The organism is Novosphingobium sp. FW305-C-111 (assembly GCF_058783565.1).
The window spans coordinates 1-57,671 of the sequence record NZ_JBYSYP010000007.1 but is presented as its reverse complement, the minus strand read 5'-3'; the positions used below and the strand labels follow the sequence as shown (position 1 = coordinate 57,671).

Sequence of the window (57,671 nt, the reverse complement as noted above, 5' to 3'; positions counted from 1 at the left end):
GTCCTGCTGGGCGACGATCTGCTCCATCTGCCCGGTCGAAAGGCGGTGCCCGGCAACGTTGATGATGTCGTCGGTGCGGCCCATGATGTGGACGAAGCCGTCCTCGTCAATGAACCCGGCGTCGCCGGTTTCGTAGAAGCCGGGAAAGCCGGCGAAGTTCCTGGCGAAGCCGTCCGGGTTGTTCCACAGCGTGCGGAACGCGCCGGGTGCGAGCGGAGCGCGGATGACGACAGATCCGCTTTGTCCGGCAGGCACCGGGGTGCCGCTTTCGTCAAGCACCGCAAACTCGAAGCCGGGCACCGGGAACCCGGCGGAGCCGCGCTTGCGGCGCAGGTCGCCCAGCGCAAAGCACGAGGCGATGGCCGGCCAGCCGAGTTCGGTCTGCCACCAGTGGTCGATCACCGGTAGGCCGGACCTTTCCTCGAGCCAGGCGATGGTGTCGGGATCGGCGCGCTCGCCGGCCAGGAAAATCGCGCGGCAGGTGCCCGTGCCGATCTCGGCGAGGTACCTGGCGTCGGGGTCCTCCTTGCGCACGGCGCGGATGGCAGTCGGCGCGGTGAAGAAGGTCTTCACGCCGTGCCGCGCAATGGTGCGCCAGAATGTTCCGGGGTCGGGCGTGCCGACGGGCTTGCCCTCGAACAGCACCGTCGTCGCCCCCACCAGCAGCGGGCCGTAGACGATGTAGCTGTGGCCCACGACCCAGCCCACGTCCGAGGCAGCCCAGAACGTGTCGCCCGCGCCGATGCCATAGATGTTGGCCATCGACCACGCGAGTGCGACCGCGTGGCCGCCGTTCTCGCGGACCACGCCTTTGGGCGTGCCGGTCGTGCCCGAGGTGTACAGGATATACAGCGGGTCGTCGGATGCCAGCGGCACGGGATCCGGGACCGGATCGCCAGCCGTCTCGGCGCGCAGAGCCGCCCAGTCCAGATATTCGCCTTCGTCCGCGCGCAGCCGGTCGCGCTGGAGCAGGATGACCGCCTCGACCTCGTGGCCTGCGAGGTCGAGCGCCTCGTCGACCATCGGTTTGTACGGCAGGACGCGGGCGCCCTCGATCCCGCACGACGCTGTGAGCAGGACCTTCGGCTTCGCGTCGTCGATCCGCTTGGCCAGTTCGAGCGGGGCGAAGCCGCCGAACACCACCGAATGAATCGCCCCCAGGCGTGCGCAGGCGAGCATCGCGAAGACCGTTTCGGGGACCATCGGCATGTAGATGACGACCCGGTCGCCCTTGCCTACGCCGAGGCTCGCCAGCATCGCGGCTACCCGGCCGACCTCGTCCAGCAGCTCTGCGTACGAGAAGCTGCGGACGAGGCCGGTCACGGGGCTGTCATAGACCAGCGCCGCCGCATCGCCCCTTCCGGCGGCGACGTGCCGGTCCACGCAGTTGTGGCAGGTGTTGAGCGAGCCGTCCGGAAACCACCCCTGCCCTTCGGCGTAGGCGACAACCGGCGCGGCATGCCAGTCGATGGCCCTGGCAGCCTCTCCCCAGAACGCCCCGGGATCGGCAATGCTCTGGCGGAAGGCTTGCTGGTAGGCTTCGCTCATATCGGCCTCTCTGGGATCAGCGGAAGGTCTTGGACAGGATCACCAGCGTCGGATCGCCCTCGAACGGTTCCGGGACGAACCCCTTCTCGCGCTCCAGTTCGATCGCCGCGTGGTTGTCGCGGCTTTCGATGGCAATGACCCGGCGCACGCCGCGACGCTGCGCTTCCTGGCCGATGAAGTCCAGCAGCGCCCAGCCCACGCCCATGCCCTTGTAGTCGCGCCGCACCGAAATCGCGACTTCGGCAGTGTCGAGCGCGTTGTCGCAGGCGAGCAGCGCGGAAGCGATGACGTTGCCCGTCGCCGCGTCCATCGCGATGAAGCTCTCGCTGCGGAAATGGTCGGCGTGGATCAGCGGATCGAGCTGTTCATGGCTGACATGCTCGCCGGCCACGAAGAAGCGAAAGCGGCGGTCCTCGTCGCTGACCGCGTCGAAGAACGCGGCGAGCGCGGGCTCGTCCTGCTCGGTCGCCGGGCGGACCGTGATGGCGGTGCCGCTGCCGGTGGCGAGCTGGATCAGGGTGTCGGGATCGGACATCGTGGTAACTCCTTGGAGAGGATGCGCCGCCGCTATGCGGATGGTCGGCGCCGCGCCTTGATCCAGGACAACAAGAGCCTGAAATCATGGGCGCGGCACCTCCCGGGGGAGCTTAGTCGTCGATGCTGCGCTTGTAGGTTTCGGGCAGGAAGATCAGCCCGATCACCACCGTCGCAGCGGCCACGACGACGGGGTACCAGAAGCCGTGGTAGATATCCCCGTTGGCTGCGACCATGGCGAAGCCGATCGCCGGGAGCAGCCCGCCGAGCCAGCCGTTGCCGATGTGGTAGGGCAGGCTCATGGAGGTGTAGCGGATGCGGCTGGGGAACAGCTCGACCAGCATCGCCGCAATTGGGCCATAGACCATGGTCACCAGCAGCACGAGGTAGAACAGGATCGCCACGACCATAGGCTTGTCGATCTGTTCGGGATCGGCCTTGGCCGGGTAGCCGACTTTTACGAGTTCGCCAGTGACCGCCGCCTTGGCCTCGACCGCCGGCTTGCCGCCTTCTGCGGGCTTGGCCGGAACCGCCGGGGCGCCGACGACCTGCGCGGTGAACGCGGCGATTGCGGCCTTCTTTTCGTCACCGGTGACCCTGGCCGGGTCCGGCGCGACGATGGTGGTGCTGCCGACGGTGATCGAGGCGATCGTTCCGGCGGGCGCGGCGACGTTCTCATAATTCACCGCCGCCTTGGCGAGGGCGTTCTTGACGATGTCGCAGCTGGTCGTGTCGAACTTGTTCGCGCCGACCGGGTCGAACTGCGACGAGCATTCGCCCGGGAACGCGGTGACCTTGACCGGGGCATTGGCCTGGGCATGAGCGAGCGCGGGGTTGGCCGCCTCGGTCAGCGCATGGAACGCCGGGAACAGGGTCAGCGCGGCAAGGGCGCAGCCGGTGAGGATGATCTTCTTGCGTCCGATCTTGTCCGACAGCCAGCCGAAGAACAGGAAGAACGGCGTCGCGCAGCCCAGCGCGATGATGATCAGGGTGTTGGCGGTGAGGCCGTCGACCTTGAGCATCTTCTCGAGGAAGTACATCGCATAGAGCTGGCCGGTGTACCACACGACCGCCTGACCGGCGATCGCGCCGAAGAACGCAATGAGCACGATCTTGAGGTTCTTCCACTCGGCGAACGCTTCCGACAGCGGCCGCTTCGACGAGGTCCCTTCGGCCTTCATCTTCTGGAACACGGGCGATTCATGCAGCTTCAGGCGCAGCCACAGCCCGATCAAGAGGAACAGCCCCGAGAGCAGGTAAGGCACGCGCCAGCCCCACTCCTTGAACGCCTCTTCACCGACGCCGGTCACCGGCGAGCGGACGAGGATGACGATGAGCAGCGCCATCGCGAGGCCCGCGGTGGCGGTGATCTGGATCCACGAAGTGTAGAGGCCGCGCTTTCCGTCCGGCGCATGTTCGGCAACATACGTTGCCGCGCCTCCGTACTCGCCACCCAGAGCCAGGCCCTGGAACATGCGCAGCACCACCAGCATGATTGGCGCGGCCACGCCGGCCGTCTTGTAGGTGGGCAGGCAGCCGACGAGGAAGGTCGACAGGCCCATCACCAGCAGGGTGATGATGAAAGTGTAACGGCGGCCGACCATGTCGCCGATCCGCCCGAACACCAGCGCGCCGAACGGGCGTACGATGAAGCCCGCCGCGAACACCAGCAGCGCCATGATGAACGAGGTCGTGGGGTTGAGCCCGGTCAGGAACTGCGCCGCGATGATCGCGGTGAGCAGGCCGTACAGGTAGAAATCGTACCATTCGAACACCGTGCCCAGCGACGACGCGGTGATGATCAGCTTTTCGCTGTGCGTCGCCTGATGGTGTCTTGGTAATCCGGACACGTCGTCCGCTATCTCGAACTGGCTCATGGCCCCTCTCCTCTTGTTGTCCGTCAGAAGCTGTACTTCGCCGCGACCTCGACCTTGTCGAGCGCGCCGTCGGCCCCGTTGACGAGCTTGCGCTCACCGTGCCGCACCTCGATGCCGAGGTCGACATTCTTGATCGGCGACCAGAACAGGTTGCCGGCGACGCTCCACGCGCGCTTGTTGAAGGTGCCGACCCCGGCTAGCAGCGCGTCGGCGTAATCGACGGTCTGGTAGCTGCCCATCAGGTTGACCCTGAGCTGCGGGGTCAGCGAGACCCGCGCCGCCGCCATGGCGGCAAAGACATCGACGTCCTCGAGCTTGCCCGTCGCCGGAACCAGCACCGCGTCGGGCGCGAAGTTCAAACCGACATAACGGCCGATGTTGCGCCCGTAAGTCGCCATGAAGCGGAAGTCGCTCGACCTCTTGTCGTTGAGGTAGATCTTGCCCGCCGTGCTGATGCCATAACCCGCTGTGTCGGCAGCGACGCCGGCGTTCTGGACGCGGACCTGACGGCCGAGCCCGGCCAGCGACAGTTCGCCGAAGCTCCCGGCATAGGCCAGCCGCGCGGCGAAGTCGGGCAGCTTGTCGTCGCCGTTCTCGACCAGGGTCGGCGAGCCTAGCGTCGCGGTGCCACTCTCCGGGTTTTCCAGCGCGAGGTGGAGCGTCAGCTCCTTCGACAGCGGCTGGCTGTAGCGGATCTGCGCCTGGCGGACGAAGACGGTGCCCTCGGTCGTGCCGACATAATCGGTGCTTTCGGGCAGCGCGGCGACGTACTGGAAGGTCGTCCATTCCTGGCCGAAGGTCCACTTGTCGACCTGAAGATAGGCCCGGCGCAGCGCAAGGTTGTAGCCGTTGGTTGTGCGCTGCGACCCCTGGGTGCCGGGCGACGTCTCGAAATCGGTCTCGAGGTAGCCCTTGAGCGAATGACCCGAAGCGTCGGTGGCGAAGTTGAGCCAGAACCGCGACTGCTTGGCCGAAAGGTCGGTATCGCGCGAAGCTGGGCCGTTCCCCACCGGGATCGCCTGCGGCAGGTAGAAGTCGCGGCCGGCAGTGTTCGAGGCAACCTCGCCTTCCGAATAGCGGACGGATCCGCCGACGAACTTGAGGTAGCCGCCGAGCTTGATCGTGGTCGAGCCGCTGCGGATGCCTTCCGGTGCCGGCTTCGCTTCGAGCGACGCGACCTTCGCACTGGCTTCGCTTGCCTGCGTGGTGGCGGCGGCGGCCTGTGTCGTCGCGGCTTGTGCGGCGGCGGCGAGCTCGGCGTTCGCAGCGCGCTCGGCCTGCAATTCCTGACGGAGCGCACCGACTTCCGCCTCAAGCGCTTCGAGCCGCTTTTCCATCGCGTCTTCACGCGCGGTGGCGTGCGCCGCGTGAGGCAGCGCCAACGCGCTGGCGAGCAGCGCGACCGTCCATTTCATCCGATGTCCCTGCATCGACCCCTCTCCGTTTCATGCCTCTGGTACGGGCAGTGGAGAGCATCGCGGTTGAACGCCCGTGCCGACAGCCGGACAAAGGTCGATCATCTACGACCTTGGTCTAATCCCCCCTGCCCCGGTCGATACGCTATGCAGTCCGGCAAAAGCACAGCCGGAAGAGGAACCCTGCGATGGCCGAAGCCGTCTACCCCGTCCCCGCCGAGTGGACCGAAAGCGCGTTGATCGACGAAGCGCGCTACCATGAACTGTATCGTCGCTCTGTTGAGGACGCCGACTCGTTCTGGCGCGAGGAAGCGCAGCGGATCGACTGGATCCGGCCGTTCACCCGCGTGAAGGACACCAGCTATTCCGCCGAGGACTTCCGCATCCGCTGGTTCGAGGACGGCACGCTCAACCTCTCGGCAAACTGTCTCGACCGCCATCTCGCCGAGCGCGGCGATGCCATCGCGATCCTGTGGGAGCCGGACGGCCTGGACGAACCGGAACGCCGGATCACGTACCGCGAGCTCCACTCCGAGGTCTGCCGTTTCGCCAACCTGCTCAAGGCACGCGGCGTGACGAAGGGCGACCGGGTCACGCTGTATCTCCCGATGGTGCCCGAAGCCGCGGTGGCGATGCTGGCCTGTGCGCGGATCGGGGCGATCCATTCGATCGTCTTCGCCGGGTTCAGCCCCGAAGCACTCGCCGGACGGATCGAGGACTGCGACAGCCGCATCGTCGTCACCGCCGACGAGGGCCTGCGCGGCGGCCGGAAGGTGCCGCTGAAGGCCAACGTCGATGCCGCTCTTACCCATTGCCCTGGCGTCGAGACGGTCATCGTCCTGCGCCGCACCGGGGCCGACGTGCCCATGGTGCCGGGTCGCGACGTGGACTGGGCGGAGGGTTGCTCCGTCCAGTCCGCAACCTGCGAGCCCGCGGAAATGAGCGCGGAAGACCCGCTGTTCATCCTCTACACCAGCGGCTCGACCGGCAAGCCCAAGGGTGTCCTCCACACCACTGGCGGTTATGCAGTGTGGGCGTCGATGACGCACGAGTACGTGTTCGATTGCCGCCCCGGCCAGGTCTATTGGTGCGCGGCGGACGTGGGGTGGGTGACCGGCCACAGCTATGTCGTTTACGGCCCGCTGATGAACGGCGCGACGACCGTGATGTTCGAGGGCGTGCCCAACTTTCCCGACCCCAGCCGGTTCTGGCAGGTCGTGGACAAGTACGGCGTCGAAATCTTCTATGGCGCCCCCACTGCGCTGCGTGCGCTGATGCGAGAGGGCGACGAGTGGGTGAAGAAGACCAGCCGCCAGACCCTGCGCGTGCTCGGCTCGGTCGGCGAGCCGATCAACCCCGAGGCCTGGGAATGGTACCACAAGGTCGTCGGCGAAGGGCGCTGCCCGATCGTCGACACCTGGTGGCAGACCGAAACCGGCGGGGCAATGATCACCCCCCTGCCCGGCGCGACGCCCCTCAAGCCGGGGTCGGCCAGTCGTCCGTTCTTCGGCGTGCAACCGATGCTGGTCGACAACGAGGGCACACCGTTGGAGGGCGCGACGGACGGCTGCCTCGTCATCGCGGATTCGTGGCCGGGCCAGATGCGGACCGTGTGGGGTGACCACGACCGGTTCTTCCAGACCTACTTCTCGACCTTCCCCGGCCTCTATTTCACCGGCGACGGATGCCGCCGGGACGAGGACGGGTATTACTGGATCACGGGCCGCATCGACGACGTCATCAACGTCTCGGGCCACCGCATGGGCACCGCCGAGATCGAAAGCGCGTTGGTCGCGCATCCGAGGGTCGCCGAAGCGGCGGTCGTCGGCATGCCGCACGAGATCAAGGGACAGGGGATCTACGCATTTGTGACATGCAATGCGGAGGTCGAACCCGACGAGGCGCTGCGCCAGGAGTTGGTCAAGTGGGTCCGCCACGAAATCGGCCCGATCGCCACGCCGGACGTCATCCAGTTCGCACCGGGCCTGCCCAAGACCCGATCGGGCAAGATCATGCGCAGGATCCTGCGCAAGATCGGCGAGAACGATGTCTCCAACCTTGGCGACACCTCGACCCTTGCCGATCCAGGCGTTGTCGATCATCTAATCGCCAACAGGCCCTTGCTGGAGCAGGCGTGACCGAAACTGTCCTGATCGCGGACGACCACCCGCTCTTCCGCCAGGCGCTCGCCATGGCGGTCGGGCAGGTTCTGCCGGACGCGACAGTGGTGGAAGCCGGGACCCTCGCCGCCGCCGCCCATGCGGCCACCGTGGCCGAGGGACTGCGGCTGATCCTGCTCGATCTCAAGATGCCGGGCGCGGTGGGACATTCGGGGATTGCCTTGCTCCATGCAGAGCGCCCCGAGGTGCCGATCCTCGTCGTCTCGAGCGCAGAAGGTGCGGCAGCGGCAGCGGAGGTTCGCGCATTCGGGGCGATCGGCTTCCTCCCCAAGGACAGCGACCTCGCCGCCATCGAGGGCGCGATCCGGCAGGCGCTTGGCGGCAAGGCGGTGAAGGCGGCGGGCAGCGCCTCACCGCTCGACAGCATCCGTCAGGAGGTCGCCGGCCTCACCCCGATGCAGTTCAAGGTCCTCCTCGCCGTGCTCGACGGCCAGCTCAACAAGCAGATCGCGCATACCCTTTCGATCAGCGAGGCGACGGTGAAGGCGCACATGACCGCGATCATGCGCAAGCTCGACGTCAGCAACCGCACGCAGGCCGCGCTCGTAGCTCGCTCGCTAGGGCTGGACCTGAGGCACTGACAGCGCCGCCAACGCGGCCAGCAACGCGTCCGGATCGACCGGTTTGGCGAGCACGGGGACGTTCAGTGCCGCAGCGCGGGCGGTCATCCCCTCGCCGGTCTCCGCAGTGATCAGCAGGGCGGGCATGGCCGGGTGGCGCCTGCGAACGTCTTCGACCAGCGTCAGCCCGTCTTCGCCATCGTCGAGCTGGTAATCGACCAGCATCAGGTCGGCCTCGTCACATGCTGCAAGGGCATCGGCAATCGATCGCGCTGGAAGCGGGCAGTGGCCGACCCCCTCCAGCAAGGCACAGGTCGCGGTTACGATCCGCTCGTCGTTGTCGATGACCAGCACCGACAGCGCGCGATGGTCCGCCTCGCTTACCGCGCGGACCGGGGCGACGGCCTGCCCCGGCCCGTTTGCGGCAGGCAGGAACAGGCTGAACCGGCTTCCCCTGCCCTGCACCGAACTCACGTCGATCCGTCCGCCGAGCAGGCGCGAGGTCCGTTCGACGAGTGCAAGGCCCAGTCCGAGACCTTCGACCTCGACCTCGCCAATCCGGGTAAATTCGCCGAAGATCGTGCCGATCTGGTCCGGCGCGATGCCGACGCCGGTATCGATGACGTCGATCCGCCACTCGTCCCGCCGTCGCCTCGTGCCGATCAGGATCCTGCCGCGCGGCGTGTAGCGCACGGCATTGCTGAGCAGGTTCTGGACCACCGAGCGCAGGAGGCGCGGATCGGTGTTCACGACACCGGGACAGGGGCCGATCCGCAGCTCCAGCCCCTTCTCCCCGGCCAGCGGCCGGAAGCCCTCGCCAAGCTGGGTCAGAAAGGCATGCAGCGTGACTGGCTCTGGGCGCGGGATGACCCCGCCGGCATCCAGCCGGGAAATGTCGAGCAACGCGCGGAGCAGCTCCTCGGCGGCGACGATCGACCCCTCGACCTGACGGACAAGGTCCTTGTTGCCCTGCCACGCCCGGTCCAGCGCGGCAGTGAACAGGCGCGCGGCGTGGAGCGGCTGGAGCAGGTCGTGGCTCGCAGCGGCCAGGAAGCGGGTCTTCTCGGCGTCCGCTTTCGCCAGGCGCCGGTTTGCATCGCTCAGTTCGCGGGTGCGTTCGAGCACCCGGTGCTCGAGCTCGTCGAGCGTCCGGCGCAGCTCTTCGCGCACATTGGCTTCGCCCGTGATGTCGCTGAAGCTCATGACATAGCCGCCGCCCGACATCGGCCCGCCGACGGTCTTGATCACGCGCCCGTCGCTGCGCCGGCGCTCGAAGCTGTGCTCGAGCCGCCGCCGGAGGTGGTCGAGGCGCTTCTCGACGTGGAATTCCACATCACCTTCGCCGAAATCCCCGCGCGCGGCATTGTGGCGAATGAGGTCGGCAACCGGCACGCCCACCCGGAGCAGGCCCGGCGGGTAGCCGAACAGCTCCTCGTAACGGCTGTTCCAGGCGACGAGGTTGAGCTCGCGGTCGACCACGCTGATGCCCGCGTCGATGTTCTCGAACGTATCGGCGAGAAGCTGGCGCGAGAAGCGCAGCGACTGCCCGCCTTCGTCGAGCAGGCGGGTGACGTCGGCGATGCTCATCTGCCCGCCGGCGAGCGCCGACGCGACCAGCGAGCGGGCCGAGGAACTTCCCACCACACCGGCGATCAGCTGCTGCGCCCGTGCGGCCGAGCGGCGGTCCACCGGCGCGCCCTTGCGTACCTCGGGGAACTCCTGCTCGGCCCGCTCCTGCCCGACGAAGCCCGAGGTGAGCTGGACCAGCTCCTCGAGATCGGTGACCTTGCGGTTGGAGCGAAGCAGCAGCGGCAGGGTGCGCCCCGGCGCGCCGCGCGCCGTCATCAGCGCAAACACCGCCAGGTTCGCGCCGAGGCTCCAGGCCACGCCGTGGACGAGCGGAGAGGTCTGTCCGATTCCGAACAGCTGCAGCGGATCGAGCGGTCCCGATGCCAGCGCGTGCAGCCACGCTTCGGGCAGGATCGGCGGCAGGCCAAGGGTGTAGAGCCACAGCACCAGTCCCGTCGCAAGGCTCGCCCGGGCCGGCAGCGGATCGCGCCCGGCACTGTTCACGGCCATGATCAGGTGCGGCGTGAACTGCGCCATCGCGGCGAATGCGACGAGCCCGATCGAGGCCAGCGACTCCCGTGACGAAACCAGCGTCGCCCAGGTCAGGGCCAGGACCATGATCCCGGCGATGGACAACCGCCGCACGAGCAGCATCCGCCGCCCGATCTCGCCGCCGGCCATGCGGGATCCGCTGCGCAGCACCGCCGGAAACAGCAGGTCGTTCGAAACCATGGTGGCAAGCGCCGAGCTGTCGACGATCGCCATCGCCGCCGCCGCGCTGATCCCGCCGAGCATGGCTATCGCCAGCACCGCCTGCTGTCCCGCGTGCGAAGGGATCAGCAGCACATAGAGGTCGGCGATCTGGCCCTTGTCGAACAGCGCGGTACCGGCGAGCGCGATCGGCAGGACCAGCACCGCCATGGCAATGAGATAGGCCGCCAGCCCGAACCGGGCGCGGACGAGGTCTTCGCGCTCGCGCGCCTCGACCAGCCCCATGTAGAACTGCCGCGGCAAGACCACGATCGCCATGACCGAAATCAGGAGCGCGACGAGGAAATCGAGCGAGAGGTGCGAGGGCGAGAACCGCTCTCCGAGCACGGCCTCGCCGCGCGCCAGAACGTCGCCGGGCATGGTGGCAAGCAGCCAGACCGCGACCCCGCCGACCAGCAGCAGCGCCGTGATCTTGACCAGCGATTCGAGCCCGATCGCGAACAGCAGCCCCTCGCTCCGCCCGGCCAGCTCGAAACGGCGGGCGGCGAAGAGGATCGAGAACATGGCCAGCAGCACCGCGGCAGCCACCATTGCCGGTGCGGCAAGCGCCTGCCCGGACACCAGCGCAAAAGCGCTGCCGATCGAGCGGATCTGCAACGCGATATAAGGCACCGTCCCGAGCAGCGCGATCACCGTGACCAGCCGCGCCACGATCACGTCGTGTCCGAAGCGGGCGGCGATGAAATCGGAGACCGTCACCGCCTGCTCTTCGGCGACGGCGGCCGACAACGACCTGAGGAACCGGGGTGCACCGAGCAGGAGGATCGCGGGACCCAGGTAGATCGCAAGGTAGATCCACCCGTCGCGCACCGCGCTGCCGACCGCGCCGTAGTATGTCCAGCTCGAGCAGTAGACCCCGAGCGCCAGCGTGTAGACGCCGTGCCGCAATCGCCGCGCGCGAAGCAGCCGTTCGCCCTGCGCCTCGACGAGCGCCGCCACAGCGAATAGCGCCGCGATCAGCGCCAGCGCAAAGATGATTGCCAGGTTCAGGCTCAACCCGCGGCACCCCCCGGGTCACATATGCCACAAATCCGGCACGCGCCAAGCAATGCCGCTGCGGCGCAAAAACCGGACATGCAGCGCCATCTTCCGCTCGCGCGGTTTTGGTCAGTTGATCAGACGGTTTGCCCTGAGCCGATCCGCCGCAAGGTCGACAAAAGCGCGCACCTTGGCAGAGGCGCGCCGACCTTCCGGATGGACGATGTGGATCGGGAGCGGCTCCTGCTCGAAGTCCGCGAGGACGGTCTGCAAGCGCCCGGCCGCAAGGTGCTCGCCGATCTGGTAGGAGAGCACGCGGGCCAGCCCCCATCCGTCGAGGGCGGCGAGAATGACGGCGTCGTACGTGCTGCAGAAAAGCCGCGGCTTGACGTGGACGCGCTGCTTCTGATCCCGTCCGAATTGCCAGTCGAGCGAGGCGAATGCACCGGTTCCAGTCGTGATCGTGTGGCGGGTCAAGTCGGCCGGCGTTTGCGGCACCCCATGCGCGGCGAAGTAGGCGGGAGCGCCGCAGACGACCTGCCGGACCTTGCCGACCTTGACCGCGCTCTGGCTCGAATCCGGAAGGTGGCCGATGCGGATCGCGACATCGATGCCTTCGTCGACCAGATTGACGACCCGGTCGACGAACAGGCCGTTGACGGTAACCTCCGGGTTCTCGCGCAGGAACTCGGTCAGGATTGGCACCATGAACTGCTGGCCGAACAGGACCGACGCCGTGACATTGAGGACGCCGGTCGGCCGCACATAGGAACCCGACGCCGCGGCTTCGGCTTCTTCCACGTCGGCCAGGATCTTGCGGCAATCCTCGAAATAGCGGCTTCCGGCCTCGGTCAGGCGGACCACCCGGGTCGTGCGGGTAAACAGCCGCGTCCCGATCTGCTCCTCGAGTGCGGAGACGGCCCGGGTCACGGCAGGCGGGCTCATGTGCAATTGCCGGGCGGCCTCGGCAAAACTGCTGGTCTCCGCGACTTTGACAAAGGTCTGCATGGCTTCAAGCTTGGCCACGGCGTTCTCCGTAACGGATGCTCACTGGACCCTGCCGCAGCAGGCGGCGGGGTTCAAGACTATTCCGAGAATCGGAATAGTGACTTGACGTTTACCGACCTTCAGTTCGTTCGCCGAATGGTTCAGACAGGGGATGCAAGAGGCCCGGCACCCCATCCTGCTGCGGCAATATGCGCGTCGGAGTGACCCTGATGAAGCTCTATCACCACCCCCTGTCGGGCCACGCACACCGCGCCCGCCTGTTCCTTTCGCTGACCGGAACCCCGGTCGAACTGGTCGAAGTCGATCTGGCCAAGGGCGCGCACAAGTCGCCCGAATTCCTGTCGCTCAACCGGTTCGGGCAGGTGCCCGTGCTCGATGATGAAGGCACCGTGATCGCCGACTCCGCCGCGATCCTCATCTACATCGCCACGAAGCATGGCCTCACCGACTGGCTGCCCACCGATCCGGCCGGTGCGGCTGCCGTCCAGCGCTGGCTCTCCGTCGCCGCGGGCCAGATCGCCTTCGGCCCTGCCGCCGCCCGCCTGATCACGGTGTTCGGCGCCGGCTTCAATGCCGACGAAGTCATCGGCCGGGCCCACGCGGTTCTCAAGACCATCGACGAGGAACTGGCCGGCCAGCAGTGGATCATCGGCGGCGACAGGCCGACCATCGCCGATGTCGCGCTTTACAGCTACATTGCCCGAGCGCCGGAAGGCAATGTCGACCTCGCTCCCTACGCCAATGTTGCTGGCTGGCTGAGCCGTGTGGAAGAGCTGCCGGGCTTCGTGCCCTTCGTGCAGACCCCGGTGGGTCTGGCTGCCGCCGCCTGACCATCCCTGCTTCCGGTCGCGCCCACGCCGTGCGAAGGTGCGACCGGACTGCTTGCCCTCTGCGAGGTTGCCATGCGTTCGAACGACGATACCCCGTCCGGCTCGCCATTTCACAGCGGCGAGATCGAACTTCAGCGCAAGCTGGGCGTTGCCGAGCGCATGGACATGTTCGGTCGGCGCGTCATCCGCGATCACATGCCCGATCAGCACCGCGACTTCTTTGAACAGCTGCCGTTCCTGGTCGCGGGCACGGTGGACGCATCGGGCGACGCCTGGGCCACGCTGATGGCCGGGGAACCGGGCTTCACCCGCGCCCCCGATCCGCGCACGCTGACGATCGCCCTGCCAAACGATCCTGATGACCCTGCGACGAACGGGCAGGCTCCGGGGAGTGCGATCGGCATTCTCGGAATCGAACTTCACACCCGCCGCCGCAACCGGATGAACGGGGTTCTTGCCTCGATTGGCGAGGACAGCCTTTCGATCGCGGTCGAGCACAGCTTCGGCAATTGCCCGCAGTACATCCAGAGCCGCAACTGGCATATTGGCGATCGCCGCGCCGGGCTCGCGCCCGCCGAATGGCTGGACACGCTCGACGATGCCGCGCGGGCCCTGATAAGTGCTTCCGACACGTTCTTCGTCGCCTCGTACGTCGAATTGCCGGATGGTCGGCGACAGGTCGATGCCTCGCACCGCGGGGGCAGGCCGGGGTTTGTCCGGATCGATGACGAGGGCAAGCTTACCATTCCCGACTTTGCCGGAAACCTGCACTTCAACACGCTCGGGAATTTCCTCAGCAATCCGCGCGCGGGGCTGGTGTTCGTCGATTTCGAGGACGGCACCATGCTGCAGCTGACCGGCGATGCCGAGGTCATCCTCGATTCACCCGATATTGCTGCGTTCCAGGGCGCAGAGCGGCTGTGGACCTTCGTTCCGCGCAAGCTGGTCCGCCGCAGGGCCGCTTTCCCCCTGCGGTTCGACTTTGTCGACTGGTCACCCAACTCACTGATGACCGGCGACTGGGTGCAGGCCGAGCAGCGCCACAAGGCAGCCGAGCGCGGGTCTGCGTGGCGGCCGCTGCGCGTGGCGAAGATTGTCGACGAAAGCAGCGTGATCCGCTCGTTTCACCTCGAACCGACCGACGATGCCGGACTGATCGCCAACCTTGCGGGCCAGCACCTGCCGATCCGGGTTCGTCCAGATGCGGAAGCGGGCGAGGTCATCCGCACCTATACCCTGTCCTCCGCTCCTTCAGACGGCGTTTATCGGATCAGCGTGAAGCGCGACGGTCTCGTCTCGAGCCATCTGCACGGAGCCGTCGCCGTAGGCAGCCTGATCGAAGCACGCCCGCCCGCAGGCGGTTTCACGATCGACCCCGCCGAGCGGAGGCCCGCCGTCCTGCTGGCCGCGGGGGTCGGCATCACCCCGATCCTCTCGATGCTGCGCCACGTCGTCTACGAAGGACTGCGGACCCGCCGGGTTCGACCGACTACGGTCTTCTATGCGGCGCGCACCAAGGCCGAACGCGCCTTCGACCGGGAATTGCGCGACCTTGCCGACCTAGCCAATGGCGCGGTGCGGATCGTGCGCGTGCTCGCCGATGCGACAGGCGCCCTGCCCGATTCCGACTATGAGGCGGTTGGCCGGATCGACATGGACCTGCTCCGCTCCGTCCTGGGCTTCGATGACTACGATTTCCTGATGTGCGGTCCTCCGCCGTTCATGCAGGCCATGTACGATGGCCTGCGCGGGCTGAACGTGGCCGACAGCCGCATCCATGCCGAAGCATTCGGCCCGGCCTCACTGAAGCGCACGAGAGACACCGTGGCAGGCGCGGAGATGCCTCCTGCTGCGACCGGCCCGGTGCCGGTTGCGTTCATGGCATCGGGCAAGGAAGCCCGCTGGACGCCCGAAGCCGGGAGCCTGCTCGATCTGGCCGAAGCCCGCGGGCTCTCGCCCGAATTCAGCTGCCGCGGCGGGAGCTGTGGCACCTGCAGGACAAAGATCGTGGCCGGAGCCGTGACATACCCTTCGGAGCCTGCCTTCGCGGTGGCGAAGGACGAGGCGCTGATCTGCTGCGCCGTCCCAGCCGCCAAGGCCGATGGCGAGCCCGATCGCCTCGTGCTCGAGCTTTAACCAGGACATTCCCGGATCTGCCTCTACCCAAGCAAGCCCTGACAACGTTCGCTTGCGAGCGCCCCCGATACCGTCCGCCCAATTCTCCAGAACAAGGAACACCGCGATGACCCGCCCCCCGCTGCCGCCGTTTACCGCAGAAAGTGCCGCCGAGAAGATCCGCCTGGCCGAGGATGGCTGGAACAGCCGCGATCCCGCGCGGGTCGCCTTGGCCTACACACCCGACAGCCAGTGGCGAAACCGCGCCGAATTCGTAACCGGACGCGAGGCGATCGAAGGTTTTCTCGCTCGCAAGTGGACGCGCGAACTCGACTACCGGCTCGTCAAGGAGCTGTGGGCGCACGACGGCAACCGCATCGCCGTGCGCTTCGCCTATGAATACCGCGACGACAGCGGCAACTGGTACCGGGCCTATGGCAACGAGAACTGGGAATTCGACGCCGACGGTCTGATGCGCCGGCGCATTGCCAGCATCAACGAGCATCCCATAGCCGAAGCCGACCGCAAGTTCCGCTGGCCGCTGGGCCGGCGTCCGGACGACCATCCGGGCCTGAGCGAGCTCGGCCTTTGATCTTTCGGGAGACAGGCGCCATCCGGTCCGCGCTCGCGGGTTGGTCCCCAGTCGCGGTCAGCCAGCGCGAAGACGGGGCCGGACCTGGGATAGGCCGCCGGCGAGGACGACCAGGGAGCTGACCGCGACGGCCCCAAGCAGCCATGGCAGGACGACGTCGAGAATTTGGCCGAACGCTAGGTCGATGCCGAAGACACGCTCGATCAGCCAGCCCGATGCCGCGATGCCGATCAGGCTGGCAGCCCCGATCCGATAAGCAGCCTGCGCATTTGCCAGGCGGAGGATCGCCGGAAGACAGACCGCGACAATCATCAGCTGGACCGCTTCGATGCCGAGGTTGAAACCCAGGATCGCTTCGGCCCGGTTACCTCTCGCCACTCCGAGATTGCCGACGAGCGTGGCAAAGGCGAGCCCGTGGACCAGCCCGAACCCCATCGCAACCTGCGCCTCCCGCCCGGGAAAGATCGGTCGTGCCGCGTGCAGCGCCGAGATTAGCACGGACAGGGCAATCGCGCTTTCGACCGGCGCGACCGGCAGCTGTGCATCGAGCAGCGTCGCCGCGATCAGGGTCACGCTGTGACCGACGGTAAACCCCGTGACGATCCACGCGATGTGGCGAACCGTCGCCCGAAGAGGACGCTCCTCCCCCCACTGCTTCCCGGCCGCCAGCAACGGCGCGGGGATCAGCAGGGCAAGCAGGAACAGCAGGTGGTCATAGCCTTCGAGGATGTGGCGCGCCCCCAGCAGGAAGCCGCTGACCAGCAGCACAAGGCCGCCCCCGCCCTTGCTCTCGACCATCAGGGCCGGCCGCGCGTCGGTCAGGGTCCCGATCAGGCGGCGATCTGCGCTGGGCCGGCCCGTGATGTCGCCCCCTTCGACCAGCAACGCGAAATGGGTCGGCACCTCCCGGGTCACGGCGTGCCATTCGAACCTCAGCCTGTCGACCGGCGCGCCCGGCGGCGGCGTCAGGCGGATCGAGGCAGCGAGATCGGGCGGACCGAGGACCGTCTCGAACCGGGTTTCGACGACTGCGACCTGCCAGGGCCGGCCGTCTGGCGCCGTGACAGCCATGTTCGCGGCGAGGTAGTGCGCCGCGGCAGCACGGCTGCCCGGTGAGCCATCGGTCGATGCGCCGGTGGCGTAGGCATACTCGCCTTGGGGGATAACGACGTCGGCGACCACCTCGCGGGCCTCGAACGTTAGCCGGACTTCCGAATTCGGCGTGAGGTGAGCGGATGCGCTCGCGCTCCACAACAGCGCGATGAGAACACCCAGCAGGCCCCACTTACTCATGGCCGAACCAGATATAGAGCGCGGCGGGATCGGTCAGGCGGGGATTGTGCGCAAGCGCCGCCTTGCGAGCCGCGTCAGCCTCCTCCCCGCGGCCGAGCGCATCGAGCGCCGCGGCCTTCTCCATCGCAAGAAGACCCGTCCGCCAACCGGTCGCCTCCGCGCGCCGAAGCGTCTCCAGCGCGCCAGCCGGGTTGCCGGACAAGGTTTCCGCGCGGGCGAGCGGAACGAGCGCCTGTCCGTATGGCCTCGCGGCGGCGTCCTGCCGCGCCAGCGTTAGCGCCGCCTGCGGCGATCCCAGTGCCAGATCGTGCTCCGCCGCGTGCTGGGCAAAGGCCGCCGGAAACTGGGCCATCCTCTCCGCCCAAGCCTGGCCCGAGCGTGCCGCCCAATCGCGGCTTTCAGTCCCCCGTCCCTGCAGGCGGAGAAGATAGGCCAGTGCGTCCATGACCTCGGGCTTGCCGGTCCGCCCGGCGATCCGCGCGTAGTCTGCGATCGCGCCGGGGAAATCGCCTTCGATCGCACGCTGCTGGGCGGCCCATGCCTGGGTCATCCAGCGTCCCGGAAAGATACCCTGCGCAGCCTTGATCCACCGCCCTGCCTCGGCCCAGTCTCCTGTCGCATAGGCGAGCGCCGCCCGCTGGAGCGCCAGGTCGGCAAGAACCGCCGGCTGCTGGCCGGGGGCGACCAGCGCCGTTTCGATCAGCCGCCGCGCTTCGTCCATGCGGCCGGTCCGGGCCAGGAGCAGCGCATGACGCACCTGAATGCCGGGCGTGTCCGACAGGCCCCGCGCCTCGCCATAGAGCGCCTCTGCCCTGCCCATGTCGCCGCGCTGGAAAGCCATGTCACCGCGCATCGCCAGCGCGTCTGCGCGCTCGTGCGGCGGCGGGGGAACGACTTGCCGGTCGAAGCGGTCGAGCGCCGCGGCCGCGTCGTCCAAGCGGTGCAGCATCAGCGAAACCGTTGCCCGCGTCAGGGTCGGGCCGGCGGGATCGGGCGCGATGGCCAATGCCTGGTCTATCAGCTTGTCGGCCTCGGCGAGGTCTGCAAGGTCGCCTGTCAGCCGATACCGGGAGACCAGCGCGACGCTGAGTGCCTCGATCCGCATCCACTCCCGCGGCCCTGCGGCGAGTTGCCCTCGGGCTCCGATCACCCGCTGGTCGACCGCCGCCAGGGCCGAGGAAAAGTCTTTCGGACCGAACGCAGGACGCAGGCTTTCGGGGCGAGCCGAAGGCGCATCGCCGGCTCGCCCCCAATGATCCCACGCAAAACCGCCCGCTGCCGCAAGGATTGCGGCGATCAGGAGGAGAATGGCCAGCCGCAGGCCCGAAACGGACCTGCCGCCTTTCAACAACCGACTGCCGGGAACCTGCCCCCCCAGCGCCGGAGCAACGCTATGACTCATCGTGCGTCGCTCCGGCGGAGCCGAACCAGGTCCCTGTCAGTTCGGCTTTGCGCATGGCTTGAGGCCCAGCGCGATCAGGTCGTCGGCAAGGCCGTTGGTGAGCAGGGTCAGTTGCTGCGTCATCTCCGGCACATAGGGGCCCGACACGTCGTCAGCCGGGTCGTCGTCGTTGAAGTTGTTCTTCTGCGCAGAGCCGATCAGCGCAGCCGAGACAGCCGGCATGCCTTCCCGGTCCACCCGAACGAAGCTGGACGGCGGATCGGAGCGGAAGTTGAACCCGCTGCCGCTGCCGCTCGCCAGAGGAGGCGTGCCCTGCGGCGCGGCCAGATAGGGGAACGTTGTCAGGAATGCCCGGTCGTTGGCGGCCGGATTGAGCGGCAGGTTGGCGAAGGTCGCCGCGCTTTGGCCAGGGGCGTTCACGTCGAGGAACAGCACGGCCAGGGTGATGTCCACCACCGGGTCGGCGAGCGCGCGACCGTTGGGGAAAGCCGTCGCCGTGTTGGTATCGATCTTGAGCGTGTCGGGGATGACCAGCGAGGCCGGTGTTGCCCCGCCTGTTCCCGGGATGACCTGGTTCAGGCACGATGCGACACTGTACGTGGTGGCAGGCGTTGCGCTCGGCGTTGGGGTCGGCGTGGGCGTTGGCGCGGGTGTCGGGATGACCACCGGCGAACCGTTGTTGTCATCACCACATGCCGCCAGCAGGAGCGCCAGCGAAAGCGGGACGGCGGCGAGGAGAGCCGAAGCTCGTCCGGTCATATTGCGAATGCGCATCAGATCTGCCCTCCGATCCGGCCGGTGGTTGTCCACATCTCGAGCTTGCCGGTCGAGCCGACGAGTCGCGATTTCGGAATTTGCAGGGCGATCGCGGTGATGTTCTTGCTGTTGAAGAAGCTGCGGTTCTTGTCGAACTTGATCTGGCCCGTCGCCCGCGATTCCCGCAGGCCCTGGGAGTCGAAGAAGAACGGATCGTCGAACAGGCCGGCACGCACCTTGACCGCTCCGGAAACCAGGGTCTGTTCGACCGGCCCCTCGATGGTCGGAGTGCCGGGGATGCCTTCCACCCGGACGCCCCAGTCGTCCGCGCCCGCGCCCTTGCCGAAGCGCATGCGGATCGGAATCTCGGTCGTCGTCGCCGGCGCCTCGTTCGAGATGTTGATGGTGTAGAGAACGTCCCGGTCATAGGCCGCGGGCAGGTTTGTCGCCGCAGGCCCGCCGAACGTCAGGATGATGTTGACGTTGTCGCCATCCATGAACGTGTAGATGTCGGCGATATCCGCTGCGGCATCGGGCGTGGCGTCGAACAGCGGATCGGTTCTTGCCGGTGGATCGAGGTGGTCGGCGGTGCGTGCCGACTGGCCCGGGACAAGGGTCACGGCCGCCAGACCGGCGACGCCCAGCGTTCCGGCCAGTAACCAAATTCTTCGATTGGACATGCGAATCTCCCAAAACGACGCATCGAGGGTGGTTCGCGACCAGGTCCATTCTTCGACAGGCGCGCCTGCCGCGGGGACTTCTTTGCCGTCAGTCAGGCTGACGACGCTAAGTTCTCATACTAAAAAGAGAAATGCAACCTGCCCAATTTCAGGAAGAGGTTGACTAAGTCGATTTGTCCAGCCTCCGCGCGAGCAGGTACCGACGCTCTAACATGGATTAGCCCTGGACCGACGCGGGCCTGAATCCGGCGGACAACGCATGGTACAGCTTGTCGGGACAGATCATGCTGCTGACCCAGTCCGCGATTAGCGCGGCACCGAACAGCGGAAGGATCATTGCCCGGTCCGCGGTCATTTCCATGACGATGATCACGGCCGTCAGCGGCGCACGGACCACGCCGGTGAAATAGGCCGCGACACCCAGCAGGACCAGCGCTCCCGAGGGGCCGCCCTTAACGACGTATCCGACCAGCTGGCCCAGTCCTGCCCCGACCGACAACGACGGCGCGAAGATCCCGCCCGGTGCCCCGCTGGCGGCCGTCGCGAGCGTGCTGACGAACTTGGCCGGTCCGAAGGCGAGCGGAATGCCGGATTCGCCGCTGAGCAGGGCCCGCGTCGATTCATAGCCCGTGCCCCAGCTCGCCCCGCCGCTCACCACGCCCGTCAGCGCGACTACCAGGCCGCAGGCAAAGGCGAACGCCAGCGGGCGTTTCCGCGCCATTGCAAGCGGCCCATGCCGAACCCGGCCCAGGGCGATGAGGAGGCGGGCAAATAGCCCGCCAAGCGCCCCGCCAAGCACCCCGATCACGGGCGCCAGCCAGACGATCTCGGAAAGGTCGAGCTGCCGGGTCATCGCACCGAAATAGACATAGTCTCCCGCAATCCCGAGGCTGACGAGACCCGAAATCATGACCGCCGCCATCACCAGGACGGCGACCTTCTGCTCGAAGGCTGCGGCAAGCTCCTCAATGGCAAAGGCCACGCCGGCTAGCGGCGTGTTGAAGGCTGCGGCCACCCCCGCCGCTCCGCCCGCGATGATCACTCCGGCGTTGACCGGAACCCGCAGCCATCGATGGACGGCGACCATGATCGCCGCGCTGATCTGGACCGTCGGCCCTTCGCGCCCCACCGCACCGCCGCCGAGCAGCATCAGTATCGTGCCGACGAACTTGGCGGCCGCGGTACGCAGCGAAAGCAGAGGCCCGCCAGCCCCCACCTCCGGATTATGGCCCGCGGCCATGACCTGCGGGATGCCGGAGCCTCTCGCTTCGGGAAACCAGCGCCGGGTCAGTCCAACCACCGAAACGAAAACCAGCGGCGTCAGGCCAGCGGCGAGCCAGGGGGCCACTCTCCAAAGCTGGTTGAAGGCCCCTTGCGCCACTTCCCCGGCCTTGGCGAAGACGATGGCGGCAAGCCCCAGCAGCACTGCCCCGACGACGGCGGCAAACCGGCGAAGAAGGGCGGCCGAGTTGGCATGGATGCGCTCTCGCCAGGTCATGGTCGCGGGTTAAGCGAGACCTGCCACCCTGGCAACCTTGCCGGCCTCTCGCCAGCCTCCAAACATTTCCACCGCAGATCGGAGGCGGCGAAAAATGCGCGCTCGCTGCTCCCAAACAGTCTCGTCTTGCATCATCAGTCGGATCGGAGGGCCTCCCAATAAGGCGGGTCACCGAACGTGGTGCGCAGGCTTTCTCCCAGCGCCCTGATCTTTGCCGCGGCTCCGTGATCTCGCGGGTACGTCAGAAAGAGCTCGGCACCTTCGGCCGGCCAACCGATATCGACAACGGTGAGCGAACCTTGGCGAACCTCTTCATTCACGAAAAAGCTTGGCAAGAGGGCCAGACCCAATCCCGCGAGGGCTGCGTCACGCATCACGATGCCGTTGTTGACCCGCAAGGCGGCTCTCGGCCGGACAACCGACCAACCCGGGCCCACGGCAAATCGCCAGTCCGCCGACCGATTGGCATAAAGCACGCCGCTGTGGCTCTCCAGATCCTTCAAACTCGTCGGCGTGCCTCTAGAAGCCAGATAGTCCGGTGCCGCAACGAGCAGTCGGCGGCTGCTCGCCAGTCTTCGTGCAATCAGGCGGCGATCGCCGATGGCACCGTGCCGCAGGACTGCATCGAAGCCGCCAGTTGCCGCATCGACGAAGCGGTCGTCCAGTTCGAGCGACATCTCGATCGCGGGATGTTCCTTCAAAAAGCGCGCGATTGCGGGACCCAGATGGAGAATGCCGAAGCCCACCGGTGCCGAGATCCGGAGGGGCCCCGCCAACTTTCCGCTTCTGGCATCGACCTCGGCCGCGGCCTCCTCGATCTCGCGCATGATCCGCTGCGCGCGCAACAGAAAAGCCTCGCCTGCGCCGGTAAGGGTCAGCTTGCGCGTAGAGCGTTGGAGCAATGTCGCGCCAAGGACTCGCTCCAGTTCGGCCAGGCGTTCACTGACGACCGATTTTGCGAGACCAAGCCGGCGCGCAGCTGCGCTTATCGAGGTTTCCTCGACAGTGGCAACGAACGCGGCGATTCCATCGAGCTTCATCATCGTTCGGTTTTTCCGTCGACGAATTCCGGAATTGGATGGCTAGTTCGAACGATGCACCATCGGCACTTTCACGTCCAGACAGCGAGAGGCCCCAGAACACGTCTTCGGCCCATTCCGCTGCAACACGAACCGATGGAGAATGATCATGAATGACTTTACCGGAAAGAATGTCCTGGTTCTCGGTGGCAGCCGCGGGATCGGCGCCGCCATCGTGCGCCGCTTCAGCAAGGGCGGCGGCTCGGTTGCTTTCACCTATGCCGGGTCGGAAAGCGCAGCGCAGGCGCTCGGCGACGAGACGGGGGCACGGGCCATCAAGGCCAACAGCGCCGATCGCGACGCGCTTACGTCCACCGTCGCGAGCCGAGGTGCCCTCGACGTGATCGTCATCAATGCGGGAACGCTCGTGCTCGGTGATCCGCTCGAGCTGGCAGCCGACGACATCGACCACATGATCGACGTGAACGTGCGCGCACCGTACCATGCGGCGGTCGAAGCCGCCCGGCGGATGAATGCCGATGGACGCATCATCATCATCGGGTCGGTCAACGGCGACCGGATGCCCTTCGCCGGCGGTGCGGCCTACGCCATGACCAAGTCCGCCGTTCAGGGCATGGTGCGTGGTCTGGCCCGCGATTTCGGTGACCGCGGCATCACGGTGAACAGCATCCAGCCCGGGCCGACAGACAGCGACATGAACCCGGCCGATGGACCGATGGCTTCCACCATGCACAGCTTCATGGCGATCAAGCGCCACGCCAAGCCGAGCGAGATTGCCGATTTCGCAGCGTTCATCGCTGGCCCGAGCGGTGCGATCATAACTGGCGCCATGCACACGATCGACGGTGGGTTCGGCGCGTAAGGCACGCCATGACGATTGAAGCGGAAGCGAATGGTGAGGCTTTCACCAACCGCTTCCGCCGTTCAGCACCCCAGCAGAAGCAGGCTCCACGGCGCGGGAGCCGTCGTCACGGCATTCCTGAAGGGCGTCGGTGAAGCGCTTAGACCACCACATGACGTCGTGCTCTTCGACACCTTGCATGAGGGTCCGCCAACGCCGGATCCGCTCGTCGCGCGGCATGGTGATGGCGCGGCGCAAGGCGTCCGATATTTCTTCCGCGCTGTGCGGATTGACCAGCAGCGCGTCGGACATCTGCTCCGCCGCGCCCGCAAAGCGGGAGAGGATCAGCACGCCCGGATCGTCGGGATCCTGCGCAGCGACATATTCCTTGGCGACAAGGTTCATGCCGTCGCGCAAGGGCGTGACAAGACCCACCTTGCTCGCGCGATAGACCCCGGCGAGCATATCGCGCGTGTACCCTTGGTTGACGTAACGGATCGGGACCCAGTCGAGACCGGCGTGGGCCCCGTTGATCCGTCCGGCCAGACCTTCGAGCGTGCTGCGAATGCGCTGGTAGCTGTCGACCGTGCCGCGCGACGGCGGGGCGATCTGAAGCAAGGTAACTTCCTTGCGCTCTTCCGGATGCTCGATGAGAAACCGTTCGTAGCCAAGGAAGCGCTCCTCGAGGCCCTTGGAATAATCCAGCCGGTCAACCCCGACGATCATCGTGCGTCCGACCGCACTGATTTGGACCCGCTCGCAGGTCTCCCTGGCCGTGTCGCTCGCGGCGAGCGCCGCAAACTCCTTGGCGTCGATGCCGACCGGGCAGGCGATCAGGCGCAGGCGCCGTTCGCCCACGGTCAGCCAGCCATCGTCGTCGATCGTGCCGCCCAGTTCATGCGACACGTAATCGCCGAACGATTGCAGCCATTCGTCGGTGTGGAAGCCGATCAGGTCGTAGGCAAGCAGCCCCTCGGTCAGCGCACGCGCCTCGGGCAGCGTGGCCAGCAGGCGGCGCGGCGGCCACGGAATGTGCAGGAAGAAGCCGATGCGGTTCTCGACGCCGCGCGCGCGCAGTTCCTTGCCCAGCGGGAACATGTGGTAGTCCTGCACCCAGACCAGATCGTCAGGCTCGATCAGGGGCAGCGCAGTATCGGCAAAACGCTCGTTGGCGCGCTTGTAGCCGTCGGCGAAGCTGCGTTCGTATTCGGCCAGGTCGATGCGGTAATGAAACAGCGGCCACAGCGTGCGGTTTGCGTAGCCGTCATAATACTCCTCGATGTCCTGCTCTTCCAGGTCGACGGTGGCCGTGGTCACGCCATCGACACGCTCCATGTTGATGTGGCCGGTAAACTCGCTGGTTTCGTTGCCGGACCAGCCGAACCAGATGCCGCCATGCTCGCGCAAGGCCGCGGAAAGGGCGACGGCGAGCCCGCCTTGCGCGCCGCCTCCTGCACTGACACGGTTCGAAATGACAATCAGCCTGCTCATCGGACAGAGTTCCATGGTTTGCTCAGCTGGACGGCGCAGTTGATCAGGCCGACGAGCGAGTAGGTTTGGGGGTAGTTCCCCCAGAGGTCGCCGTTTGCCGGATCGATGTCCTCGGAAAGGAGGCCGGCCTGGGTGCGGCGGCTCAGCATTTCTTCGTAAAGGGCGCGTGCTTCGCGGCCGCGGCCCGTCAGGTGCAGGGCCTCGATCAGCCAGAAGGTGCAGACATTGAACGCGGTCTCGGGCAGGCCGAAATCGTCCTCCGTGTCATAGCGCAGCATGTGCGATCCGCGCCGCAGGCCCTGTTCTATGGCGGCGAGCGTGGACACGAAGCGCGGATCGTCCGGCGTCAGAAACCGCAGGTCGAGCAACTGGATCACGCTCGCGTCGAGATCGTCGCCCGAGAACGTGGCCGACATCCGCCCGGTGTCGGGACGCCAAGCGGCCTCCTCGATCCGCTCGCGGATGGCGCCTGCGCGCTGGCCCCAGAAAGCCGCCCGCTCAGCAAGGCCGAGCGCCTGCGCCGCGTTGCCCAGCCGGTCGCAGGCCGCCCAGCACATCGCCGCCGAGTACGTATGGACCGACTGGCGCGTGCGCAGTTCCCAAAGACCGGCATCGGGCTTGTCGAACAGGACCCATGCCCTCTCGCCAACCCTTTCGAGCGCTTCGAAATCGGCGGGGCCGGACATGCGCAGCAACCGCTGGTCGAGAAAGGCCTGCGTGTTGGAGAGGACGATCTGGCCATAAGCGTCGTGCTGGACCTGCGAATAGGCGGCATTGCCCACGCGGACCGGCCCCATGGCACGGTAACCGGCAAGATTTCCGGCGATCCGCTCGTCCAGCATCGCCTCCCCCAGCACGCCGTACAGCGGCTGGATATGGCCACCCCGCGCATTGTCGACGATGTTGCGCAAGTAGGCGAGATAGCCCTCGAGCACATCGAGCGCACCGAGGCGATTGAGCGCCTGCACGGTATAGTAGGCATCGCGGATCCAGCAGAACCGATAGTCCCAGTTCCGCTGGGATCCCGCGTGTTCGGGGATCGAGGTAGTCAGCGCGGCGACGATGGCGCCGGTTTCCTCGTGCTGGCACAGCTTGAGCGTGATGGCCGAACGGATCACCACGTCCTGCCATTCGACCGGAGTCGCCAGGCCGCGGACCCAGTGGCGCCACTCGGCTGCGGTCGCCTCGAGCATCTGTTCGAGCGTTTCGGCCAGGTTGCCGGCGAAGCTCTCGTCGGGGCCGAGGAAGAAGTAGTGCGGCTGTTCGAGGCGGAAGGCCCGCTCCTCGGCGACAAGGCCGACCGGCGCGGACGTGGTGAGCCGCATCGTCATGGCCTCGGACAGGTAGCGGATGTGGTTCGATCCGCCGATGGTATTCCTGCATTCGCTGCCCCACCCGCAGGTCGGCCGCAGTCGCACCCGGATACGCGGTGATCCGGCAAGGGGTCGCACGATCCGGACGTAGGCGACCGGCCGGTAGGTGCGGCCATCGCGCCGGAAATACGGGCAGAAATCCACAACCTCGATCTCGCCGCCGTGGGCATCGCGATGGCGGGTCACGAGGATCGGGGTGTTGCGGCGATAGCGCTGGGTGGTTTCCACCACGTCCTCCAGGCCGATGGCCCACAGCCCCTGTTCGGGTTCATCCCCGCCCAGCAGGGCGGAAAAGAACGGGTCCCCGTCGACCCGGGGAATGCAGCCCCAGACAATGTCGCCCGAGGTGTCGATCAGCGCCGAAACCTGGCAATTTCCGATCGGCCAGAGATCGAGGGAAACGGTCATTGGACGGCCCTCCACAGCCAGTCGCGAAGTTCGCGCGGCGAGCGCAGGGCAAAGCCAGCCAGCGTGGGCCGCGGCTCGCCGACAAGGATGGCATGACCGCCAAGGTCGCTGACCGCCTTGAACCCAGGCTCGTCAGTCACGTCATCGCCGGCGAAAACCGGGGTCGTCCCGGCAAGGTGCGGGTGCGCCATCATCGCGACAATCGCGTCGCCCTTGTCGGCGCCGCCAACGCGCAGTTCCACCATCGACTTGCCGCGCTGCAGATAAAGGCCATGACGAAGCGCGAGCGCCTGTGCCAGCTCGCCCGCGGGCGGCCCTGCGTCTGGGGCCAGGCGATAATGCAACGCGACACCAAAACTCTTCTCTTCGACGAGGACACCGCGGCGGCCCTGCGCAAACGCTCGAAAACCGGCGGCGGCGGCGTCCAATGCACCCGGCCGCGACGGACCTTCGGTCGCGCCATCCCAGCGATGCTCGCAGCCATGGCTGCCGGAAATCCAGAGCGCGGCCGCGACGTCGCCCAGCATGTCGTCGATCTGGGCCAGCGAACGCCCGCTCACCACCGCGACCCTGCCGTCCAGGCGCTGCAGGAGCTGCGCGAGCAAGGCCTGTGTCTGCGGATCGGCCCGGACATCGGCGGGGCTGTCGACGAGGTCGAAAAGCGTACCGTCAAGGTCCAGAAAGAGCGTGGCATCGCGCAGGTCCACCTCCGGCGGTGCCGCTAACGCAGCCGTTGCAGTGTCGATTTTGCGTCTCCTGAGCTCGTGCCCTATCCCAGGCGGGACACCCGGGACCCCATCAGAACACGTACGCAGCGCGGTTTTGTTCCTGAGATCGGCATGAATGGCCGCGCCGTGCAGGATTTTCGTCGCCGGAAAGGAAAGCCGGCGACTCGGATAGAGGCGACATTAATCGTGGCGGGTCACGAGAAGCCCGTCAGGAAAGGCGCCACCCCTTGACCCTCTGTAATTCGGACAATCTATGCGTCTGGCCCGATCGACGGATCCTTCCGTCACGGGAGCGTCAGTTAGCCGGCTGCTCGCTGCGGAAACGGACTTTCCGGATACGCCAACATTGCGGACTTCGTGCCAGCTAGCGATACTACTCTCATTCACTCGGAGGGTTGACGATGTTTTGGAAGAGTAAAAAGGCTGCCGCCGACATCCAGCCCCAACCTAGATTTACGTACGAGGAAGCTAAGCAAGCTACCAGAAGCGCCGCATTCCTGAACGTTGCTCACGGCATGACCGATGATGAGGACTACAAGCAGCAGCTTCGACTGCTATTGCAGACATGTCGCACTGCGGCACTGACTGCAGGCGTTGCGGCCGGACATTCTGAAGCCGAAATCGACGGCGCAATCTCGGGACTTTGCGACGCCGATACCTGTAATATGCAAACGGCCTCCGACGACGACTTTCGTCAGTTTGTCGGCAAATGCGGACAAACCGTGAAGGATTTCTTGGATAAAATATGAGGATCGCGTTTATGTCCGGATACCCAACATTGCGCCCGTTCAGTCCGCTGTCCGCGATCCGCAATAGCCAACATCGAACCTTGTTTGTCCGCAATGCCTAGAACGGGAAGAAGTGGTGTATCGCCGCCACCGCCACGGCCCAGGTCAGCAGGTTGAGCGGCAGGCCTACCTTGACGAAATCCATGTAGCGGTAGCCGCCCATCTGGTAGACCAGCACATTGGTCTGGTAGCCGAACGGGGTGGCAAAGGCCGCGCTGGCCGCCATCATGATCGTCACCAGAAACGGACGGGGGCTCACGCCCAGGCTCTCGGCCAGCGCCACCGCGACAGGTGTCAGCAGGACCGCAACAGTCGCATTGGACAGGAGTTCGGTGAGCAGGAGCGTCGCTCCATACAGCAGGATCAGCGCGGTCAGCGGGCCCACACCGTCGACCGAGCCGATCATCCAGCGCGTCGCGTCCGCGGCGAGGCCGGTCTGCTCCATGGCGATGCCGATCACCACCATGCCTGCGATGAGCAGGAGGATCTCCGGCCGCAACCCGGCATAGGCCTGGTCGGGCGAAATCACCCGCAGCACGATGAGCAGGACCGCACCCGCAAAGGCCGCAGCGGCTATCGGCACGAGGTCGATCGCTGCCACGGCAATCACTCCAACGAACACGACCACGGCCACGAGCGCCATCCTTGGGCGGAAATCGTGGACCTGCGCATAGACCGCGGTGTCTTCGAGGGAATCGCCGGTCAGGTCCACGTGGCTGACCGAATGACGCTCGACGTCCGCGCGCGACGTTGCCTTCTCCGGCTCCTCGGCAGGCGCGGGGTCGCCCTTGACCAGCCTGCCGGTGAACAGCACCAGGTAGAGGCAACCCGCCAGCGCCATGGCGAGGCCGACCGGGGTGATTTCGAATATGCCGAACGGCGCCTGCCCCGACGAGCGCGCCATGTCGTCGACCAGCAGATTGGTGGATGTGCCGATCAGCGTGCAGCTGCCGCCGAGAACGGCGACATAGGACAACGGCATCAGGAAGCGCCGCGGATCGAGCCCGATGGATTTCGCGACGTCGCGGATCACGGGCGCGGCCACGACGACGATCGGCGTGTTGTTGAGGAAGGCCGATCCGACGCCGGACATGCCGATCAGGCCCCACAAGCCCGCCGCCCCGGTCCTGCGGCAAAAGACCACGGCTTTCTCGATGGCCTTGTCGAGCAATCCCGACAACTCCATCGCGTAGGCAATCACGAACAGCGAGGCGAGCGTGAGAATGGCGGGGCTGGCAAACGCGCCTTGGACCTCGCTGGGGCGCACGGCCCCGGTAACGAGAAGGATGGCCGCGCCGCTCAGCGCAACGACATCGGCTCTCATGCGGTCCGCAATGAGCGCGGCGACAACGCCCACGAGGACCACGAGGGTCAGGATCTGCTCGATCGTCATGATTATTGAACGCCTACAAGGAGATGACCTCGCCGACAATCAATGGTAGGCATCGGTGATGTTGGAGGCACTGTGCAGATCGGGATGCTCTGCCCGTCAGAGGGCGCACCGGATGCTGGCGCTTGTGGCCTGCCTCGCCATCGCCGGCTGCCAACGCTCGGGCCCTTCGCCGGAGGCATCGGCAACCCCCGATGTCGTCGAAAAGGCGACCTCGACAGTGACCGCCGCCGTTAAGCCGCTTTCCGCTTTGGGCCGGGCCGAGATCCTGACGGCCGTTACCGCAGCCGCCGACGAGGTCGCCGCCGGCAACACCCTGCCGCAATCGAACCTCGAACTGGCGAACCAGAGCTTCGAACTGACCTTGCCGATCGCGTGCGAGGATGGCGCAACCGGTGCCTGGGGCGCATGGCGCTTCGACGCGTCGGCGGGCGTCCTGCGAGTAAGCTTCAACCGGCAGAACTGGGCCGACGAGCCGCTTTTTGCGGAGCTTGCCGAGGGCCAGTCGTTCGAGACGGCCGAGGGCTTCTGGATCGAACGGCCGTGGACGCGGTCGGAGCAGTGCCCTCCCCAAGCCAGCAGCAATTCGGGCAGGCCGGAAACGGCGGGCGCGGTCAAGGATGACGGTCCTGCGCCGGCTGGGGCCGGACCGGAGCAGAGGCTGGCACTCGTCCAGTATTTCTCGTCCGATGCGCCGCGCAGGCTGCTGCGGGGCAAGCGACCTTATGCTTATACCGCGAAACTGCCCAAGGACGCCGAGGCGACAGGCCGTGCGTTCCGGGTCAGGATCCAGGGACGGATCACAGGCTATGCCGACGGCCAGCCGGTACACTGCGTGAACCGGGAGGCGAACCAGCCGCCCATCTGCGCGATGGCGGTCGAATTCGGCAAGATCGCCCTCGAAGACGCGAAAACGGGCGAGCCTCTTGCGGACTGGGACAACTAGGCCGCGTTCGCTGCCCTTCCCTCCAGTCGCTGCAGAATGCCGGCTATGGTCCCGCCCTGCACGATGACCGTGAAAAGCACGACGGCATAAGTCGCCGCAAGGATCAGGTCACGTTCGCCGCCGTGAGGCAGGCCGAGCGCGAGCGCTACAGAAATCCCGCCCCGCAGCCCGCCCCAGATCAGGGTGACGGGCACAATGGCGCCGGCAGCCCGCGCCTTGCCGAAAGCCGAAAGCGGCAGGATGACCGAAACCGACCGGGCCAGCAGCGAAAGCGCAATTGCACCGGCACCAAGCAGGATCAGCCCTGCATCGCGGGGCACGGTCACGGCTTCCAGTCCGATCAGCAGGAACAGCACGGTATTGAGAATGTCGTCGATCAGGTCCCAGAACTTGTGCAGGTAGTCGCGGGTGGTGTCGCTCATCGCATGGGCCACCCCGGCGTTGCCGATGATCAAGCCCGCAACCGCCATCGCAACGGGGCCGCTGACGTGAAGCGGGCTGGCGATCGCATAGCCGCCCATGACCGTCGCCAGACTGATCATGACCTCGACCTTGTAATCATCGATCGAGCGCATCGCCCTGAAGGCGATCCAGCCAATGACAAGCCCTAGCAGAATACCCCCGCCTGCTTCCTCGACGAAAAGCATGGCGGCATGGCCCGGATCGAGCGGGGCTCCGCTGCTGGCGGCTGCCAGCAGGATCGCGAAGATCACGACCCCAACGCCATCGTTGAACAGGCTCTCACCGGCCACGGTGGCTTCGAGCAGCGGCGAGACGTTGGTGCGCTTGAGCACGCTCATGACCGATACGGGGTCGGTCGGGCTGATCAGGGCGCCGAATACGAAGCACCAGATCGCGGGAATGGCATAGCCCATCACGCTGGTGAGCAGGAGAAACCCCGTTCCGACGATGACCGTGGACAGAATGACGCCAACCGTGCTGAGCACGAGGATCGCCCAGCGCCCCCTGTTCAACTGCTGCCATGAAACATGCAGCGCCCCGGCAAACAGCAGGAACGAGAGCATCCCGTCCATCAGCGTGGCATGGAAATCGATGCCGGCAATGAAATCCGCAAGATCGCGACTGACCGAACTCGACGGGAGCATTTCGTCAAGGGCGACCACCAGCAGGGACGCGAGCGCACCCATGACCGTCAGGCCGATCGAAGATGGAAGGCGCAGGAAGCGGAAGTTCACATAGCCCAGTACGGCGGCAACCACGATCAGCACAGCCGCCGCGTTGAAGGGCGTAAGATAGAGATTACCAATCACCCGGATGAATCCTCGTCGTATGGAGCGCAAGATTCTATGCGCGCCGGCCGGCGTCTACGTAACGGGAGCGAAGCGCTGGCTCCAGTTCCATTGGACGTGTGCAACGTGGCGATCAGGACCAGTAGCGGCGATAGATCCCGGCGAGCTGGGTCCGGTCGACCTCGGCGGTCATCGCGGCCATCGCGCGGGCCAGCGCCTCGGTTGCCGCGGCGTGGCAGTCGCGCCTGGCAGCAGGCGCCGCTTCGGCAAGCGCAGCGAGTGATTTCTGCAGCCTGATCGCGACTTCGACCAATCCGGCCCCATCGCGCGCGATCGGGCGGTACAAGTCCTCCAGCAGTTCGGGAAAGCGCAAGGCGGGGACGCCGACCCTTCCCAGGTCAGGCTTGTCGCCATCCTCCTTCATAGTCACCATCGCGGACAGGACCCGGGTCCCGGCCTCGAGGACCGAAATGGCGGTTCCCGGGTCGTTCACCGCGGGTGACAAGGCACGGGAGGCGATCTCTGACAGGACCACGAGACCGAACCGCGGATCGTGATCGAACGCGCGGTCGTGCGCGACGGTGAAGGCCGATTGCACGCGCTCCACCTGCTTCGCGTCGGGCCGGGCGGTGGTCCAGGCCACCGACCGAGCCGGATCGGCCATGATGCCAGGCAAGGCGGTCAGAACGATCTCCCCGTCAATGTCTTCGGCCACTTCCTGCAGCACGGCAATGTCGACGTGGGTGATGCGGCCGATGTCCTCGAGCTGGATCAGGGTCGCGCCATCCGGAATCTCCTGCCGCCGCGATGGCCCGAAGCAAGGCGGCCCTGCAACCGACCGCGCGGCCTTCATGGTTGCCGTTTCGACCCGGTCGACCGTATCGTTCACCCGCCCGAAGCGCGTGATGTGCTCGATCCAGCGTAGGAAGGTGACGACGATGCTGGCAATGACCAGGACCGTGCCGCCAAGCAGCACGACGCGGCCGCTCTCGCCGTAAAATCCCGTCGAAAGCGCGATGATTCCGACGATGGCGAACAGGAAGCTGCCAAGGAACGTGGCCAGCGCGTTCTGGGCGGTGGAGTCCTCGACCAGCAACTGCACGGCCCGAGGCGTGATGTTGCTCGTCGCGCCGGAGTATGCCGAGACCATCGCCGTGAGCGAAAACGTCGTCACGGCCAACATGCTCGATGCGAGCACATTGAGGATGTTGTCTACCGACCGGGCACCGACCTTCACCGCAAACTCGTACGAGATGAGATGGCCGATGATCGCGCTCGCAAGCGCAAGACCGATGGCGAAGACGCAGAACAGACCTGCACGAAACCACATTCGGCGGGTCAAAAGCCGCAAGGCCCACTGCCATTTTTTCAAGATCTGCCCCGGATCGTTTGCGCCGCGAGCAAACGAAACAGCCCGTTGCACCGATCGTTCCGCAATCCTGCTGCCCCCGGATGGGCGGCAAGTCTTCTCGAGTACCAAGGCGGCAAAGCTGGGACTGGGGCCACCAGTCAATGCGCAAACCGGCTCACGTCAACGCCGCCTAAGGCGTCGCTGCGGCCACATGCGCAAGGACTGGAGCCACGCCGCTCAGTTGGGCCATGCCTGATCCGATCAGCATGACGGCGGGCCCCTCCCCCGGCAATCCGTTGACCGCCAGGCGAAGCAGATCGAGCCGCGTGAGCAGGGATCGCTCGCTTGGCAGGCTCGCGTCGATAACCACGGCGACCGGCGTTTCCGGGGGCAGGCCGTGCTTGATGAGGTTGGCGGAGACCTCGTTGGCGGCCGCCTTTCCCATATAGACCGCGAGAGTGGCAGCCGGATCGGCCAGCGCTTGCCAGTCCAGCTCCAGCGGTTCGCCGGCGCGCGCGTGCGCCGTCACGAAGACGAGTTTGCGTGCGGTCCCGCGCAAGGTCAGCGATCGTCCCAGTCCGGCAGCGGCGGCGCTTGCAGCGGTCACGCCGGGGCAGATGGCGACCGGCACCCCGGCTCTGCGACATGCGTCGACTTCTTCGGCGGCGCGTCCGAAGATGCCGGGATCCCCGCCCTTCAAGCGAACGACCCGTTCGCCCGCCAGCGCCGCTTCCACAATCAGCGCGTCGATTGCCGGCTGCGACTTGGAATGGCGACCGGAGCGCTTGCCGACGGAAACCCGGCGGGCGGTCGGAGGGATGAGGTCCAGCACGCCCTGACCGACGAGCGCGTCGCAGAAGACGACCGTTGACATGGCGATGAGGCGTTCGGCCTTGCGCGTGAGAAGATCCGGATCACCCGGCCCCGCTCCCACCAGCCAGACCATGCCGCCAGGAAAATCGCTGCAGTCCAGGTTCATTCCGCTGCCTCCTTGTCGTGGGTCAGGGCTGCTTCGAGCAACCGGGCGACGGCCGGGCGGCAGGAGCCGCAGTTCGTGCCCGCGCCGGTCGCGGTGCCGATGGCCGCGACGGTCGATGCCCCGGAGCAGGCGGCACGGGTGATCTCGTGGGCTCCGACGCCGAGGCAGATGCAGGTCATCGGTCCTCGATCGGCCTGGGGTACGGCCGGACGCCCGGCCAGTCGCTCTTGCGTGGTGGCTTCGCTCTGCCCGAGCTGCCCGGCGATCCACTCGCGCGACGGCAATTCCCCCGTGCGGGTCAGGTAGAGCGCAGCGCGCAAGGTGCCGTCTTTCTCCGCCGCCAGGATCCGCCGCATCCCCCGCCCCAGATCCGCCACTTCTTGCCAATCGCCCGCCGGGAGCAGCCCGGCAGGGTCGATGGCGGCCTCTCCGGCCAGCTCGTAAAGCCACCCGCCGCGCACCCGCGACCGGCTCCACCACAGCAGCGGCGGGAGGGCCGGCTCGAACTGGGTGACAAGGAACGCGCGCCATTCGGGCGTGACCGGTTCGACGCGGACCGGGGTGTTCTTGAAGCCCGGCTGGCCCGAGACGGGATCGACTTGCGGCAGAGGCAGGCGATTGGCGCGGCCCTCTCCGGCCATAGCGTCGGTCCAGTGCATCGGCACGAACACCTCGCCGCGGCGCTGACCGTCGCTGACCTGAAGGCGAAAGATGGCGCTCGCGGCCGCAGTCGTGGCACGGGCGAGCCCCCCGTCCGCCAGTCCGAGCTCTGCCGCGTCGGCGGGATGGACCTCGATCAGCGGCTCCCGGCGGTGCTGCGACAGCGTGGGCGAAAGCCCGGTGCGGGTCATGGTGTGCCACTGGTCGCGGTAACGGCCGGTGTTGAGGCGGAGCGGATAGGCAGGATCGCGCCGAACGGACGCAGGCCCTGTCACGCTGACCAGCCTGAGCTTGCCTTCCACGCGCGCCAGTGGCCGTTCGCCGCCCCAGCGGAACGGCTCGAGCGCATCGTAGGCGGCGTCGCTCAGGTCCGACTTCCCGGACAGGTCGAGCACCTTGCCGTAGCGCGGGGCGAGCGCGGTCATCGCCGCGTACTCGCGGAACACGCTGGCGCTGGACTCGAACTCGAAGGCCCTGCCCCAGCCCATCCGCCGGGCGAAGTCGCTCATGATCGCCCAGTCGGCGCGCGCCTCGCCGGGGGCAGGAAACAGCGCGCGCTGGCGGCTGATCATCCGCTCGGAGTTGGTGACGGTTCCGTCCTTTTCGCCCCAGGCCAGGGCCGGCAGGCGGATGTGGGCGAGGCGTGCGGAGTCAGTATCGGCGATCACGTCGGAGACGACCAGCGTCTCGCACCGCGCCAAGGCCTCGCGGACGAACCCGGCGTCGGGCATCGACACCGCCGGGTTGGTCGCCATGACCCAGAGAAAGCGGATCCGTCCGTCGTGGACTGCGCGGAACATGTCGACCGCCTTGAGCCCGGGTCCCGAACAGATGTTGGGCGCGTTCCAGAAGATCGCAACGTCGGCGCGTTCCTGCGCGGAAAAGCCGAGGTGGCAGGCGAGCATGTTGGCCAGCCCGCCCACTTCGCGCCCGCCCATCGCGTTGGGCTGCCCGGTGATCGAGAACGGGCCCGCGCCCGGCGTGTCGATCCGGCCGGTCGCGAGGTGCAGGTTGATGATCGCGTTGCCCTTGTCGGTCCCGCTGCGCGACTGGTTCGCGCCCATCGAGAAGACGGTGACCATCTTCGGATGCGCTGCCACCAGCTCGACGAGCCGGGCGAAAACCGCGCCATCGACGCCTGCCGAGAGAGGCGATCCGTTCAGGTCTTCCCAGAAGCTCTCGGCAACCGAACATCGGTCGGTCAGGAAGGCGTGGTCGACCAGACCTCGACCGTCCAGTTCGACGAGCAGCGCATTGAACAGTGAGACGTCGCCGTCGGGCGCGACCGGCACATGGAGATCGGCCTGCTCGGCCGTCTCCGTGCGACGCGGATCGATGACCACGAGCTTCGTTCCGCGGCCTGCGCGGGCGGCTTCTATCCGCTGCCAGATCACCGGGTGGCACCACGCGGTGTTTGACCCGACGAGCAGGATCAGGTCGGCCTGGTCGAGGTCGTCGTAGGTACACGGCACCAGGTCCTCACCGAACGCGCGGTTGTGCGCCGTGACGGCGCTGGCCATGCACAGGCGCGAATTGGTGTCGATGTTGCCGCTGCCGATGAAGCCCTTCATCAGCTTGTTGGCGACGTAGTAGTCCTCGGTCAGGAGCTGACCGGAGACATACAGCGCGACGCTGTCCGGCCCATGCTCGGCGATGGTCTCGCGCATTCTCGCGGCAGCGAGATCCAGCGCCTCGTCCCAGCCTGCGCGGCGCTCGCCGATCATCGGGTGGAGCAGCCGGCCTTCGAGGCTGACTGTCTCGCCGAGGTGCGTGCCTTTGGAGCAGAGCTTGCCGTAGTTGGCGGGATGGTCGGGGTCGCCCTTGATGGTGACCGAACGCTCGCCGGTGACAATGGCGCTGATCCCGCAGCCCACCCCGCAATATGCGCAAGTCGTGCGGACGTCCGCCATCACGCGGCCCGGCTTCCCAGCACCGCCTCGCGCAGCAGATAGATCCGCCCGGCATCCACGCGCAGCGGGATCGTCGGCACGCAGCCCTTGTCCTCGCCCTGCGCCTCGCCGGTCTTCAGCGAGATATTCCAGCTATGCAGCGGACAAGTCACCACCGTGCCATGGACGATGCCCTGGCTAAGAGGCCCGGCCTTGTGCGGACACTTGTTGACAAGGGCATAGAAGCGGTTGTCGAGCGTGTGAAACACGGCGATCTCATCTCCGCCGCGCACCGGCAGCGTCCGTGCATTGCCGGGAGCGATCTGGCTCACCGGGCCGATGTCGAGCCATTCGCCGATCATGACACGGTCTCCAGAGGGCGGACTTCGCCGATGTGCTGGTGCAGTTCCGCGTCCTCCCCGGCAACGCGCCTTGCCCAGGGGTCGTCCTGCATGAACTGCTGCGAGAAGCGGAACCGGGCCGCCAGCGTCGCGACCGCCTCGGGATCGTCGAACAGCCCGGCCTTGACGTGATCGAGCCCGACCCGCTCGATCCACGGGGCCGTCCGCTCGAGGTAATGCGCCTGCTCGCGGTAAAGCTGGATGAAGGCCGCGCAGACCTCCATCGCCTCTTCTTCGGTGGCGACCTTGCACAGGAGATCGGTCGCGCGGACCTTGATCCCGCCGTTGCCGCCGACGTGGAGTTCGTAGCCCGAATCCACGCAGACCACGCCGAAGTCCTTGATCGTCACCTCGGCGCAGTTGCGCGGGCATCCGCTGACCGCGATCTTGAACTTGTGCGGCATCCATGAGCCCCAGGTCATCCGCTCAAGCTTCACGCCGAGGCCAGTGGAGTCCTGCGTGCCAAAGCGGCACCACTCGCTGCCGACACAGGTCTTCACCGTGCGCAGCGACTTGCCATAGGCATGGCCTGACACCATCCCGGCCGCGTTGAGGTCGGCCCAGACGGCGGGCAGGTCTTCCTTCCTGATCCCGAAGATGTCGAGCCGCTGCCCGCCGGTGACCTTGACCATCGGCGCGTTGTATTTCTCGACCACGTCGGCGATCGCCCGCAGCTCGCGCGGGTTGGTCAGCCCACCCCACATCCGCGGGACAACGGAGTAAGTCCCGTCCTTCTGGATATTGGCATGCATCCGTTCGTTGACGAAGCGGCTGTGTTGCTCGTCCACGTACTCGCCCGGCCAGGCGCACAGCAGGTAGTAATTGAGCGCCGGGCGGCACGAGGCGCAACCGTGCGGGGTGGTCCAGTGCAGTTCCTGCATGACCTGCGGAATGGCGCGCAGGCTCTTTTCAAGGATCAGCCGGCGAACGTCGTCATGGGTGAAGCTGGTGCACTTGCAGAGCGTCTTCGGACCCGACCGTACCTCGCCGCCGAGCGTCAGGGCGAGCAGGCTTTCGACGAGGCCGCTGCAGCTGCCGCAGCTCGCGCTGGCCTTGCAGACCGAGCGCACCGCATCGAGGCTGCATGCGCCCGCATTGATCGTCTCGACGACCTTGCCCTTGGACACGCCGTTGCAGCCGCAGATTTCCGCATCGTCGGAAAGGGCGGCAACGGCGGCATTAGGGTCCGCGAGGGCGCCCCCCGCGGCGAAAGCCTGGCCGAAAATCAGCGCCTCGCGGATTTCCGCGATGCTCTCGCCCTTTTTCAGCAGGTCGAAATACCAGTTGCCGTCGGCGGTATCGCCATAGAGCACCGCGCCGACCAGCTTGTCGTCCTTGACGATGACCCGCTTGTAGAGCCCGCGCGCGGCGTCGCGCATGACGATGTCCTCGCAGCCCTCGCCGCCGGAAAAGTCGCCGGCCGAGAACAGGTCGATGCCGGACACCTTCAGCTTGGTCGAGGTGACCGAGCCTTCGTAGCCGCTGGGCGCGCCCGTCGCGTGGTCCGCCAACGCCCGGCACATCTCCCAGAGCGGGGCGACAAGACCGTAGCAGGCGCCCCGGTGCTGAACGCATTCGCCGACCGCCATGATCGCCGGGTCGGACGTGACCATATGATCGTCGACGAGGATGCCCCGCTCGACCTCCAGCCCCGCGGCCTTGGCGAGCGCGGTGGCCGGCCTGATGCCTACCGCCATGACCACGATGTCGGCCGCGATCTCGCGCCCGTCCTTGAGCTTTACCCCGGCGACGTGCCCATCCTTTTCGAGGATCTCCGCGGTATCCGCGCCGGTCAGGATGGTCTGGCCGCGGCGTTCGAGCTCGCTTTTGAGCAGGTATCCCGCCGCCTCGTCGAGCTGGCGCTCCATCAGGGTGGGCATGAGGTGGACAACGGTGACCTTCATGCCCCGCAACGAGAGGCCGTGCGCCGCCTCGAGCCCGAGCAGCCCTCCCCCGATCACCACTGCGTCGCCGCCCTGCTCGGCTGCGGCGAGCATCCTGTCGACGTCGTCGAGGTCGCGGAAGGTCACCACGCCAGGCAGGTCCTTGCCCGGCACCGGGATGATGAACGGGTCGGAGCCGGTCGCGATGAGCAGGCGATCATAGGGTTCGGCGCGGCCCGAGCGGGCGATGACCGTCTGCGTGGCGCGATCGATCGAGACCACCGGATCGCCCGAGATGAGGGTGATCGCGTTGTCGGCATACCAGGCGGCGTCGTTGATGACGATGTCGTCGAACGCCTTCTCGCCCGCCAGGACCGGACTGAGCATGATCCGGTTGTAGTTCACCCGCGGTTCCGCCCCGAAGATCGTCACCGTGTATCGGCCCGGATCGCGCGCCAGGATCTCCTCGACGGCGCGGCACCCGGCCATGCCGTTGCCGATCACCACCAGCCGTTCGGCCAAGGTGGCCCGACCGTCGCTGGCGTCGAAACTTGTCGGAGCGTTCACAGTCTCTTCCTTCGAACGCGCAAACACGAAAAAGCCGCCCGAACGCACCCCGGCTGGGGAGGTCTGGGCGGCGACGTTGCCACGCGATGTTGATTTCAGTGCAGGTCCGGCTGGATCGCCCGGCTTTGGGCGGCGGTGCCTGCAAGGCAATGGGTAACCGATTCGATCCGGTCAGGGCAAGTCGATTTTTGCAGTGCAGCAAAATTTCGTCGTCCCGGACCGGGTCCGGAACGACGACTTTCCTCAAAACGAATATTCCGCCTGAAGCCATACGATCCGCTTGTCCGTGCCGAACCCTTGCGCATCGTAGTCGGCGTACTTGGCGAGCAGGCCCACCTTGCCGACCTTGAAGCCCAGGCTGGCGTCCCATTCCTCGCCGTACTTCAGGTGCCCGACGTCGCTGTGGAACGCATGGTAGGTGACCTGTGCCATCAGTCCCGGCAGCGCCTTGATCTTGGGGAAGGCCTTGCCAAGTCCGACATAGATGTCCTCCAGGCCTCCGTTCGGCGTGGTCAGGAAGACGTCGGCCCAGCCGTTGAACTTGTGCAGCGTGGCCATCGGTGTCTGCACGGCACGGCCATTGTCCGAACCGAGGAGCTCGTAGCCGCCGGTCAGGGTAAAGCCCATGTAGGCCAGGCCGGCCTCGGCAGCGACATAGTCGGCGCTGTAATCGACCGGGTTTTCCTTCCAGTCCATTTGCCTGGCATAGCTCGCCGCAAGGTTGAGCTTGGCCGCCTTGCCCAGCGGCAGCGCGGCGGTGGCACGCACTCCGTAGGTCTGGCTGTCGGGCATGGTCGTGACGAGCGCGCCGGGCTGCTCATTCGCATCGTAGTCGTTGAGGTAGGCAAAGCCCTTGACCGTCACCGGACCCGCCTTGACCGCCGCCCCGACCATCGCGAAATTGCCGTCGAAAGCGGTGCGCGGTCCGGCGTCGTGGCCGAAAATCGTCCGCTGGCTGATCGCGTAGGTGCCATCGAGCATGACCGGGCCGATCGTCGCCTCGCCGCGGACGGCGTCGAAGGTCTGCTCGTTCTGCCGCCAGCCCACCGCACCGACCCAGCGCTGGTCGTCGAGGTTGATGCGCTGGCGCCCCACCGTCAGCGTCACCGCCTTGCTCTTGTACTGAAGCTGCAAGCGGTTGAGCTCGACGTTCTGTGGATCTGCCACGACATCGAAGCCGGGCCGGCGCTGGCTGTCGGCAATCGCGAAGGGAAAGGCGTTGTACTGGTTGCCGATTCCCAGCGTCGCCTCGCTTTCGACCAGGAAGGCGAGGTGCGAGGGCGCGTGTTTCAGCTCGATGCCGCTGCGAACGCGCATGGTCACCGCATCGGCGTCCTGTGTGGCGGGTGTCTTCGGCGTCTCCACGTGCTCATAGCGCAGCCGCGCGTCGAGCATCGGGTCGAGGGTTAGACCCTCTCCAATGGCAACCGCGCTGCCGAACGCCTTGGGCGCATCGGCCCAGGCAGGCGTGGCGAGGGCGAACGACCCCGTAGCCGCGGCAAGCGCCGCGACGGTCAGCTTCACTGTCATGATATTCCTCCCTGTCGGTCCTTCCGAACAGGCAGCCCCTCCCCGGGCCCTTTTGGTCAGGCCGCCTCGGCGGGTGGCCCGTGATCGTATTCCGCGAGGAAGTGGAGCACTTCCTGCCGGTACGCATAGAATCTGGGATCCTTGAGCAAGGCCTTGCGGTCGCGCGGCCGGTCGAGTTCGACCTTGAGCACCTTGCCGATCGTGGCATTGGGCCCATTGGTCATCATCACTACCCGGTCGGCCAGCAGGATCGCCTCGTCGACGTCATGGGTGACCATGATCGCGGTGACCTTGGTCCGGTTCCAGACCTCCACCAGCACGTCCTGCAGGTCCCAGCGGGTCAGGCTGTCGAGCATGCCGAAAGGCTCATCGAGCAGGAGCAGCCGCGGCGAGAGGGCGAAGGCCCGGGCGATCCCGACGCGCTGGCGCATCCCGTTCGACATCTCCGCCGCCAGCTTGTCGCGCGCATCGGCGAGGCCGACGCGGTCGAGATAATAGTCGACGATCTCGCGCCGCTCGTTCTTCGATGCGTGGGGATAGACCCGCTCCACCCCCAGCGCGACGTTCTGCCGCGCGGTCAGCCACGGCATCAGGCTGGGCGCCTGGAACACCACGGCCTTGTCGGGGCCGGCGACATCCACCTCGCGATTGTCGAGGATGATCGAGCCCTTGCTGATTGCGTTGAGCCCGGCCGCCATGGTCAGCACGGTCGACTTGCCGCAACCCGAATGGCCGATCAGCGACACGAATTCGCCTTTGTCCATCAGCAGGTTGAAGTCTTCGACCACGGTCAGCGGCCCCTTGGGTGTCGGGTAGACCTTGTGGAGCTTGTAGAACTCCAGGAACCGGCGCAGCGTCCCGCCCTTCGCCGCATCGCGATAGGCCTTGGGCGGCGGCGCGAGGTCTAGCGGGGTGACGTTTGGCAGATTGTCGAAATCGCCGCCTTTCGCCTGCCGGTCCGCGACCAGCGAGCCGAGGTAGCTCACGATTTCGCGGCGCAGCGTCTGGAATGCCGCATCCTCGTTGACCGCTTCACGATCGCGCGGACGCGGGATCTCCACATCGAAAATCTGCCCGATTGTCGCGGCCGGCGCCGGGGTCAGCACGGCGACCCGGTCGGCCAGCAAGAGGGCTTCGTCGACATCGTTGGTGACGAGGATGATCGTACGCTTTTCCTCCTTGCGGATACGCTCGATCTCGTCCTGAAGCTTGGCGCGGGTCAGTGCGTCGAGCGCGGACAGCGGCTCGTCCATCAGCAGTATTTCGGGTTCCATCGCCAGCGCGCGGGCGACCGCGACACGCTGGCGCATGCCGCCCGACAATTGCGCCGGCTTGCGGTCCATCGCATGGGCCAGCCCGACCAGCTCGACCTTTTGCCGGACCAGCGCGGCGCGCTCGGCCGCGCTGCGATCCTTGTGCACGGCATCGACCGCGAGCGCGACGTTCTGTTCGACCGACAGCCAGGGAAACAGCGAGTACGACTGGAACACCAGCCCCCGGTCCTTGCCCGGCCCGTCGATGGGCTCGCCGCGGAGCAGGATCTCGCCGGAGTCGGCCTCGATCAGCCCGGCGATGGCCGAGACCAGCGTGGTCTTCCCGGCCCCGGAGAAGCCGAGCACCGCGATGAACTCGCCCTCGCGCACATCGAGGTCGATGCCGCCGAGGACTTCGCTGGTCCCTGCGCCGCCGGTGTAGGACTTGGTCAGGCCGCGGAGCGACAGGATCGGTGTCTGGGTCATGATCAGAAGGTCCGGTTGCGGCTGACGAAAGCCTGGAGCGCCATCATGATGCGGTCGAGCGCGAAGCCGATCAGGCCGATGACCACCACCGCCACCATGATCCGGGCGAGCGACTTCTCGCTGCCGTTCTGGAACTCGTCCCAGACGAACTTGCCCAGGCCCGGGTTCTGCGCGAGCATTTCCGCCGCGATCAGCACCATCCAGCCCGTGCCCAGCGACAAGCGCATCCCGGTGAAGATGTAGGGCAGCGAGCTGGGCAGGACGAGCTTCGTCAGCTGCGCGAACCAGCCCAGCTTGAGGACACGGCCGACGTTGATCAGGTCCTTGTCGATGCTCGCGGTGCCGACCGCGGTGTTGATCAGCGTGGGCCAGAGCGAGCACAGCATCACCACGACTGCGGAGATCACGAAGCTCTTGGCCAGGGTCGGATCGTCGCTGGTGATCGAGGCGGAGACGACCATCGTCACGATGGGCAGCCAGGCCAGCGGGCTGACCGGGCGCATGACCTGCACCAGCGGGTTGATCGCCGCGTTGAACCGCTTCGACATGCCCGCCACCAGGCCCAGCGGGACGGCAACCAGGCTGGCGAGCACGAAGCCCATCGCCACGGTTTCCAGCGAGGTGAAGATCTGGTCGATGAAGGTCGGCGGGCCGGTATAGGTGCCGCCGGCGGCGATGGCCGCGGCGGCGTCGGCCCGTGCCGCCGCGTTCTCGTCCATCAGGCCGCCAAAGGCTTCCCACACATCGCCCGGCCCCGGCAGGGCGCCGAGCGATGTCTTGACCATGGGCGCAAGGAGCGCCCACAGCACGAGGAAGCCGACGATGCCCGCCACCGGCGGCCAGGCCGCATCAAACACCGCGCGTGCCGAGGGCAGCTGGATTCCGAAGGGCAGGCCCTTTGCCGGGCTCGCCGCTTCGACGACCCTGGTCGCGTCGGCCGGGGGGGACACTTCCTGGTCCACTGCGAAGTTGTCCTTCCGGAGAGGGGTGGCGGTCATCGTCGGCAACTCCTTACTTCACGCCCGCAGACGTCACGGTCTGGCCGTCCTTGAGGCCGATCGAGAAGCTGGCGATGTAGGCGTTGGGTTTGCGGCCATCGAACGTCACCCCATCGATGAAGCCGGACTGCGGGGCCTTGAAGCCATCCGTTTCGGGGATCGCGCTGGCCGGAATGATGCCCCCTTCCGCGAGTTCCTTGGCTGCTGCGAGGTACAGATCGGGTCGGTAAACCGCCTTCGCCGTGTCGAAGTACCACTGGTCGGGCCTGGTTTCGGCAATCTGGCCCCAGCGACGCATCTGCGTGAGCGTCCACACCGCGTCCGAATAGAACGGAAAGCCCGCGAACTTGTCGAAGAAGATATTGAAACCGGCGGCATCGCGGGTATCGCCGGGCGCGAATGTGAAGTGGCCGGTCATCGAAGCGGCGATCACTTCCGGATCGGCCCCGACGTAGCTTGACTGCGCGAGGATCTTCACGGCTTCGGCGCGGTTCTTGCCGCCTTCGGCATCAAGCCACTGCTGCGCCCTGATCAATGCGCGAAGCATGGCTTTGACAGTGTTGGGATTCTTCGCAGCGAAATCGGCAGTCAGGCCCAGGACCTTCTCCGGATTGTCCGGGAAGATTTCGGCGTCGGTGATGACCGGGACGCCAATCTTCTTCTTCACGGCAGCCTGGTTCCAGGGTTCGCCTACAGAATAGCCGTCGATCGTGCCGGCCTCGAGCGTCGCGGGCATCTGCGGCGGGGGCGTGACCGACAGCTGCATTTCGGCGCTTGTCGTGCCTTTGACGTCGCCGGGAAGGTAATAGCCGGGGTTGATCCCGCCAGCCGCCAGCCAGTAGCGCAGCTCGTAATTGTGCGGACTGACCGGGAAGACCATGCCCCACTTCAGCGGCATACCCTTAAGCACCGACGCCGATATGGGGTGCTGGACCTTGCCGTCGGGGCCCTTGGGCAGCTTGCCTTCGATTGCCTGCCACGTCTTGTTCGACACGGTTATGGCGTTGCCGTTCAGGTCGAGGCTGAGCGGTGCGATGATCGGAACCTTGCCGCCGATCCCGGCCGCCGAAGCGATGGCCTGGCCAGCCAGCATATGAGCACCGTCGAGCTGCCCACCCGAGACCCCATCGACCAGCACCTTCCAGTTGGCCTGCGGCTCGAGCGTGACGTTCAGCCCTTCCTCGGCGAAGAAGCCCTTCTCCTTGGCGATGGCCAATGGCGCCATGTCGGTCAGCTTGATGAAGCCGAGCTTGATGTTCGGCTTTTCGATGCTCTTTTCCGCGGCAATCTTGGCAACGTCACCCGTCGCGGCAGGGACACTGCTTCCGCCCTTGCCGCACCCGGCCAGCGCCGATGCCATGAGCAGCGCCGCGATCATGCCGCGCCTGTCGAACCGAACCCCTCGTGCCTTGCCCATCATGACGTACCCCGGTTGCGCGCGGACAACGAAAAAAACCGCCTCGACGCAGACCCTGTGAGGGACTGATCGGGCGGCTCCGTTGCCACGCAATGTCACTTGCTGCCGGAAAGGATCACCCGGCCCGTCCTTGGGCCGCCCGTTTCCTGCAAGCCCATTGCTATGCGATTCGCAGCATCGTCGGCAAGTGTTTTTTGCGATGCAGCAAAGATTGTCATTTCAGGGCAGCTGGCGAAGATAGCCTTCCATGTCGTCCGGATCGAACGCGCGCTGATCAAAGAAACTATTACTTTCCATGGTGATGGTGCCTTGCTGGGTTCCCACGGAAGTCAGGTTGAGAAGGCTTCCCTCGACCTTCGAACTGGCACCCGGAAGTGGCTCGCCGGTGCCGAGGAGTGCACTGCGGTAGACGTCCGGGCGGAAGACTCGCGCGGCCCTTCGCGCCTCGTCGGCGTCGAATGGCGTGCGTTCCCATCGCACCATCTGCGTGTAGAGCCACTCCGCCTGGCTGACCCAGGGAAAGTTCGCCGCCTCGCGGTACTGGAACATGAAGTCGGGAAAGGCGACCGGCTCGCCTCCGCGCTCAAGCAGAAGATTGTCGGAAATCGCCCGGCGGATCAGAATCGCTGAACCATCGAGGTACTCTGGCCGCGCAAGAATCGCTGAATTGGTTTCCCAGTTCGCCGGATCGACGAAGTGGCGCGCAGCGTGCACGAGGGCCTTGACCAGTGCCTCGAAGTCCCGCCTGCGTTCGGCGAGCAAGGGCTCGCGGACCGCCAGGACCTTCTCCACCCCGCGCCGCCAGATCTGTGCCGAAACCAGGACGATCCGCCCCGCACCGCGCTCCACCGCCACGCTGTTCCACGGTTCGCCCACACAGATCGCGTCGACTTCCCCGGTTTCCAGCGCATCGGCGCAGAACGGCGGTGCGACCGTGACGATCTCGACATCGTCGTCGGGCCGGATGCCACTCGCGGCCAGCCAGTATCGAAGCACGTAATTGTGGCTCGAGTAGCGATGCACCACCCCGAATCTCAACGGAGAACCCGCGGCCTTGCGCTCCGCAGCGACGATCTTCAGCTTCGCCCCGGCGTCACGCGGATCGGCCAGGGCGCCCCGGGCCGCGACCCGGTCCGCCAGATCTGTCCGCATCGTCAAGGCGTTGCCGTTCAGGCCCAGCAGGAACGGCACCGCCAACGGCACGGCAGGGCGCCCCCGGCCCAGCGTCGTCGCAATCGCGAGCGGGGCGATGAGGTGCGCGGCATCGCTGTGACCGTAAAGCAGCCGGTCGAGAACCGTCGCCCAGCTCATGTCCTTGACCAGCCGGAGGGAAAGCCCCTCGGCCTCCGCAAAGCCGTGCTCGTGGGCCAGGATCGGCAGGCAAGCATCCACCAGCGGCAGGAATCCGATGGTCATTTCGGTGGGCATCAGGCTCCCCTCAGCAGCTTGTCGGCGGTGACGAGGGCCTCGGCGATCTCGGCAATCCGTCGCCCCTGGTTCATCGCCGCCTTGCGCAGTTCGGCGTAGGCTTCGGGCTCGGTCAGCGCACGGCCATCCATCAGGATCCGTTTGGCCCGGTCGATCGTCTCCCGTTCCGCCAACTTCCCGCGGGCGTCGGCGAGGTCGGCCTCGAGCCGGGCGAAGGCATTGAAACGCCGGATGGCTAGATCGATGATCGGGCGGATGCGGCGCGGGGCCAGTCCATCGACCACGTACGACGAAACCCCGGCTTCGATCGAGGCGGCGATCGATTCCTCGTCGCTTTCGTCGACAAACATGGCGATCGGCCGCGCAAGCGCGCGGCTCACCGCGAAATATTCCTCAAGCACGTCGCGCGACGGATTGCCGAGATCCATGAGGACGATGTCGGGCGCGATCTCGCCGATCCGGGCGACCAGCCCGCGCCGCTCGGTCACTACGAAAATCTCGCAATCCTCGAGAGCGGCAAGCCCCTCGCCGATCACGGCCGCCCGGGTGGCGCTTTCGTCGACGATGGCAATCCGCATCGGGCGATTGTGCAATGCAGCAACGAAGGACGCAACCGCAAACAGCTTGAGCAGGTCGACGCTCCATGCGGGGTCTTCCCGGCCTGGGAATGGAACAATGAAATCGATGGGTCCTGCTCAAGCCCCAAGGGCAAGCCTTATCCTGTCCGATTGCTGCAATGTCGCTTTCAGGTGGAAGAATTCGGCCACGATAAGGCAAGTGTACGCACGTCATCCTATCGCGTGCGTCATACTCCCGAACATGCGGTGTGGATTTCCTGCTCGATCCGCTGCGCCGCTTGCCCGAGAGCTTTCAGACACCGCTCGCGCGCGGAGGGGGAGCGGGCAGAGGCGGAGGCGAGCGACACGGAAATCGCGGCGGGCACCTGGCCGTCGCGCGTGCGCAGGGGAACGGCAAAGCAGACGAGACCTTCGGCAATCTCCTCGTCGTCGCAGGCATGGCCTTGCGCGTGCACCTGCTGGAGTTCGATTCGCAAAGCGTCGGGTTCGGTAATGGTATTGGCGGTGAGCGCCGGAAAGGGGCCCGTTGCGAGGTAGGCTTCCCGTTCGGCTTCGGGCAGGTGCGCCAGCAGAACCTTGCCGATTCCGGTGCAATAGGCTTCGAGCTGGAGGCCGACGCGGGTGAAAAACTCTCCGGCGGCCTGCCCGGTCTTGATCCGGTAAGTGACCATGTCGCTTTCAAGCGTGCCAAGCTGGGCGATGCAGCCAAGCCTTGCCGACAGGCGACTGAGGACCGGCGCGGCGGCGGCGGCGATCACCTGCTTGGGATCGACCTGCTGAGCCAGGGCCATCAACCGCGGCCCGGCGACCAGCCGGCCATTGCCGAGGCGTCGCAGATAGTTTTCCTTGAGCAGCGTCGCCACCTGGCGATGCGCGGTAGCCCTGGGATGCCCCACTTCGACAGCAATCGCGGCAACGCTCCGACCTTCCCGGTCACCAAGGATGGCTTCGAGCAGGACGAGCGTCCGGCCGAGCGAGGCGATCGTGGGCGTGCCGCCTGGTGAAGGTGATTTCTGTCTCAAGTCGTGAGACTATAGGCGGTATCGGTTCTGGTTCCAAGCCTGAACTGGCGTTAGATCCCGGTGCGACGAGGAGAAACCGACCGATGCAACGACCCAGCCACGAAGCTCTCGCCGAGCGCTTGCGCGAAGCTTATTCCAGTGGGGCGGTGGCACCGCTTCGCGACGGGCTGGAGCCGACCGACGCCATCGGGGCTTATGCGGTACAGGAAATCAACACCCGCTTCTGGGAAGCTCAGGGCCGACGCATCGTGGGGCGCAAGGCGGGGCTGACGGCCAAGGCGGTGCAGGCGCAACTCGGCGTGGACCAGCCCGATTTCGGAGTGCTTTTTGCGGACATGCAGGTAGCCGATGGCGACGTGCTCGACCCGGTGCGATGCATCCAGCCCAAGGCCGAGGCCGAGATCGCCTTCGTGCTGGCGCACGACCTGCCCTCACCCGATACCACGCCCGATCAGGTCGCCGGTGCAGTCGCCAGCGTCCATGCGGCGATCGAGATTGTCGACAGCCGGATAGCCGACTGGAAGATCACCTTTGCCGATACCGTGGCCGACAACGGCTCGTCTGCCTTCTTCGTGCTGTCCGATCAGGGTCGGCCGCTGGCCGGACTCGATCTGGAAGGCGCGGCCATGGAGATGACCTTCGAAGACGAAGTCGTCTCGACCGGGATCGGTGCCGCAGCTCTCGGCAATCCGCTCAACGCGGCTGCCTGGCTGGCGCAGACGCTGGCGGCGCGGGGTGAGCCGCTCAAGGCCGGGGACGTGCTGCTGGCAGGTGCGCTGGGACCGATGGTCACGTTGCGGCCGGGCGTGACAGTCACCGCCATGGTCGCCGGTATCGGCGAATGCCGCTTCACCTATGGAGACGCCTGAGATGACGAGAACCAGGGTTGCCATCATCGGGTCCGGCAACATCGGCACGGATCTGATGATCAAGGTCATGCGTCTGTCCGAGACGCTCGAGATGGGCGTGATGGTGGGCATCGACCCCGCCTCGGACGGGCTGGCCCGCGCGCAGCGGATGGGTGTGGCGACGACACACGAAGGGATCGACGGGTTGATGGCCATGCCCGAGTTCGCGGACATCGGCATCGTGTTCGACGCGACGAGCGCGGGTGCGCACGCGCGCAACAGCGCGCTGGTGCTGGCGGCGGGCAAGCGCATGATCGACCTCACGCCGGCGGCTATCGGGCCCTATACGATCCCGCCCGTCAACGGCGACGCCAATCTCGATGCGCGGAACGTCAACATGGTGACCTGCGGCGGGCAGGCGACGATCCCCATCGTGGCCGCCGTGAACCGGGTGGCCAAGGTCCACTACGGCGAGATCGTCGCCTCGATCAGCTCGAAAAGCGCAGGCCCGGGCACCCGCGCCAACATCGACGAGTTCACCGAGACCACCAGCCAGGCGATCATGGATGTGGGCGGCGCCACCCGGGGTAAGGCGATCATCATCCTCAACCCTGCCGAACCGCCGCTGATCATGCGCGATACGGTCTATTGCCTGTGCGACGACGGCGACCGCGAGGCGATCCGCCAGTCGATCCACGACATGGTGGCGCAAGTGCAGGGTTATGTCCCGGGCTACCGGCTCAAGCAGGCGGTGCAGTTCGAGAGCATCGGCGGAAACCAGCCACTGCGCATTCCCGAAATGGACGGATCGTTCACCGGGCTCAAGGTTTCGGTCTTCCTCGAAGTGGAAGGCGCAGCGCACTACCTGCCGGCCTATGCCGGGAACCTAGACATCATGACCTCGGCCGCGATGAAGACCGCCGAGAAGATTGCGATGAGGATGGCGGCATGACTTTCGATCCGACCATCCAGAAGCTGTACATCCAGGACGTGACGCTGCGCGACGGGATGCATGCGATCCGGCACCAGTATGGCCTCGACCATGTCCAGATGATCGCGAAGGCGCTCGATCTCGCCAAGGTCGATGCCATCGAGGTGGCGCACGGCGACGGCTTGCAGGGCTCCAGTTTCAATTACGGCTTCGGCGCCCATACCGACTGGGACTGGATCGGCGCCGTCGCCGAAGTGCTGGACCATGCCGTGCTCACCACGCTGCTGCTGCCGGGCATCGGCACAGTGCACGATCTCAAGCATGCCTGCGAGATGGGGGTGAAATCCGTCCGCATCGCCACGCACTGCACCGAAGCCGACGTTTCGAAGCAGCACATCGAGGCTGCGCGCAACCTCGGCATGGACGTTTCGGGCTTCCTGATGATGAGCCACATGACCAGCCCCGAGGCGCTGGCCGGACAGGCCAAGCTGATGGAGAGCTACGGCGCGCACTGCGTCTATGTAACCGACAGCGGCGGTGCGATGAACATGGGCGAATATGCCGCGCGGCTGCAGGCCTATGACCGCGTGCTCAAGCCCGAGACCCAGCGCGGGGTGCATGCGCACCATAACCTTTCGCTGGGCGTCGCCAATTCGATCGTGGCGGTCGAGAACGGGGCGGTCCGGGTGGATGCCAGCCTTGCCGGGATGGGCGCGGGCGCGGGCAACGCGCCGCTCGAAGTGTTCATTGCCGCCGCCGACCGGTTGGGCTGGAACCACGGCTGCGATCTCTACGCGCTGATGGATGCGGCCGAGGATCTCGTTCGTCCGTTGCAGGACCGCCCTGTCCGCGTGGACCGCGAAACGCTGACGCTGGGGTATGCCGGGGTCTATTCGAGCTTCCTGCGCCATGCCGAGAAGGCTGCTGCCGATCATGGCCTCGATACCCGCTCGATCCTTGCCGAAGCAGGCCGGCGCAAGATGGTCGGCGGGCAGGAAGACATGATCGTCGATATCGCGCTCGATCTGGCAAGACAGAAGGAAATCGCGCAAGGGTGAAACCCATGCGGATCGCGGTCATCGGAGCGGGAGCGATCGGCAGCGTCATTGGGGCCGCCCTGGCGCAAACCGGGCGCGACGTCGTGCTGGTGGCGCGGGGGCGGAGGCTGGCGGCGCTTCGGGCGGGCCCGCTGCGGATCGAAAGCAACGGGAGCGTGCGGGACGTCCCCGTGCCGAGTTGCGCGGCAAGCGAACTCGATGACGGTGCGATCGGCCTCGCGATCTGCTGCGTGAAGACCAACGACCTTGAATTGGCCCTGCAAGGCGTGCGCAATGCATTGCGGCCCGGGGCTGTGGTGCTCACGCTTCAGAACGGGGTGGAGGCGTATAAGGTCGCCACGCAAGTCCTGCCCGATGCGGCCATCGTGGCGGGCCGGATGCACGGCTTCTTCGAGATGACCGGTGATGTCGTGCGGCATGTCGGGGTTCCCCCCTCGATCTTGCTCGGCTCGCCGCAGGGCAATGTGGACGCCGAGCAGGCCGTGGTGGCTGTTCTGGCCGGCAGCGGCATCACGGTGGACGTAACTGCGAACATCATCCCCGCGCTGTGGGAAAAGTTCCTGCTGGCGGCCAGCCTTGGCAGTGTGGGGGCTGCTCTGGACACGCCCGCAGGCCAGGTGCTCTCCACGGCACAAGGCGAAGTGATGCTGCGGGAGGCCATGGCCGAGATCGTCGCACTCGCCTGCCATCGCGGCATCGCGCTCGATGACGGGCACATAGCCCGGGCGCTGACCCTCGTGGCGAGCTTCCCGCCAGACGCAACAACTTCGCTTCAGCGCGACCTCGCCGCCGGGCGTGCCTCGGAATTTGACGCGCTGACTGCAGCGGTCGGGCGGCTGGCCCGGGATTGCGGCGCGGCTGTCTCCGTCTTCCCGGGGCTTGAAGCACGTATCGCAGCGAGACGGGAATTTCCCGGTGAAGTGGCGGAACGGGCTCGCCGGTGGCGATGACAGGGCATCAAGCCGCCCTGCCCCAGCCACTTATACCAACCCGTGCATTCGCTTTGATAATGCCGGCCGAACCTATGCCAGCACAGACGGATCACCTCGGGCGAGGAATGGAAATAGCTGAACGGCGAGGCTGGTTTTCGTGAGCGTGGCATTGCCCCTACCCACCCCTCTCGCCGCACTTTGCCGGCAGGTCCGCCCGACGCACCACCGCGCCGCTTCGAGGCTGTCGGCTACGTAGCCCGACGAGCCGATCGCATCGCGGTGCTTGCCGCGCCATCAGCCTGCAATGATCTCGCCGATGCGCCCCACGTTGGGCTAGTCACCCGGCCGCAAGACCTGGCTGTGCGGGCGGCCCTCGATGGCATCGGCGAGGACCTCGGCAAAGGCGATGCAGGCATCGACAGCCTCGGGCGCGGCGTGGGTGGTGCGGCTCTGCCGGGCCGCGACATCGCGCAAGGTCTTGCGGTCGTTCCAGTGGGCCGCATATTCTCCGCAGGGCGTTCTCCGCACGGTTCAGAGCCACCCGAAACCCGCGCACTTGCGCGGATTTTGAGGGCGATTTTATCGGCGTTCGGTTCGGTCAGGATGGACGGTGGCGGAGAGGGTGTCCGTCGAAAGTAAAGCCTGAATACGTCTGGAGTCCTACGGAAGGATTCAACTTTTAGTTGATTTGATTGTGTTTGGAGGACTCGGGCATTCTGGTCTAATACGGTCCCATCTGGTGGCGTAGGCTGTCACTGTTAGGGCAGAAGTTAGGGCAGAAACTCCGTGGCACGTCCCATCAACCTCCTAAACGCAACCTTCGTCCGCACGGTAACTGAGCCGGGATTGTATTCCGATGGTGGCGGTCTCTATCTGTCAACGTCCAACGGCGGGAAGCGTTGGGTTTTCGTTTTCCGGTTCAACGGGAAGCGGCGCGAGATGGGTTTAGGGTCCGCTAAGGACGTGAAGCTTGCCGAAGCAAGGGATTTGGCTGGTGAGGCGCGAGTCCACTTAAGGGCCGGACGCGACCCGATCGAAATCCGCAACTTTGCACGAGCTGAGCAAGCGGCATTGGCTGAGCCGGCACAAATCCCAAGGTTCGGCGAATTCGCAGAGTCCTATATCAAGTCTGTCGAGAGTGGCTGGCGAAACGACAAGCACCGCCAACAATGGCGAAGCACGTTGACGCAGCACGCGGCGGCACTGGCAAACATTTCCGTTGCGGACGTTTCCACACAGGACGTGCTTTCGATCCTACAGCCGATTTGGCTTAGCCTGCCCGAAACTGCCAGCCGCCTACGCGGGCGCATTGAAAAGGTACTGAGCGCAGCTAAGGCGCACGGGTTCAGGCAAACGGATTCGATAAACCCCGCACAATGGCGCGGGCACCTAGAGATCCTGTTGCCCAAACAGTCGAAACTTAGCCGCGGGCATCACGCGGCCATGCCATATGTCGATATTCCCGATTTCTGGCAGCGGCTGGCAGTCCGTCCGGCCATGGCCGCCCGCGCACTGCAATTCACCATTCTAACTGCAGCGCGTTCCGGTGAAGTGTTAGGCGCAACCTGGGGCGAAATTTCTGGCGACGTTTGGAATATTCCGGCCGAGCGAATGAAGGCTTCCCTGCCTCATACTGTAACACTCTCGCCCGCTGCCTTGGACGTCCTGAACTCCATCGGCAGAGGCGCGCCAAAGGAAGCCATTTTCAGCGGCCAAGGTCGGAATGGCCATCTCAGTAATATGAGCATGGAAATGCTTTTGAGGCGAATGGACGCGGGGCAATTCACGGTTCACGGGTTCCGATCGGCGTTCAAAGATTGGGCATTGGACCGGACGGAGTTCCCGGACGAAATCAGCGAGGAAGCCCTTGCGCACGTGATCGGCTCCAAAGTCCGTCGCGCCTATCGGCGCGGGGAAGCCCTTGCGCGGCGACGTGCGCTAATGGACGCGTGGGCAGACTTTGCGACCTCTGTCCCTGTTATGATGGAAAAAGCCGCGTGACGCGCGAGAACGCTGTAGCTGAATTGTTGCAGCGATATGGATTCAAGCCGGATGCATTTAGAGGGCGCGACCTAGCTCAATTAGTTGTCGCCATGGCGCACCGCTACGGAGAACCCGGATTCGAGATTCCTGCGGACAAGCAGTCGCTCGCCCATCAACGCGACGCAATCCGGCTCAGGCTTATGGACGAAATGGTTAGGCCCTTGAGCAAGGTCCGCAATGCGGAGACCGTAGCGAAAGAAGCTCGCAATAGAGCGGATGCATACAAGCGACGGACCAAGGGCAGAGCCCTAACACCGGTCGACCTAGATAAATGGGATGTGACTAAGGTCCCAGAAACCGAGAGTGAAAGCGACGTTGCTTGGCCTACAACAGACGCTGAGGCGAGTGAGGCGCGCGAGGAGTCCTTGCGTCTCGCTATGGTCGCAAAGGAAGCGCGCAAGAGTTACAACCGGACTGGCGCACCGCGCACGCAGAAAGAGGCAGCTCTGATCGTCGCAGCGCGCCTTTCAACTCTTGCGCGGAATGCCGGCAAGTCCGCAGCGACCGCTTATGCCGAGCACTTCGATCCAATGGGCCGCCGAACCGATCGCGAAGCTAGCTTAACATCTGCGGCAAGCGCCGCGGCCGCGGTTTATACGGTCGCGTTGGGAGTTGATGCCGGCGACTTTATGCGAGCTGCTATATCGAGCCACCTGCGGGATATCGATGCGCACTATGCGGGGAAGGACGGATTAGGCGCAATTCTGACAACGGCATCACGTGCCGATCGCGTGGGCGAAATTGCTGATAGATTCCGGGAAGTGTTGAACAGGCAACTACCGAGCGATGGCTTGGACGTGATTTATGCACGGTGGAATTCGGCGATAAGCAAGGGACGCGCGCACTCGATGCCGGCAGCGAAAGACAGCGTCGATATCCGCAATATCGCATTGCAACTAGCCGAAGCGAAACGGCTAGCCGAAGAACTCGCGGCAATTGCAAAATTGGACTGACTGAGACCCCGCTATTTTTGCAACGGCGTCTCGCCGACTCGAACCTCACAGCCGGAATCCCCTGGCGATGGTGAAGGTTCGAAATGGACAGTCAGCAATCTAACCCTTGGGCCGGCATCCCCGCGACCGGTCCACTCCTACGGCCTGCCGAAGCTGCGGCTTATCTGGGATATTCACTCTCGCACTATTACGCCCTCGCGGCGAAAGGCGACATTCCGCAGCCGATCAAACTTGGCGCGGGGCACACCGGCGCCGCGGCCGTTCCAAAGCCCTGGCTAGACGCCCTCATTCAAGCGCGCGCGGCCGCCCGGTGACGTTCGCTTCCCTCCCTGCGGCCGTCGCCGAAAACGTCAAGTTGGCGCTCATCTGGCAAATGGTTCGCATGGGCGCCGTCGAAAGCGCGGACTTGCCACGACTCCTCGCTGGCGACCCGGAACCGGTTTTCGATGCCTGGCTGAGCGTCTTCCCATCGATCCGCGTGCGCAATGCGCAGAGCGGAGTCGTCCTGAAAATCCGTCGAATGGAGCCCCTCCTATGAGCGATCATATCGCGGCGCTGAGCGTCGCCCATCAATCTGTCGCTTTGGCGACAAAGGCCGTCGCCCGCGCAAAGAGCAAGCTGGCAGAGCTGCAGCGGCTGGCAGCATCGGAACAAGATGAACTGGAGTTACTCAAAGCCGCGGAGGCGCACGCCGAAGCCTTGCGGCAGTTGGACGGAGCCGATTCCGTGCCAGTCAATGAGACCCGCGTTGCGCGGCTCGCTGCGCTGGACAAGTCCGTCCCTGCCCGGTCCGCGGCAATCGCAATGCAGCGCGGCCGCGTTGCCGATGCAGAGGCCGGCCTGAGAGCTGCACAGGCAGAGCTGGCACGTCCCGTCCTGGCCTTGGCAGTCGAGATGCAGGGCGAAGCCGTCGCCGGCCTCAGGGAGGGCATTTCGAAGCTTGCACCGGACCTCGCGCGGCTGGTGGCAGCCGACCGGATTATCAGGGCGACGATCGGCGAACGCTTCACGGTTCCCGATGGTTCGCCCGTCCCGTTTGGAGGGCTCGCGACCGTCAACAAGGTCCGCAGCGCCCTGCCCGATCGCCTGAAGGTCCCTGAACTTACGGACGCCCTTCTTTTCGAGACCGCGCACGCGGTTTCGTCCGGAATCCTCAATCAGATTGGAGACAAGTAATCATGCCCATGCGTCACGTTGTCGCGCTTCACGCGATCATCGATTCCGATCCAAATGCACCCCTGGAGTTTTCCGGCACGTTCGATGCTCAGGGAAACCCCGTCCTTACGAAAACGACTTTCACGCGCGACCCTGGCACGGTTTTCGAAATGGACGACGCGGGACCGGACTTCGCGCCCTTCCTGGAGTGTGAGGCCATACGCCTGGCTACCGATGCCGAGATCCAGCGCGGCCGGGCGCTCGAACTTTGACGTGCGCTCAGCGTTCGAAATCGCAACGCGTCGCCATCGGCGACAGGCTGAGGCGATGACGCGTCGCCGGCTCGAATGTCTCGCCGGGAGGGACCGCCCGGCAGACACGCGGCCGGCGTCATTCGACTTGGCGGCTGCACTCGGAGAGGCCGTGTTGCCGGCTTTCCTGTTGCATCGCCTGAAATAGCAGAACGGCCGCCGATCGATGATCAACGGCCGCTCCGGGTGACTGTAAGCGTTGCAGCACTTCCCATAGCGGAAAGTCACCCGGACCGCAATCAAGGTCCCGATTCATGACTACCGAATTCGATGATTTGCTGAGCGTCCGGGATGACAACCTGGCCGTGGCGCTGGACCTCGCTCGAAAAGGATTCCCCGTCCTGCCGTTCCGCGAATGGAGGGCCGGCGAAGGCGAAAAGGGGATCCGCAACTGGCCAGAGGCAGCGTCGACAGATCCTCGCGTTGTCGGTTCATGGTGGCGGAAATGGCCGGATGCCAAAGTCGGCATTGTGACCGGTGAACGGTCCGGAATCGCGGTCTTGGACCTGGACAGGAAAAACGGAGTCGACGGGATTGCTTCGCTCGCTGCCCTGGGATTCAGCGACCTCGCTGCACTGTCGCCGGTCCGCGTCCGAACGCCCTCAGGCGGCTGGCACCTCTATTTCAAAAATGATCCGCGGCTCAGCACGAGTGCGGGTATCATCGGCCCTGGAATAGACGTTCGCGCCAAGGGAGGACTGATTTTTGCGCCCGGTAGCTGGCGCGACGGCCGACAGTATCTGTCTGAGGCCCTGCCACTCGGCACTGTCGAATTACCAGATTGGCCAGAGGCGTTGATTCCGGCCGAAAAGGAACCGTGTTGCGAGCGGGGCGCCACTGTGCCGCCCGTTGATTTCGCAGCCGGCGAACTGGAGCAAGTGCTTGCCGAAATCCCTGCCGAGTTGGCGCTAGACCGCGGCTGCTATGACAATTGGTTCCGGCTTGGCGCTGCGCTCTACCATCAATTCAATGGCGAACCTCAGGGGATGGAACTCTGGCGCGAGGTATCTACCCGCGGCAATTGCTTCGATCGGAAGGCGGAGCGGCAAATCCGCGCGAGTTGTGTGGATCGGCGTGCAAAAAGGACCCCGTTAGCGGGGTGATCGGCGTCTAAAAGGGACCCCTCATTTCGATGGT

48 protein-coding genes (1 of these 48 running past the window's edge) are annotated in these 57,671 nt (G+C 65.8%); 18 read left to right on the top strand and 30 right to left on the bottom strand.

Features of this window, described 5'->3' with window-relative positions; all coding sequences use genetic code 11:
• From AC3WLD_RS09890 to AC3WLD_RS09875, 4 genes are all read right to left on the bottom strand, one after another.
• Window positions 1-1,548: the 5' portion of an AMP-binding protein gene (locus AC3WLD_RS09890; RefSeq protein WP_492556793.1), read on the bottom strand. It extends 327 nt beyond the left edge of the window; 1,548 of the gene's 1,875 nt are visible here — the first part of the coding sequence; it begins with the start codon at window positions 1,546-1,548; its stop codon lies beyond the left edge, outside the window.
• A gap of 16 nt (window positions 1,549-1,564) precedes the next feature.
• Entirely contained in the window at window positions 1,565-2,083 is a 519-nt protein-coding gene (locus AC3WLD_RS09885; RefSeq protein ID WP_492556792.1) for a GNAT family N-acetyltransferase, read from the bottom strand.
• A 112-nt stretch (window positions 2,084-2,195) separates the two neighbouring features.
• The gene (locus AC3WLD_RS09880) at window positions 2,196-3,959 is read right to left on the bottom strand and encodes an MFS transporter (RefSeq protein ID WP_492556791.1); all 1,764 of its coding nucleotides are present in this window, start codon (window positions 3,957-3,959) and stop codon (window positions 2,196-2,198) included.
• 23 nt (window positions 3,960-3,982) lie between these two features.
• Entirely contained in the window at window positions 3,983-5,374 is a 1,392-nt protein-coding gene (locus AC3WLD_RS09875; RefSeq protein ID WP_492556790.1) for a DcaP family trimeric outer membrane transporter, read from the bottom strand.
• Between the two features lie 188 nt (window positions 5,375-5,562).
• Between AC3WLD_RS09875 and acs the strand changes: the two genes are divergently transcribed.
• Entirely contained in the window at window positions 5,563-7,512 is a 1,950-nt protein-coding gene (acs, locus tag AC3WLD_RS09870; protein ID WP_492556789.1) for an acetate--CoA ligase, read from the top strand.
• Complete coding sequence (locus AC3WLD_RS09865; RefSeq protein ID WP_492556788.1) at window positions 7,509-8,135, top strand: LuxR C-terminal-related transcriptional regulator; 627 nt, start codon at window positions 7,509-7,511, stop codon at window positions 8,133-8,135. The genes acs and AC3WLD_RS09865 overlap by 4 nt, the downstream gene beginning before the upstream one ends.
• Here the strand turns inward: AC3WLD_RS09865 and AC3WLD_RS09860 are convergent.
• Entirely contained in the window at window positions 8,112-11,450 is a 3,339-nt protein-coding gene (locus tag AC3WLD_RS09860; RefSeq protein ID WP_492556787.1) for a PAS-domain containing protein, read from the bottom strand. The two genes, AC3WLD_RS09865 and AC3WLD_RS09860, sit on opposite strands and share 24 nt — an antisense overlap.
• A 111-nt stretch (window positions 11,451-11,561) precedes the next feature.
• Complete coding sequence (locus tag AC3WLD_RS09855) at window positions 11,562-12,458, bottom strand: LysR family transcriptional regulator (RefSeq protein WP_492556786.1); 897 nt, start codon at window positions 12,456-12,458, stop codon at window positions 11,562-11,564.
• Between the two features lie 191 nt (window positions 12,459-12,649).
• Between AC3WLD_RS09855 and AC3WLD_RS09850 the strand changes: the two genes are divergently transcribed.
• The 3 genes from AC3WLD_RS09850 to AC3WLD_RS09840 all read left to right on the top strand — a co-directional run bounded on the left by AC3WLD_RS09850 (window position 12,650) and on the right by AC3WLD_RS09840 (window position 15,977).
• Window positions 12,650-13,270, top strand: coding sequence for a glutathione S-transferase family protein (locus tag AC3WLD_RS09850; RefSeq protein ID WP_492556785.1), 621 nt, complete (start codon window positions 12,650-12,652; stop codon window positions 13,268-13,270).
• Window positions 13,271-13,342: 72 nt separating this feature from the next.
• Window positions 13,343-15,406: a pyridoxamine 5'-phosphate oxidase family protein gene (locus AC3WLD_RS09845; protein ID WP_492556784.1), complete on the top strand. Its 2,064-nt coding sequence runs from the start codon at window positions 13,343-13,345 to the stop codon at window positions 15,404-15,406.
• A gap of 106 nt (window positions 15,407-15,512) precedes the next feature.
• The gene (locus AC3WLD_RS09840; protein ID WP_492556783.1) at window positions 15,513-15,977 is read left to right on the top strand and encodes a nuclear transport factor 2 family protein; all 465 of its coding nucleotides are present in this window, start codon (window positions 15,513-15,515) and stop codon (window positions 15,975-15,977) included.
• 57 nt (window positions 15,978-16,034) lie between these two features.
• Here the strand turns inward: AC3WLD_RS09840 and AC3WLD_RS09835 are convergent, their stop codons facing one another.
• The 6 genes from AC3WLD_RS09835 to AC3WLD_RS09810 form a co-directional block, all read right to left on the bottom strand.
• Window positions 16,035-17,270, bottom strand: coding sequence for a HupE/UreJ family protein (locus tag AC3WLD_RS09835; protein ID WP_492556782.1), 1,236 nt, complete (start codon window positions 17,268-17,270; stop codon window positions 16,035-16,037).
• Entirely contained in the window at window positions 17,263-18,672 is a 1,410-nt protein-coding gene (locus tag AC3WLD_RS09830; RefSeq protein ID WP_492556781.1) for a tetratricopeptide repeat protein, read from the bottom strand. Before AC3WLD_RS09830 ends, AC3WLD_RS09835 begins: the two co-directional genes overlap by 8 nt.
• A gap of 36 nt (window positions 18,673-18,708) precedes the next feature.
• Window positions 18,709-19,446: a DUF4331 family protein gene (locus tag AC3WLD_RS09825; protein ID WP_492556780.1), complete on the bottom strand. Its 738-nt coding sequence runs from the start codon at window positions 19,444-19,446 to the stop codon at window positions 18,709-18,711.
• On the bottom strand, window positions 19,446-20,048 hold the full coding sequence (locus tag AC3WLD_RS09820; RefSeq protein WP_492556779.1) for a DUF4331 family protein: 603 nt from the start codon (window positions 20,046-20,048) through the stop codon (window positions 19,446-19,448). Before AC3WLD_RS09820 ends, AC3WLD_RS09825 begins: the two co-directional genes overlap by 1 nt.
• 277 nt (window positions 20,049-20,325) lie before the next feature.
• Window positions 20,326-21,606, bottom strand: a complete 1,281-nt coding sequence (locus AC3WLD_RS09815) for a chloride channel protein (protein WP_492556778.1) — start codon at window positions 21,604-21,606, stop codon at window positions 20,326-20,328.
• Between the two features lie 134 nt (window positions 21,607-21,740).
• Window positions 21,741-22,649 carry a LysR family transcriptional regulator gene (locus tag AC3WLD_RS09810; protein ID WP_492556777.1) on the bottom strand — a complete coding sequence of 303 codons (909 nt, stop codon included), beginning with the start codon at window positions 22,647-22,649 and terminating at the stop codon, window positions 21,741-21,743.
• A gap of 145 nt (window positions 22,650-22,794) precedes the next feature.
• On the opposite strand from AC3WLD_RS09810, the gene bdcA reads away from it, so the two are divergent.
• Window positions 22,795-23,508, top strand: a complete 714-nt coding sequence (bdcA, locus tag AC3WLD_RS09805) for an SDR family oxidoreductase (protein ID WP_492556776.1) — start codon at window positions 22,795-22,797, stop codon at window positions 23,506-23,508.
• Window positions 23,509-23,550: 42 nt separating this feature from the next.
• On the opposite strand, the gene AC3WLD_RS09800 is transcribed toward bdcA, so the two are convergent.
• From AC3WLD_RS09800 to otsB, 3 genes are read right to left on the bottom strand one after another with little or no spacing between them, the layout of a single operon-like run.
• The gene (locus tag AC3WLD_RS09800) at window positions 23,551-24,978 is read right to left on the bottom strand and encodes an alpha,alpha-trehalose-phosphate synthase (UDP-forming) (protein ID WP_492556775.1); all 1,428 of its coding nucleotides are present in this window, start codon (window positions 24,976-24,978) and stop codon (window positions 23,551-23,553) included.
• A complete protein-coding gene (locus tag AC3WLD_RS09795) occupies window positions 24,975-26,759 on the bottom strand; it encodes a glycoside hydrolase family 15 protein (RefSeq protein WP_492556774.1) in 1,785 nt (594 codons plus the stop codon). Before AC3WLD_RS09795 ends, AC3WLD_RS09800 begins: the two co-directional genes overlap by 4 nt.
• A complete protein-coding gene (gene otsB, locus AC3WLD_RS09790; protein WP_492556773.1) occupies window positions 26,756-27,466 on the bottom strand; it encodes a trehalose-phosphatase in 711 nt (236 codons plus the stop codon). Before otsB ends, AC3WLD_RS09795 begins: the two co-directional genes overlap by 4 nt.
• Window positions 27,467-27,888: 422 nt before the next feature.
• Here otsB and AC3WLD_RS09785 point away from each other — a divergent pair, with 422 nt between their 5' ends.
• The gene (locus AC3WLD_RS09785) at window positions 27,889-28,236 is read left to right on the top strand and encodes a hypothetical protein (RefSeq protein ID WP_492556772.1); all 348 of its coding nucleotides are present in this window, start codon (window positions 27,889-27,891) and stop codon (window positions 28,234-28,236) included.
• A 97-nt stretch (window positions 28,237-28,333) separates the two neighbouring features.
• On the opposite strand, the gene AC3WLD_RS09780 is transcribed toward AC3WLD_RS09785, so the two are convergent.
• Window positions 28,334-29,668, bottom strand: coding sequence for an SLC13 family permease (locus tag AC3WLD_RS09780; RefSeq protein WP_492556771.1), 1,335 nt, complete (start codon window positions 29,666-29,668; stop codon window positions 28,334-28,336).
• A 112-nt stretch (window positions 29,669-29,780) separates the two neighbouring features.
• On the opposite strand from AC3WLD_RS09780, the gene AC3WLD_RS09775 reads away from it, so the two are divergent.
• Window positions 29,781-30,611, top strand: a complete 831-nt coding sequence (locus AC3WLD_RS09775; protein WP_492556770.1) for a hypothetical protein — start codon at window positions 29,781-29,783, stop codon at window positions 30,609-30,611.
• On the opposite strand, the gene AC3WLD_RS09770 is transcribed toward AC3WLD_RS09775, so the two are convergent.
• The 13 genes from AC3WLD_RS09770 to AC3WLD_RS09710 form a co-directional block, all read right to left on the bottom strand.
• Window positions 30,608-31,882 carry a cation:proton antiporter gene (locus AC3WLD_RS09770; protein ID WP_492556769.1) on the bottom strand — a complete coding sequence of 425 codons (1,275 nt, stop codon included), beginning with the start codon at window positions 31,880-31,882 and terminating at the stop codon, window positions 30,608-30,610. The genes AC3WLD_RS09775 and AC3WLD_RS09770 overlap by 4 nt on opposite strands.
• 112 nt (window positions 31,883-31,994) lie before the next feature.
• Window positions 31,995-33,191, bottom strand: coding sequence for a DUF2254 domain-containing protein (locus tag AC3WLD_RS09765; protein WP_492556768.1), 1,197 nt, complete (start codon window positions 33,189-33,191; stop codon window positions 31,995-31,997).
• A gap of 211 nt (window positions 33,192-33,402) precedes the next feature.
• Window positions 33,403-34,191, bottom strand: a complete 789-nt coding sequence (gene cobA, locus AC3WLD_RS09760; RefSeq protein ID WP_492556767.1) for a uroporphyrinogen-III C-methyltransferase — start codon at window positions 34,189-34,191, stop codon at window positions 33,403-33,405.
• Window positions 34,188-36,761, bottom strand: a complete 2,574-nt coding sequence (locus tag AC3WLD_RS09755; RefSeq protein ID WP_492556766.1) for a nitrate reductase — start codon at window positions 36,759-36,761, stop codon at window positions 34,188-34,190. Before AC3WLD_RS09755 ends, cobA begins: the two co-directional genes overlap by 4 nt.
• Complete coding sequence (nirD, locus tag AC3WLD_RS09750; RefSeq protein ID WP_492556765.1) at window positions 36,761-37,102, bottom strand: nitrite reductase small subunit NirD; 342 nt, start codon at window positions 37,100-37,102, stop codon at window positions 36,761-36,763. The genes AC3WLD_RS09755 and nirD overlap by 1 nt, the downstream gene beginning before the upstream one ends.
• Entirely contained in the window at window positions 37,099-39,591 is a 2,493-nt protein-coding gene (gene nirB, locus AC3WLD_RS09745) for a nitrite reductase large subunit NirB (RefSeq protein ID WP_492556764.1), read from the bottom strand. Before nirB ends, nirD begins: the two co-directional genes overlap by 4 nt.
• Window positions 39,592-39,834: 243 nt before the next feature.
• Window positions 39,835-41,121, bottom strand: coding sequence for an alginate export family protein (locus tag AC3WLD_RS09740; protein ID WP_492556763.1), 1,287 nt, complete (start codon window positions 41,119-41,121; stop codon window positions 39,835-39,837).
• Between the two features lie 56 nt (window positions 41,122-41,177).
• Complete coding sequence (locus AC3WLD_RS09735) at window positions 41,178-42,860, bottom strand: ABC transporter ATP-binding protein (protein ID WP_492556762.1); 1,683 nt, start codon at window positions 42,858-42,860, stop codon at window positions 41,178-41,180.
• Window positions 42,861-42,862: 2 nt separating this feature from the next.
• Complete coding sequence (locus AC3WLD_RS09730) at window positions 42,863-43,858, bottom strand: ABC transporter permease (protein ID WP_492556761.1); 996 nt, start codon at window positions 43,856-43,858, stop codon at window positions 42,863-42,865.
• Window positions 43,859-43,871: 13 nt separating this feature from the next.
• Entirely contained in the window at window positions 43,872-45,278 is a 1,407-nt protein-coding gene (locus AC3WLD_RS09725; protein WP_492556760.1) for a CmpA/NrtA family ABC transporter substrate-binding protein, read from the bottom strand.
• A gap of 216 nt (window positions 45,279-45,494) precedes the next feature.
• Entirely contained in the window at window positions 45,495-46,703 is a 1,209-nt protein-coding gene (locus AC3WLD_RS09720) for an ABC transporter substrate-binding protein (protein WP_492556759.1), read from the bottom strand.
• Window positions 46,703-47,281 carry an ANTAR domain-containing response regulator gene (locus AC3WLD_RS09715; RefSeq protein WP_492556758.1) on the bottom strand — a complete coding sequence of 193 codons (579 nt, stop codon included), beginning with the start codon at window positions 47,279-47,281 and terminating at the stop codon, window positions 46,703-46,705. Before AC3WLD_RS09715 ends, AC3WLD_RS09720 begins: the two co-directional genes overlap by 1 nt.
• Before the next feature lie 227 nt (window positions 47,282-47,508).
• Window positions 47,509-48,303 (bottom strand): IclR family transcriptional regulator, encoded by a 795-nt coding sequence (locus tag AC3WLD_RS09710; protein WP_492556757.1) that lies wholly within the window; start codon window positions 48,301-48,303, stop codon window positions 47,509-47,511.
• 83 nt (window positions 48,304-48,386) lie between these two features.
• Between AC3WLD_RS09710 and AC3WLD_RS09705 the strand changes: the two genes are divergently transcribed.
• Genes AC3WLD_RS09705 through AC3WLD_RS09690 form a run of 4 tightly spaced genes read left to right on the top strand, consistent with a single transcriptional unit; the run spans window position 48,387 to window position 52,090 of the window.
• Window positions 48,387-49,172, top strand: a complete 786-nt coding sequence (locus AC3WLD_RS09705) for a 2-keto-4-pentenoate hydratase (RefSeq protein ID WP_492556756.1) — start codon at window positions 48,387-48,389, stop codon at window positions 49,170-49,172.
• A 1-nt stretch (window position 49,173) separates the two neighbouring features.
• Window positions 49,174-50,103 carry an acetaldehyde dehydrogenase (acetylating) gene (locus tag AC3WLD_RS09700; RefSeq protein WP_492556755.1) on the top strand — a complete coding sequence of 310 codons (930 nt, stop codon included), beginning with the start codon at window positions 49,174-49,176 and terminating at the stop codon, window positions 50,101-50,103.
• Window positions 50,100-51,140, top strand: a complete 1,041-nt coding sequence (dmpG, locus tag AC3WLD_RS09695) for a 4-hydroxy-2-oxovalerate aldolase (protein ID WP_492556754.1) — start codon at window positions 50,100-50,102, stop codon at window positions 51,138-51,140. The genes AC3WLD_RS09700 and dmpG overlap by 4 nt, the downstream gene beginning before the upstream one ends.
• Window positions 51,141-51,145: 5 nt before the next feature.
• Window positions 51,146-52,090 (top strand): ketopantoate reductase family protein, encoded by a 945-nt coding sequence (locus AC3WLD_RS09690; RefSeq protein ID WP_492556753.1) that lies wholly within the window; start codon window positions 51,146-51,148, stop codon window positions 52,088-52,090.
• A 315-nt stretch (window positions 52,091-52,405) separates the two neighbouring features.
• On the opposite strand, the gene AC3WLD_RS09685 is transcribed toward AC3WLD_RS09690, so the two are convergent.
• Entirely contained in the window at window positions 52,406-52,600 is a 195-nt protein-coding gene (locus AC3WLD_RS09685) for an ADP-ribosylglycohydrolase family protein (RefSeq protein ID WP_492556752.1), read from the bottom strand.
• Window positions 52,601-52,858: 258 nt separating this feature from the next.
• Between AC3WLD_RS09685 and AC3WLD_RS09680 the strand changes: the two genes are divergently transcribed.
• The 6 genes from AC3WLD_RS09680 (at window position 52,859) to AC3WLD_RS09655 (ending at window position 57,637) form a co-directional block, all read left to right on the top strand.
• The gene (locus tag AC3WLD_RS09680) at window positions 52,859-54,073 is read left to right on the top strand and encodes a tyrosine-type recombinase/integrase (protein ID WP_492556751.1); all 1,215 of its coding nucleotides are present in this window, start codon (window positions 52,859-52,861) and stop codon (window positions 54,071-54,073) included.
• Window positions 54,070-55,068: a hypothetical protein gene (locus AC3WLD_RS09675; protein WP_492556750.1), complete on the top strand. Its 999-nt coding sequence runs from the start codon at window positions 54,070-54,072 to the stop codon at window positions 55,066-55,068. The genes AC3WLD_RS09680 and AC3WLD_RS09675 overlap by 4 nt, the downstream gene beginning before the upstream one ends.
• A gap of 310 nt (window positions 55,069-55,378) precedes the next feature.
• Window positions 55,379-55,606 carry a hypothetical protein gene (locus AC3WLD_RS09670; RefSeq protein ID WP_492556749.1) on the top strand — a complete coding sequence of 76 codons (228 nt, stop codon included), beginning with the start codon at window positions 55,379-55,381 and terminating at the stop codon, window positions 55,604-55,606.
• Window positions 55,603-56,244, top strand: a complete 642-nt coding sequence (locus tag AC3WLD_RS09665; protein WP_492556748.1) for a hypothetical protein — start codon at window positions 55,603-55,605, stop codon at window positions 56,242-56,244. The genes AC3WLD_RS09670 and AC3WLD_RS09665 overlap by 4 nt, the downstream gene beginning before the upstream one ends.
• A gap of 2 nt (window positions 56,245-56,246) precedes the next feature.
• Entirely contained in the window at window positions 56,247-56,495 is a 249-nt protein-coding gene (locus tag AC3WLD_RS09660) for a hypothetical protein (protein WP_492556747.1), read from the top strand.
• Between the two features lie 293 nt (window positions 56,496-56,788).
• The gene (locus AC3WLD_RS09655; RefSeq protein WP_492556746.1) at window positions 56,789-57,637 is read left to right on the top strand and encodes a bifunctional DNA primase/polymerase; all 849 of its coding nucleotides are present in this window, start codon (window positions 56,789-56,791) and stop codon (window positions 57,635-57,637) included.
• The last annotated feature ends 34 nt before the right edge of the window (window positions 57,638-57,671 follow it).

Coding starts and splice junctions, on each gene's coding strand:
- AC3WLD_RS09885 (WP_492556792.1), bottom strand. CDS start 2,083: ATGTCCGATCCCGACACCCTGATCCAGCTCGCCACCGGCAGCGGCACC.
- AC3WLD_RS09880 (WP_492556791.1), bottom strand. CDS start 3,959: ATGAGCCAGTTCGAGATAGCGGACGACGTGTCCGGATTACCAAGACAC.
- AC3WLD_RS09875 (WP_492556790.1), bottom strand. CDS start 5,374: ATGAAATGGACGGTCGCGCTGCTCGCCAGCGCGTTGGCGCTGCCTCAC.
- acs (WP_492556789.1), top strand. CDS start 5,563: ATGGCCGAAGCCGTCTACCCCGTCCCCGCCGAGTGGACCGAAAGCGCG.
- AC3WLD_RS09850 (WP_492556785.1), top strand. CDS start 12,650: ATGAAGCTCTATCACCACCCCCTGTCGGGCCACGCACACCGCGCCCGC.
- AC3WLD_RS09845 (WP_492556784.1), top strand. CDS start 13,343: ATGCGTTCGAACGACGATACCCCGTCCGGCTCGCCATTTCACAGCGGC.
- AC3WLD_RS09840 (WP_492556783.1), top strand. CDS start 15,513: ATGACCCGCCCCCCGCTGCCGCCGTTTACCGCAGAAAGTGCCGCCGAG.
- AC3WLD_RS09835 (WP_492556782.1), bottom strand. CDS start 17,270: ATGAGTAAGTGGGGCCTGCTGGGTGTTCTCATCGCGCTGTTGTGGAGC.
- AC3WLD_RS09830 (WP_492556781.1), bottom strand. CDS start 18,672: ATGAGTCATAGCGTTGCTCCGGCGCTGGGGGGGCAGGTTCCCGGCAGT.
- AC3WLD_RS09825 (WP_492556780.1), bottom strand. CDS start 19,446: ATGCGCATTCGCAATATGACCGGACGAGCTTCGGCTCTCCTCGCCGCC.
- AC3WLD_RS09815 (WP_492556778.1), bottom strand. CDS start 21,606: ATGACCTGGCGAGAGCGCATCCATGCCAACTCGGCCGCCCTTCTTCGC.
- AC3WLD_RS09810 (WP_492556777.1), bottom strand. CDS start 22,649: ATGATGAAGCTCGATGGAATCGCCGCGTTCGTTGCCACTGTCGAGGAA.
- bdcA (WP_492556776.1), top strand. CDS start 22,795: ATGAATGACTTTACCGGAAAGAATGTCCTGGTTCTCGGTGGCAGCCGC.
- AC3WLD_RS09800 (WP_492556775.1), bottom strand. CDS start 24,978: ATGAGCAGGCTGATTGTCATTTCGAACCGTGTCAGTGCAGGAGGCGGC.
- AC3WLD_RS09795 (WP_492556774.1), bottom strand. CDS start 26,759: ATGACCGTTTCCCTCGATCTCTGGCCGATCGGAAATTGCCAGGTTTCG.
- AC3WLD_RS09785 (WP_492556772.1), top strand. CDS start 27,889: ATGTTTTGGAAGAGTAAAAAGGCTGCCGCCGACATCCAGCCCCAACCT.
- AC3WLD_RS09780 (WP_492556771.1), bottom strand. CDS start 29,668: ATGACGATCGAGCAGATCCTGACCCTCGTGGTCCTCGTGGGCGTTGTC.
- AC3WLD_RS09775 (WP_492556770.1), top strand. CDS start 29,781: ATGCTGGCGCTTGTGGCCTGCCTCGCCATCGCCGGCTGCCAACGCTCG.
- AC3WLD_RS09765 (WP_492556768.1), bottom strand. CDS start 33,191: ATGTGGTTTCGTGCAGGTCTGTTCTGCGTCTTCGCCATCGGTCTTGCG.
- cobA (WP_492556767.1), bottom strand. CDS start 34,191: ATGAACCTGGACTGCAGCGATTTTCCTGGCGGCATGGTCTGGCTGGTG.
- AC3WLD_RS09755 (WP_492556766.1), bottom strand. CDS start 36,761: ATGGCGGACGTCCGCACGACTTGCGCATATTGCGGGGTGGGCTGCGGG.
- nirD (WP_492556765.1), bottom strand. CDS start 37,102: ATGATCGGCGAATGGCTCGACATCGGCCCGGTGAGCCAGATCGCTCCC.
- AC3WLD_RS09740 (WP_492556763.1), bottom strand. CDS start 41,121: ATGACAGTGAAGCTGACCGTCGCGGCGCTTGCCGCGGCTACGGGGTCG.
- AC3WLD_RS09735 (WP_492556762.1), bottom strand. CDS start 42,860: ATGACCCAGACACCGATCCTGTCGCTCCGCGGCCTGACCAAGTCCTAC.
- AC3WLD_RS09730 (WP_492556761.1), bottom strand. CDS start 43,858: ATGACCGCCACCCCTCTCCGGAAGGACAACTTCGCAGTGGACCAGGAA.
- AC3WLD_RS09725 (WP_492556760.1), bottom strand. CDS start 45,278: ATGATGGGCAAGGCACGAGGGGTTCGGTTCGACAGGCGCGGCATGATC.
- AC3WLD_RS09720 (WP_492556759.1), bottom strand. CDS start 46,703: ATGCCCACCGAAATGACCATCGGATTCCTGCCGCTGGTGGATGCTTGC.
- AC3WLD_RS09715 (WP_492556758.1), bottom strand. CDS start 47,281: ATGCGGATTGCCATCGTCGACGAAAGCGCCACCCGGGCGGCCGTGATC.
- AC3WLD_RS09705 (WP_492556756.1), top strand. CDS start 48,387: ATGCAACGACCCAGCCACGAAGCTCTCGCCGAGCGCTTGCGCGAAGCT.
- AC3WLD_RS09700 (WP_492556755.1), top strand. CDS start 49,174: ATGACGAGAACCAGGGTTGCCATCATCGGGTCCGGCAACATCGGCACG.
- dmpG (WP_492556754.1), top strand. CDS start 50,100: ATGACTTTCGATCCGACCATCCAGAAGCTGTACATCCAGGACGTGACG.
- AC3WLD_RS09690 (WP_492556753.1), top strand. CDS start 51,146: ATGCGGATCGCGGTCATCGGAGCGGGAGCGATCGGCAGCGTCATTGGG.
- AC3WLD_RS09665 (WP_492556748.1), top strand. CDS start 55,603: ATGAGCGATCATATCGCGGCGCTGAGCGTCGCCCATCAATCTGTCGCT.
- AC3WLD_RS09660 (WP_492556747.1), top strand. CDS start 56,247: ATGCCCATGCGTCACGTTGTCGCGCTTCACGCGATCATCGATTCCGAT.
- AC3WLD_RS09655 (WP_492556746.1), top strand. CDS start 56,789: ATGACTACCGAATTCGATGATTTGCTGAGCGTCCGGGATGACAACCTG.